The sequence below is a fragment of the Rhodanobacter glycinis genome (genome assembly GCF_006438785.1).
Lineage (GTDB): Bacteria > Pseudomonadota > Gammaproteobacteria > Xanthomonadales > Rhodanobacteraceae > Rhodanobacter > Rhodanobacter glycinis_A.
In genome coordinates this window covers 1-56,465 of the sequence record NZ_RCZB01000001.1, presented here as the reverse complement: position 1 = coordinate 56,465, position 56,465 = coordinate 1, and the positions used below count along the sequence as shown (strand labels likewise).

At 64.6% G+C, this 56,465-nt stretch carries 58 protein-coding genes, 1 tRNA gene and 1 pseudogene (1 of these 60 running past the window's edge); 27 read left to right on the top strand and 33 right to left on the bottom strand.

The features are described 5' to 3' along the window. Positions 1–319, top strand: the final stretch of a protein-coding gene (locus tag EAH75_RS00300) for an enoyl-CoA hydratase/isomerase family protein (protein ID WP_140655586.1). It extends 440 nt beyond the left edge of the window; the window shows 319 of its 759 coding nt (coding positions 441–759); its start codon lies beyond the left edge, outside the window; the stop codon is at positions 317–319. A gap of 37 nt (positions 320–356) precedes the next feature. Here the strand turns inward: EAH75_RS00300 and EAH75_RS00295 are convergent, their stop codons facing one another. The 3 genes and pseudogenes from EAH75_RS00295 to EAH75_RS00280 form a co-directional block, all read right to left on the bottom strand. Further along, positions 357–1,208: a sulfurtransferase gene (locus tag EAH75_RS00295; protein ID WP_140655589.1), complete on the bottom strand. Its 852-nt coding sequence runs from the start codon at positions 1,206–1,208 to the stop codon at positions 357–359. After that, positions 1,205–1,986, bottom strand: a pseudogene (locus tag EAH75_RS00290) (NUDIX hydrolase). The gene EAH75_RS00295 and the pseudogene EAH75_RS00290 overlap by 4 nt, the downstream one beginning before the upstream one ends. 27 nt (positions 1,987–2,013) lie before the next feature. Further along, positions 2,014–2,739 carry an FKBP-type peptidyl-prolyl cis-trans isomerase gene (locus tag EAH75_RS00280; protein ID WP_140655598.1) on the bottom strand — a complete coding sequence of 242 codons (726 nt, stop codon included), beginning with the start codon at positions 2,737–2,739 and terminating at the stop codon, positions 2,014–2,016. A gap of 166 nt (positions 2,740–2,905) precedes the next feature. Between EAH75_RS00280 and EAH75_RS00275 the strand changes: the two genes are divergently transcribed. After that, a complete protein-coding gene (locus tag EAH75_RS00275; protein ID WP_140655601.1) occupies positions 2,906–3,688 on the top strand; it encodes an enoyl-CoA hydratase-related protein in 783 nt (260 codons plus the stop codon). 23 nt (positions 3,689–3,711) lie between these two features. Here EAH75_RS00275 and EAH75_RS00270 read toward each other — a convergent pair whose 3' ends face one another. The 6 genes from EAH75_RS00270 to EAH75_RS00245 all read right to left on the bottom strand — a co-directional run bounded on the left by EAH75_RS00270 (position 3,712) and on the right by EAH75_RS00245 (position 11,114). Continuing rightward, entirely contained in the window at positions 3,712–4,623 is a 912-nt protein-coding gene (locus tag EAH75_RS00270) for a DUF1684 domain-containing protein (RefSeq protein ID WP_140803591.1), read from the bottom strand. Beyond that, a complete protein-coding gene (locus tag EAH75_RS00265) occupies positions 4,607–5,512 on the bottom strand; it encodes a DUF1684 domain-containing protein (RefSeq protein WP_140655610.1) in 906 nt (301 codons plus the stop codon). Before EAH75_RS00265 ends, EAH75_RS00270 begins: the two co-directional genes overlap by 17 nt. Before the next feature lie 34 nt (positions 5,513–5,546). Then, positions 5,547–7,349, bottom strand: coding sequence for a DNA mismatch repair endonuclease MutL (mutL, locus tag EAH75_RS00260; protein WP_140655613.1), 1,803 nt, complete (start codon positions 7,347–7,349; stop codon positions 5,547–5,549). 62 nt (positions 7,350–7,411) lie between these two features. Next, on the bottom strand, positions 7,412–8,935 hold the full coding sequence (locus EAH75_RS00255; protein WP_140655617.1) for an N-acetylmuramoyl-L-alanine amidase: 1,524 nt from the start codon (positions 8,933–8,935) through the stop codon (positions 7,412–7,414). Positions 8,936–9,118: 183 nt separating this feature from the next. Then, positions 9,119–9,622 (bottom strand): tRNA (adenosine(37)-N6)-threonylcarbamoyltransferase complex ATPase subunit type 1 TsaE, encoded by a 504-nt coding sequence (tsaE, locus tag EAH75_RS00250; RefSeq protein WP_140803589.1) that lies wholly within the window; start codon positions 9,620–9,622, stop codon positions 9,119–9,121. Beyond that, positions 9,615–11,114, bottom strand: a complete 1,500-nt coding sequence (locus tag EAH75_RS00245) for an NAD(P)H-hydrate dehydratase (RefSeq protein WP_140803587.1) — start codon at positions 11,112–11,114, stop codon at positions 9,615–9,617. The genes tsaE and EAH75_RS00245 overlap by 8 nt, the downstream gene beginning before the upstream one ends. A 39-nt stretch (positions 11,115–11,153) precedes the next feature. On the opposite strand from EAH75_RS00245, the gene queG reads away from it, so the two are divergent. Further along, positions 11,154–12,233 (top strand): tRNA epoxyqueuosine(34) reductase QueG, encoded by a 1,080-nt coding sequence (gene queG, locus EAH75_RS00240; protein WP_140803585.1) that lies wholly within the window; start codon positions 11,154–11,156, stop codon positions 12,231–12,233. A gap of 11 nt (positions 12,234–12,244) precedes the next feature. On the opposite strand, the gene panD is transcribed toward queG, so the two are convergent. The 5 genes from panD to pcnB form a co-directional block, all read right to left on the bottom strand. Further along, positions 12,245–12,637, bottom strand: coding sequence for an aspartate 1-decarboxylase (panD, locus tag EAH75_RS00235; RefSeq protein ID WP_140803583.1), 393 nt, complete (start codon positions 12,635–12,637; stop codon positions 12,245–12,247). Between the two features lie 97 nt (positions 12,638–12,734). Then, a complete protein-coding gene (gene panC, locus EAH75_RS00230; protein WP_140655633.1) occupies positions 12,735–13,580 on the bottom strand; it encodes a pantoate--beta-alanine ligase in 846 nt (281 codons plus the stop codon). An 18-nt stretch (positions 13,581–13,598) separates the two neighbouring features. After that, the gene (panB, locus tag EAH75_RS00225) at positions 13,599–14,429 is read right to left on the bottom strand and encodes a 3-methyl-2-oxobutanoate hydroxymethyltransferase (protein WP_140655635.1); all 831 of its coding nucleotides are present in this window, start codon (positions 14,427–14,429) and stop codon (positions 13,599–13,601) included. 31 nt (positions 14,430–14,460) lie between these two features. Beyond that, positions 14,461–14,946: a 2-amino-4-hydroxy-6-hydroxymethyldihydropteridine diphosphokinase gene (folK, locus tag EAH75_RS00220; protein ID WP_140803581.1), complete on the bottom strand. Its 486-nt coding sequence runs from the start codon at positions 14,944–14,946 to the stop codon at positions 14,461–14,463. Next, positions 14,943–16,301 (bottom strand): polynucleotide adenylyltransferase PcnB, encoded by a 1,359-nt coding sequence (gene pcnB, locus EAH75_RS00215; protein WP_140655641.1) that lies wholly within the window; start codon positions 16,299–16,301, stop codon positions 14,943–14,945. The genes folK and pcnB overlap by 4 nt, the downstream gene beginning before the upstream one ends. A 192-nt stretch (positions 16,302–16,493) precedes the next feature. Here pcnB and EAH75_RS00210 point away from each other — a divergent pair. Together EAH75_RS00210 and fdxA are read left to right on the top strand one after the other, a co-directional pair. After that, a tRNA-Glu gene (locus EAH75_RS00210) sits at positions 16,494–16,569 on the top strand. A gap of 139 nt (positions 16,570–16,708) precedes the next feature. After that, positions 16,709–17,032 carry a ferredoxin FdxA gene (gene fdxA, locus EAH75_RS00205; RefSeq protein WP_140655644.1) on the top strand — a complete coding sequence of 108 codons (324 nt, stop codon included), beginning with the start codon at positions 16,709–16,711 and terminating at the stop codon, positions 17,030–17,032. Positions 17,033–17,095: 63 nt separating this feature from the next. Here fdxA and EAH75_RS00200 read toward each other — a convergent pair whose 3' ends face one another. Together EAH75_RS00200 and dapA are read right to left on the bottom strand one after the other, a co-directional pair. Continuing rightward, the gene (locus EAH75_RS00200) at positions 17,096–17,686 is read right to left on the bottom strand and encodes a hypothetical protein (RefSeq protein WP_140803579.1); all 591 of its coding nucleotides are present in this window, start codon (positions 17,684–17,686) and stop codon (positions 17,096–17,098) included. A gap of 33 nt (positions 17,687–17,719) precedes the next feature. After that, positions 17,720–18,616 carry a 4-hydroxy-tetrahydrodipicolinate synthase gene (dapA, locus tag EAH75_RS00195; protein WP_140655652.1) on the bottom strand — a complete coding sequence of 299 codons (897 nt, stop codon included), beginning with the start codon at positions 18,614–18,616 and terminating at the stop codon, positions 17,720–17,722. A gap of 30 nt (positions 18,617–18,646) precedes the next feature. Between dapA and EAH75_RS00190 the strand changes: the two genes are divergently transcribed. From EAH75_RS00190 to EAH75_RS00150, 9 genes are all read left to right on the top strand, one after another. After that, entirely contained in the window at positions 18,647–19,318 is a 672-nt protein-coding gene (locus EAH75_RS00190) for a glycine cleavage system protein R (RefSeq protein WP_428993483.1), read from the top strand. Between the two features lie 219 nt (positions 19,319–19,537). Then, entirely contained in the window at positions 19,538–19,999 is a 462-nt protein-coding gene (locus EAH75_RS00185; protein WP_140803577.1) for a peroxiredoxin, read from the top strand. A 133-nt stretch (positions 20,000–20,132) separates the two neighbouring features. After that, positions 20,133–21,515, top strand: coding sequence for a PhoH family protein (locus EAH75_RS00180; protein WP_140655659.1), 1,383 nt, complete (start codon positions 20,133–20,135; stop codon positions 21,513–21,515). A gap of 104 nt (positions 21,516–21,619) precedes the next feature. Continuing rightward, positions 21,620–22,717, top strand: a complete 1,098-nt coding sequence (locus tag EAH75_RS00175) for a class I SAM-dependent methyltransferase (RefSeq protein WP_140803575.1) — start codon at positions 21,620–21,622, stop codon at positions 22,715–22,717. 62 nt (positions 22,718–22,779) lie between these two features. Then, positions 22,780–23,736 (top strand): aspartyl/asparaginyl beta-hydroxylase domain-containing protein, encoded by a 957-nt coding sequence (locus EAH75_RS00170; RefSeq protein WP_140655665.1) that lies wholly within the window; start codon positions 22,780–22,782, stop codon positions 23,734–23,736. Positions 23,737–23,793: 57 nt separating this feature from the next. Beyond that, positions 23,794–24,699, top strand: a complete 906-nt coding sequence (gene sigJ / locus EAH75_RS00165; RefSeq protein ID WP_140803573.1) for an RNA polymerase sigma factor SigJ — start codon at positions 23,794–23,796, stop codon at positions 24,697–24,699. A 35-nt stretch (positions 24,700–24,734) separates the two neighbouring features. Further along, positions 24,735–25,190 (top strand): carboxymuconolactone decarboxylase family protein, encoded by a 456-nt coding sequence (locus EAH75_RS00160; RefSeq protein ID WP_140803571.1) that lies wholly within the window; start codon positions 24,735–24,737, stop codon positions 25,188–25,190. Positions 25,191–25,202: 12 nt separating this feature from the next. After that, the gene (locus tag EAH75_RS00155) at positions 25,203–25,523 is read left to right on the top strand and encodes a hypothetical protein (RefSeq protein WP_140803569.1); all 321 of its coding nucleotides are present in this window, start codon (positions 25,203–25,205) and stop codon (positions 25,521–25,523) included. Between the two features lie 124 nt (positions 25,524–25,647). Further along, positions 25,648–27,036: a serine hydrolase domain-containing protein gene (locus EAH75_RS00150; protein ID WP_140803567.1), complete on the top strand. Its 1,389-nt coding sequence runs from the start codon at positions 25,648–25,650 to the stop codon at positions 27,034–27,036. On the opposite strand, the gene EAH75_RS00145 is transcribed toward EAH75_RS00150, so the two are convergent. From EAH75_RS00145 to grxC, 4 genes are all read right to left on the bottom strand, one after another. After that, the gene (locus EAH75_RS00145) at positions 27,002–28,174 is read right to left on the bottom strand and encodes a helix-turn-helix domain-containing protein (protein WP_140803565.1); all 1,173 of its coding nucleotides are present in this window, start codon (positions 28,172–28,174) and stop codon (positions 27,002–27,004) included. The two genes, EAH75_RS00150 and EAH75_RS00145, sit on opposite strands and share 35 nt — an antisense overlap. A gap of 119 nt (positions 28,175–28,293) precedes the next feature. Beyond that, positions 28,294–29,307 (bottom strand): isocitrate dehydrogenase, encoded by a 1,014-nt coding sequence (locus EAH75_RS00140; protein WP_140803563.1) that lies wholly within the window; start codon positions 29,305–29,307, stop codon positions 28,294–28,296. A 212-nt stretch (positions 29,308–29,519) separates the two neighbouring features. Further along, on the bottom strand, positions 29,520–29,900 hold the full coding sequence (locus EAH75_RS00135; protein ID WP_140803561.1) for a carboxymuconolactone decarboxylase family protein: 381 nt from the start codon (positions 29,898–29,900) through the stop codon (positions 29,520–29,522). Further along, the gene (grxC, locus tag EAH75_RS00130; protein ID WP_140655682.1) at positions 29,897–30,160 is read right to left on the bottom strand and encodes a glutaredoxin 3; all 264 of its coding nucleotides are present in this window, start codon (positions 30,158–30,160) and stop codon (positions 29,897–29,899) included. Before grxC ends, EAH75_RS00135 begins: the two co-directional genes overlap by 4 nt. A gap of 124 nt (positions 30,161–30,284) precedes the next feature. On the opposite strand from grxC, the gene EAH75_RS00125 reads away from it, so the two are divergent. From EAH75_RS00125 to EAH75_RS00090, 8 genes are all read left to right on the top strand, one after another. After that, on the top strand, positions 30,285–31,985 hold the full coding sequence (locus EAH75_RS00125) for a M48 family metalloprotease (protein WP_140803559.1): 1,701 nt from the start codon (positions 30,285–30,287) through the stop codon (positions 31,983–31,985). A gap of 81 nt (positions 31,986–32,066) precedes the next feature. Beyond that, positions 32,067–32,756 (top strand): phosphate regulon transcriptional regulator PhoB, encoded by a 690-nt coding sequence (phoB, locus tag EAH75_RS00120; protein ID WP_140655687.1) that lies wholly within the window; start codon positions 32,067–32,069, stop codon positions 32,754–32,756. A gap of 78 nt (positions 32,757–32,834) precedes the next feature. Beyond that, complete coding sequence (gene phoR, locus EAH75_RS00115) at positions 32,835–34,103, top strand: phosphate regulon sensor histidine kinase PhoR (RefSeq protein ID WP_140803557.1); 1,269 nt, start codon at positions 32,835–32,837, stop codon at positions 34,101–34,103. Between the two features lie 48 nt (positions 34,104–34,151). Then, entirely contained in the window at positions 34,152–36,245 is a 2,094-nt protein-coding gene (ppk1, locus tag EAH75_RS00110; protein ID WP_140803555.1) for a polyphosphate kinase 1, read from the top strand. Between the two features lie 67 nt (positions 36,246–36,312). Continuing rightward, positions 36,313–37,830 carry a Ppx/GppA phosphatase family protein gene (locus EAH75_RS00105; protein WP_140655693.1) on the top strand — a complete coding sequence of 506 codons (1,518 nt, stop codon included), beginning with the start codon at positions 36,313–36,315 and terminating at the stop codon, positions 37,828–37,830. A 73-nt stretch (positions 37,831–37,903) separates the two neighbouring features. Then, positions 37,904–38,617: a peptidylprolyl isomerase gene (locus EAH75_RS00100; protein ID WP_140803553.1), complete on the top strand. Its 714-nt coding sequence runs from the start codon at positions 37,904–37,906 to the stop codon at positions 38,615–38,617. 8 nt (positions 38,618–38,625) lie between these two features. Beyond that, on the top strand, positions 38,626–39,354 hold the full coding sequence (locus EAH75_RS00095) for a UDP-2,3-diacylglucosamine diphosphatase (RefSeq protein WP_140803551.1): 729 nt from the start codon (positions 38,626–38,628) through the stop codon (positions 39,352–39,354). A 256-nt stretch (positions 39,355–39,610) separates the two neighbouring features. After that, the gene (locus EAH75_RS00090) at positions 39,611–39,859 is read left to right on the top strand and encodes a hypothetical protein (protein ID WP_140655700.1); all 249 of its coding nucleotides are present in this window, start codon (positions 39,611–39,613) and stop codon (positions 39,857–39,859) included. Positions 39,860–39,906: 47 nt separating this feature from the next. On the opposite strand, the gene mug is transcribed toward EAH75_RS00090, so the two are convergent. Further along, positions 39,907–40,437 carry a G/U mismatch-specific DNA glycosylase gene (gene mug, locus EAH75_RS00085; RefSeq protein WP_140655702.1) on the bottom strand — a complete coding sequence of 177 codons (531 nt, stop codon included), beginning with the start codon at positions 40,435–40,437 and terminating at the stop codon, positions 39,907–39,909. 75 nt (positions 40,438–40,512) lie between these two features. Further along, a complete protein-coding gene (locus tag EAH75_RS00080) occupies positions 40,513–41,142 on the bottom strand; it encodes a TetR/AcrR family transcriptional regulator (RefSeq protein WP_140655705.1) in 630 nt (209 codons plus the stop codon). Positions 41,143–41,221: 79 nt separating this feature from the next. Between EAH75_RS00080 and EAH75_RS00075 the strand changes: the two genes are divergently transcribed. Genes EAH75_RS00075 through EAH75_RS00060 form a run of 4 tightly spaced genes read left to right on the top strand, consistent with a single transcriptional unit; the run spans position 41,222 to position 46,263 of the window. Continuing rightward, a complete protein-coding gene (locus EAH75_RS00075; RefSeq protein ID WP_140655708.1) occupies positions 41,222–42,334 on the top strand; it encodes an HlyD family secretion protein in 1,113 nt (370 codons plus the stop codon). Next, positions 42,331–43,827, top strand: a complete 1,497-nt coding sequence (locus EAH75_RS00070) for a DHA2 family efflux MFS transporter permease subunit (RefSeq protein WP_140803549.1) — start codon at positions 42,331–42,333, stop codon at positions 43,825–43,827. Before EAH75_RS00075 ends, EAH75_RS00070 begins: the two co-directional genes overlap by 4 nt. A gap of 16 nt (positions 43,828–43,843) precedes the next feature. Beyond that, positions 43,844–45,307: an efflux transporter outer membrane subunit gene (locus EAH75_RS00065; protein ID WP_140655714.1), complete on the top strand. Its 1,464-nt coding sequence runs from the start codon at positions 43,844–43,846 to the stop codon at positions 45,305–45,307. 14 nt (positions 45,308–45,321) lie between these two features. Next, a complete protein-coding gene (locus EAH75_RS00060) occupies positions 45,322–46,263 on the top strand; it encodes an aldo/keto reductase (RefSeq protein ID WP_140803547.1) in 942 nt (313 codons plus the stop codon). A 152-nt stretch (positions 46,264–46,415) separates the two neighbouring features. On the opposite strand, the gene EAH75_RS00055 is transcribed toward EAH75_RS00060, so the two are convergent. From EAH75_RS00055 to EAH75_RS00010, 11 genes are all read right to left on the bottom strand, one after another. Then, positions 46,416–47,807, bottom strand: a complete 1,392-nt coding sequence (locus EAH75_RS00055) for an aldehyde dehydrogenase family protein (RefSeq protein ID WP_140803545.1) — start codon at positions 47,805–47,807, stop codon at positions 46,416–46,418. A 2-nt stretch (positions 47,808–47,809) separates the two neighbouring features. Continuing rightward, on the bottom strand, positions 47,810–49,456 hold the full coding sequence (locus EAH75_RS00050; RefSeq protein ID WP_140803543.1) for an acetolactate synthase large subunit: 1,647 nt from the start codon (positions 49,454–49,456) through the stop codon (positions 47,810–47,812). A gap of 346 nt (positions 49,457–49,802) precedes the next feature. Further along, the gene (locus EAH75_RS00045; protein WP_194150611.1) at positions 49,803–51,074 is read right to left on the bottom strand and encodes an MFS transporter; all 1,272 of its coding nucleotides are present in this window, start codon (positions 51,072–51,074) and stop codon (positions 49,803–49,805) included. Positions 51,075–51,208: 134 nt separating this feature from the next. Further along, positions 51,209–51,445: a tautomerase family protein gene (locus EAH75_RS00040; RefSeq protein WP_140803539.1), complete on the bottom strand. Its 237-nt coding sequence runs from the start codon at positions 51,443–51,445 to the stop codon at positions 51,209–51,211. Between the two features lie 51 nt (positions 51,446–51,496). After that, positions 51,497–52,207 carry an SDR family NAD(P)-dependent oxidoreductase gene (locus tag EAH75_RS00035; protein ID WP_140655732.1) on the bottom strand — a complete coding sequence of 237 codons (711 nt, stop codon included), beginning with the start codon at positions 52,205–52,207 and terminating at the stop codon, positions 51,497–51,499. Positions 52,208–52,313: 106 nt separating this feature from the next. After that, complete coding sequence (locus EAH75_RS00030; RefSeq protein WP_241668838.1) at positions 52,314–53,357, bottom strand: LysR family transcriptional regulator; 1,044 nt, start codon at positions 53,355–53,357, stop codon at positions 52,314–52,316. 91 nt (positions 53,358–53,448) lie between these two features. Then, a complete protein-coding gene (locus EAH75_RS00025) occupies positions 53,449–53,643 on the bottom strand; it encodes a tautomerase family protein (protein ID WP_140655736.1) in 195 nt (64 codons plus the stop codon). Between the two features lie 27 nt (positions 53,644–53,670). Then, positions 53,671–53,982, bottom strand: coding sequence for a tautomerase family protein (locus EAH75_RS00020; protein ID WP_140655739.1), 312 nt, complete (start codon positions 53,980–53,982; stop codon positions 53,671–53,673). Positions 53,983–54,025: 43 nt separating this feature from the next. After that, positions 54,026–55,105 carry an NAD(P)H-dependent flavin oxidoreductase gene (locus EAH75_RS00015; RefSeq protein ID WP_140803537.1) on the bottom strand — a complete coding sequence of 360 codons (1,080 nt, stop codon included), beginning with the start codon at positions 55,103–55,105 and terminating at the stop codon, positions 54,026–54,028. 2 nt (positions 55,106–55,107) lie between these two features. After that, on the bottom strand, positions 55,108–55,281 hold the full coding sequence (locus EAH75_RS19550; protein WP_161596252.1) for a hypothetical protein: 174 nt from the start codon (positions 55,279–55,281) through the stop codon (positions 55,108–55,110). Between the two features lie 298 nt (positions 55,282–55,579). Then, positions 55,580–55,996 carry a VOC family protein gene (locus EAH75_RS00010; protein ID WP_241668837.1) on the bottom strand — a complete coding sequence of 139 codons (417 nt, stop codon included), beginning with the start codon at positions 55,994–55,996 and terminating at the stop codon, positions 55,580–55,582. Positions 55,997–56,222: 226 nt separating this feature from the next. Between EAH75_RS00010 and EAH75_RS00005 the strand changes: the two genes are divergently transcribed. After that, positions 56,223–56,465, top strand: a 243-nt coding sequence (locus tag EAH75_RS00005) for a DUF1153 domain-containing protein (RefSeq protein WP_140651931.1), incomplete at its 3' end; no start/stop codon positions are given.

Sequence of the window (56,465 nt, the reverse complement as noted above, 5' to 3'; positions counted from 1 at the left end):
GGTCGGCACTTACCGCGCCGAACGGCTGCTGGTTTCCGGCGCCATGATCGAGGCATCCGAAGCGCTGGCCTGCGGCTTCGTCGATGAACTCACCGGTGTCGACCAGGTCACCACACGTGCACTGCGCTGGCTGGGTGAATTGCTGGCATTGCCGACGCACGCGATGCTCGCCACCCGCACACTGGCGCGTGCGGACCTCGCTGCGGCTTACGCCGACCTGGATGCGTTGCCGCTGGAAGACTTCACCGATGCGTTCTTCCACCCACAGACGCAGGCGGTGTTGCAACAGCTGGTGGCACGACTGAAAGAAAAAAAGTGAGCCTGGTGCAGGAGCTCGCTGGCGGGTTCCTGCAAGATCAGCCCTTGGCGACCGCCCGCGTTGGATCGCTGACCCAGCCGCTCCACGACGGCGCGTAAAGCCGTGAGCCGTGCAGCCCGGCATGCTCCATCGCCAGCAGATTGTGGCAGGCAGTGACGCCGGAGCCACACATGTGCACCACCTGCGAGGGCGCAGTCGAACCGAGCACGGCCGTGAATTCGTCACGCAACTGCGCGGCCGGCTTGAAGCGGCCATCGCTGCCAAGGTTGTCGGCGAACGGCCGGTTCAGCGCGCCGGGTACATGGCCGCCGACCCGATCCAGCGGCTCGACGTCGCCGCGATAACGCGGTGTCGCGCGTGCATCCAGCAACCGACCCGACGCGCCGCCCAGCAGCACGGCATGATCAAGCAGCACCTGGCTCTCGTCGTAACGGAGGGAAACTCGCGTGGCGGTTCGCGCGGCGGCCGCGCCGGATTCGACCGGCAGGCCTGCCGCCAGCCACGCGGCGTAGCCGCCATCAAGCACAGCCACCTCATGCACGCCGACCAGTCGCAGCAGCCACCACAGCCGCGCCGCGGCCAGCGCACCGCTGCCAGCGTCATAGCTCACCACCTGCATGCCCGCATGCCAGCCCCAGCGCGACAGCAGCGCGTTGAACGCCGGCTCCAGTGGCAACGGATGCCGGCCGAGGCCTTCGGCCTGGCGCGACAGGTCGGACAGGTCGTGATCGAGGCTGGCGAATACGGCACCGGGGATATGGCCATCCAGATAGTCGCGACCACCCTTGGCCGGATCGGCCAGATCGAAGCGGCAATCCACGATCAGCACTTCGTGCGGCGGCCATGCGGCCAGTTCCGTCGCGTCGATCAAGGTAGTCTTGAGCGTCATGTGCGTCCCATCCTCTGCAGCAGGTTGAACAGCATCGCGGCGGTGGCACCCCATATGCGATGGCCACCATGGACGAACTCCACCATCGGCCGGTGGCGGCCGCGAAACTCCATCGTATAGCGGCGCAGGTTCGCCGGTTCCAGCAGGAAGGCCAGCGGCACCTCGAACACCTCCGCGACTTCGTCAGGTGCCGGATACAGCTGTGCTTCGGTGGCAATCTTCGCCACCACCGGCGTGATGCAGAAGCCACTGATCGTCTCGAAGCAATCCAGATAGCCCAGCGGCATCACCAGAGCGCGATCCAGGCCGATCTCCTCTTCGCTTTCGCGCAGGGCGGTGGTCAACGCATCGTCATCAGCCGGATCGCTGCGACCACCGGGGAATGCCACCTGGCCGGCGTGTGCCTGCAAGTGATCGGTGCGGACGGTCAGTACCAACCGTGGTTGAACGCCCTCGCGAAAACCGACCAGCACGGCGGCTGGCTCGCGTTTGCTGTGGCCCAGCAGTTCGGTCATGTCCGCGTGATTCCAACCCGGCGCCGTCGGCGGTGTCGACAGCGGCAGCAGCGCGTTGATCAGCGCATCCATCACGACAACTTGCGCTCAGGCAGGATCACCTGCATCACGTGCAGCCGCTCCGCATCACTCATCGCGCGCCAGCGACCGATCTCCTCACCGGTGCGCTGACAGCCCACGCAATACCCGCGCCCGTCCAGTCGGCAGATGCCGATGCAGGGAGTCAATGGCAGAGTTTCGACAGGGTTCGGGGCGTTCGACATGCCCCATCATGCTACCACTGGAGTGGATCAGGGCTTGCCGGCAGCGGCCTTGGTATCGAGCAGTTCGATCTCGAACACCAGCGCTTCGTTCGGACCAATCCGCGGCAGCTGGCCATTTTCGCCATAGGCCAACTGGGGTGGGATCACCACTTTCCAGCGATCGCCCACGTGCATGCGCGGGAGCACGTCCTGCCAGCCGGGGAGCACCTTGTTGACGGTGAAACTCACCGGTGCGCCGTGCGCCCAGGTGCTGTCGAATTCGGTGCCGTCGATCAACATGCCGCGGTAATTCACGGTGACCACGCTGGTCACGGTCGGACTGATGCCGGTACCGCCGCTCAGCACGGCGTACTGGATACCCGACGGCAACTGCACCACGCCGGGCTGCTGCCGGTTGCGCGCCATGTAAGCAGCGCTCTTGCGCGCGTTGACCGCGGCAATGTGCTTGAACTGAGCCAGCGCATCGGCGTGCATCTGCTGATCCAGCCGCTGCAGTTGCAAATGCATGTCCTGCATCGACACCGTCGGATGACGCTTGGCATAGGCATCCTGAATCGCCCGCACCAGCACGGGAATATCCACCTCCGGTTTGCCGTCCGCGAACTGGCTGCCGATCTGGTAACCGATCGCGTAGGACAGTTTTGCCTTGTCGGGCTTCGCCGGAGTGGCTGCCGCCGGCAACCGGCTCTGCGCATGCACCACGCCCCCCAGCAACAGCGACATGCCGAGGAGACCGCAACGCAGATATGTCATGCCTTTCTCCACCGGGCCTTTCCCTAACTCGACAGTCGATCCTGACGGACCATCCTAAGCGGTTCGCCGGATTCATGCAGCGATGGCGCCCGTGGCTTGAGAACCCCCCCAGCGACAAAGGTTCCCGCTGCTACCATCGCGTTTTTGCATCCATCGGGAGTCGCTCATGGCTTATCGCAACCTGGAAATCAGCAATCGCGGTGCGGTACACACGATCATCGTCAACCGCCCCGACAAGCTCAACGCGCTGAACCGCGACACACTCAACGAGTTGACCATCGCGTTTACACAAGCGGCGCAGGATGACGCCGTGCGCGCGGTGGTATTGACCGGTGCGGGCGAGAAGGCGTTCGTTGCCGGCGCCGATATCGCCGAAATGAACGGCTATACGCCGGTACAGGCGCAGGGCTTCTCGCGTACCGGCCAGCGCCTGATGAGCTCGATCGAGCGGCTCGGCAAGCCGGTGATCGCGCGCATCCAGGGTTTCGCGCTTGGTGGCGGCATGGAGCTGGCGATGGCTTGCCACCTGCGCGTGGCCAGCGAGAAAGCGAAGTTCGGCCAGCCGGAAATCAACCTCGGCCTGATACCCGGCTTCGGTGGCACCCAGCGCCTGCTGCGTCTGGCCGGCCGCGGCGCCGCGCTGGAGCTGTGCCTGACCGGTGCGCCAATCAATGCGCAACGCGCGTATGAACTGGGCATCGTCACCCGCGTGGTTGCGCCCGAGGCGCTGGATGAAGCGGTGAACGCACTGGCCGACCAGCTCGCCGGCGCCGCGCCGCTGGCCGCCGCAGGCATTCTCGATGCTGTACTGCAAGGCGGCGAAGCCAGTATCGATCAGGGCCTGGAGTTCGAGACGCAAGGTTTCGCGCTGGCGTTTTCCACCGAGGACATGCGTGAAGGCACCACGGCGTTTCTGGAAAAGCGCAAGGCCGTATTCACGGGGCGTTGAGCGAACCCTCGCGTGGCGGTGGCTCAGTGCTCACCGCCACGAAACTTTTTTTCGCCCGCCGTCACCGACAGCTTCAGCCGGTTCTCCGGCGGGGCCAGCGGGCACACGACGTGCGGCGTGATCGCGCATGGCGGGTTTTGCGCGAGATTGAAATCCAGCAGCACCTTGCCGTTCTTCGGCATCGCGGCATACAGGAACCGCGCGCCACCGTAGGTCAGTTTGCCGGCCGTGCGATCGGTGAACACGAAGAACAACTGGCCGTCCTCGTCGATCGGCAACAGCTCGTAAGTGTGGCCGTCGCGCTGGAACACGGCCTTGCCCGCAATCGGCGTATCGCTCTCGGTGCCGGTGACGTAGGCCACCTTCAGCGCATGCGGCTGCGCGAATGGCACCCAGTCCGCCTCGATTCGCCATGACGGATCGATCGGGAAATAATCGAAGCCCGGAAAATGCGCGCGCAGCGGTGCGTCGTTGTCCTTCACCCGCAGACCACGCTGCGTGCCATTCTCCACCACATACAGATAGCTGCTGCCAAAACTCACGCGGGTAGGTTGCTGCTTGCCCCCGTCGCCTTGTGTCCGCAGCTCGCTGATCGACGTCGCGGCCGGGTGTCCATCGATGCTGACGTCGCGGGTTTCGACAAGCCGCAAGTGCACCCGTGCATATGCATCCAGGTTCAGTACGCCCAGATGCGCTGGCGCACCGGGAATCCGGAAGCGATTGTCCTCTGCGCTGCCCACAGCGTTGTCGCCGGGCAGCAACCAGCCTGAAGCGGTGAGTGCCAGATAGCCGTCCGGACGTTTCAGCTCATCGACACGTTGGGCACGTGCCCTGGTCACCGAGCTGGCGTAATCGGCTGGCGTGGCGGCGAACGCATTGAATGACGCCAGCAGCGTCAGCGCGATAACCGCGCACCACTCAGTGAAGCGAGCCACGGTAGTTTTTCTCGCCCGCGGTCACGCGCAGATCCAGCCGGTTTTCCGGCGGCGCCAGCGGACAGGTGGCGAATGCCGTGAACGCGCACGGCGGGTTGTACGCCTTGTTGAAATCGAGCACGACTTTGCCGTCTTTCGGTGGATCGATGTACAGGAAACGCGCGGCTCCGTAGGTCTCCTTGCCACTGGTGCGATCGGCGAACACGATGAAGTACTGGGCGTCGCCCGGCACTTCGATCACCGGCAGAATCTCGAAATGTTTGCCGTCGCGGGTGAACTCCAGTTTGCCCGGCACCGGATACTTGTCGATCGTGCCGATCACCGAGCCCATCTCCAGCGTTTCGCCTGGCTTGGCCGGCACCCAGGTTGCCTCGATCCGCCACAACGGATCGATCGCAAACGAGTCGATGCCGAGGAAGTGCTTGCGGCTGGACGCTTCACTATCCTTCACCCGCAGCCCCTTGCGGCCATCCCGATCGATCACATAGAAGCTTGCAGTACCAAAACTCACCGTGGTCGGAGTGCCGTCGCCGGCCTTCATGTCGTCGATCAGCGTGGCCTCATGTGCCGGCTTGCCATCGATCAACGCGCCGCTGTCGCTGGCCAGCACGAGATGCACGTCACCGTTGCTGGTCAGGTTTGCCACACCGAGATGCGCCGGGCCGGCCTGCAGCACGATGTCGTTGTCGGCCGCACTGCCGATGCGATTGGCGCCGTCCTTCAGCCATTCCAGACCGATCAGGCTCAGCCAACCGTCCGGCGCAGTCAGCCGCTCGACCCGGCCGGTGTGCCATTGCTCAATGCTTTGTTTGTAACTGTCAGTATCGGTGGCATGCACGGTGGCAACTCCCAGAATGGTGGCGGCAACAAACAGGCTGGTACGGATCATCGGTATCTCCAGCGAAACAACTACAGATAGCGCGTCAGCGGCCGCGCATGAACAACTTGTCGAGCTCGGCCAGACTCAGCTGGACCCAGGTCGGCCGACCGTGGTTGCATTGTCCAGAACGTTCGGTTGCTTCCATCTCGCGCAGCAGCGCATTCATTTCCGGAAGGCCCAGCCGCCGCCCGGCGCGTACCGAACCGTGACAAGCCATCGTCGAGAGCAATTCGTTCTCCAGCTCCTGCAACCGGCGCGAGCTGCCGTGCTGGGCCAGCTCGGACAACACATCGCGACTGAGCTGACCGACATCCGCACCTTCCAGCAAGGCGGGAATGCGCCGCACCACGATCTGCGCCGGACCACTGCGTGACAATTCCAGCCCCCACTCGGTCAGCGCCTCGGCGTGCTCTTCTGCGGCGGCGGCTTCCTTTGCACTGACCGCGATGCTGAGCGGTACCAGCAGCATCTGCGAACGCAGGTTGCTGGTGCCGCGGCCATTCTTCAATTTCTCGTAGGTGATGCGTTCGTGTGCCGCGTGCATGTCCACCAGCACCAGCCCATGCGCATTCTCGGCCAGCACAAAGATGGATTTCAGCTGCGCGATCGCAAAGCCGAGCGGCGGTGTTTCGCCCTCCTCGGCGGCAGGCATCGGTGTGTAGGCAACCGACGTTGAAGATGCTTCGCCAAGCAGAGCGGCGTAGCTGGCCAATGGCGCATCGCGCACACCCAGGTTCAACCGGTTCTGGCTGAACTGCCCGGGCCACGCTGTTGCCGCGGAACTCGCGGCATGCGAACCCTCGGCAATCGCCATCGGCTCCGTCGCTGGCAGCGTGTTCAGCCCGGCTCGCGTCTGTGCCAGGGCCTCATGCAAGGTGCGGTACAGGAAATCGTGGACCAGCCGTTGCTCGCGGAAGCGCACTTCCTGCTTGGCGGGATGCACGTTCACGTCGACACCGGCCGGGTCGAGCTCCAGATACAGCACGAACGCGGCATGACGACCGTGGAACAACACATCGGCATACGCCTGGCGCACCGCGTGGGCAACGATGCGGTCGCGCACCAGCCGACCATTGACGTAGAAATACTGGGAGTCGGCCTGCGCGCGCGATGCGGTCGGCAGGCCGACCCAGCCGGACAGATGCAGGCCGGCCATCGCGTGATCGACGCGCAGGCTCTGTGCCGGAAATTCCTCGCCGAGCACCTCGGCCACCCGCTGCAACGCCGCCTGCTCGTCGCGGGCGGCTTTCAGGATGCGTACCGGCTTGCCGTTATGACTGAGCCGGAACTCCACCGCGCCGCGCGCCAGCGCCAGCGACTTCAGCAGGTCGTCGATGTGCGCGAACTCGGTGCGTTCTGCGCGCATGAATTTCCGCCGCGCCGGCACGTTGTAGAACAGGTCGCGCACTTCCACGCTGGTGCCTTGCGGATGCTGCGCCGGGCGCGCCGCCTGCAGCTTGCCGCCATCGACCTCGATGCGGAATGCCGCGTCCTGATCGCGTGCGCGCGAAGTCAGCGCGAAACGCGATACCGACGACACCGAAGCCAGCGCCTCGCCACGAAAACCCATGCTGGCGACGTGTTCCAGATCGTCAAAGCTGCCAATCTTGCTGGTCGCATGCGACGCAACCGCCAACGGCAACTCGTCGACATGGATGCCGCCACCATCGTCGCGTACGCGGATCAGCCGTGCGCCGCCAGCCTCGATGTCCACCTCGATGCGGCTGGCGCCGGCGTCAAGACTGTTCTCGACCAGCTCCTTGACCACCGAGGACGGCCGCTCGATGACCTCGCCGGCGGCGATCTGGTTGATGAGTTCAGGGGGAAGCAGGCGGATCACAGTCATCTGCGAACTTTAGCAGTGAACGACGGCAACGCTGCCGTGATCGGGTCGCAGATCGGTTGAAGTCAGCCGGTGGGAATGGCCAGGACCGCGCCGGCACGCACCGTATCGCTGCTCAACTGGTTGGCATTTTTCAGCGCGCCGACACTGATGCCGTATTGACGCGCAATGCTGCGCAGGCTTTCGCCACGACCGACCCGGTGCACGTCACGTACGCCGTCATCCGCGGAGGGCGCCGGATTGCGGGCCAGAGTGACCTGATCCTTGCCGGTGGCCTTCACGACAGTGCTCCTGCCGACACTTGCCGCCTTGCCCGACGCCAGTTCGACGCCGTTGCGGCGCGTCGCCTGTGCGGCGAACCAGGTACCCGGTGGCGGCGTCGACTCGAAATAATTCTTCACACCGCCCATCACGGCTTCGGCGAGCTGTTTCTGATGCGCCGGATCACGCAACTTGCGTTCTTCGGCCGGGTTGCTGATGAAGGCTGTCTCGACCAGGATCGACGGCACGTCCGGCGAACGCAGCACCACGAAATTCGCCCGTTCGACATAGCCTCGATGAGTCGGCCCGAGCATGCCCAGTGCCTTGAGCACATTGCCGGCGACCATATCGCTGGCTTGCATCGCCCAGCCCTGTTGCAGGTCCAGCAGCACCTTGGCCAGGCCATCGTCCTTGTCGTCCAGCGTGATACCGCCGATCAGGTCGGCGCGGTTCTCGCTATCGGCGAGCCAGCGCGCGGCCGTGCTGGTCTTGCCGCGCGGCGACAGCACCCACACCGACGAGCCCTTGGCGTCATCGCTGGTGAAGGCATCGGCGTGGATCGACACGAACAGATCGGCATTGTTTTCGCGGGCGATGCGATAGCGCTGCGTGAGCGGAATGAAAAAGTCGCCATCGCGCGTAAGCACCGCTTTCATGCCCGGCTGGCGATTGATTTCCGCCGCAAGATTGCGCGCCACGGCCAGCGTGACATTCTTCTCCAGCGTGCCGCCGGGGCCGTGCGAACCGGGATCCTTGCCGCCATGACCGGCATCGATCGCCACCACCACGGCGCGCTGGCCATTCAGCATGGCCGCAGCCTGCTCGGTGGCGACTCGACCGCTGTGAGTGGGATTGCTGTACTGCGGAATCACCACCGGCGCCGCCACTGTGGTGGCTGGCGGGTGTTGGGCAGTGCTGACGGTCTCGATGCGGTTGCCGGGGTAGATATCCAGCACCAGACGATAGTCCGTACCACTGGCCGGCTTCAGCACGAAGCTTTTCAGGCGGCTGTCCGGATCGACCTTGGCGGTCAGTTGCAGGCGATCCCCGATACGGGCATGACTCATGCCCCGATAAAGCCCCTGGGCGGTGGGATCGGAAAAGTCCTGCGTCACCCGGCTGTTCGGCAGATCGACCACGACCTGGCCATCCTTCTGACTCACCGTGTAATGCAGCGGGCCGGATGCATCGAGTACCAGGCGGGTGTAATCCGGACCAGCCCAGACCCGGGCGTCCTTCAGATCGGCCGCCCGAACCGCCCACACCGGCGTGATCGCCAGGATGGCGACGGCAACTAATCCACCCAAATTGTTCAGGTAACCCCTCATGAGCCGCATTGAAACGCAGTCATTCACTGAATGCAAGCGGATTTTCCCTTGAATTTCCATAACCTGCGGATCATTTATCAGGCTACATCAAGTTATCGACCGCAAGTCGCGCATTCCGCACAGATCCTTGCCCGAATCAGCGACCAGACAATTTCTCAAGGGGAAATCGGCACTTAACCGCGTTCAAGGCAGCCGTGCCAGCAGCCTTTCACCATGAGCGGTGAACGCTCGCAGCAACGCCTGGCGCCCCTGCCCCGCATAATCCAGGCGCAATTCGAGATCCGCCGCGGGCAAGGCGCCCGCCCCGCGTTCGGGCCATTCCACCAGCACCAGTGCAGCCGGATCGGCCAGTGCGTCCAGGCCCAGCCATTCCAGTTCGCCGGGATCGGCAATCCGGTAAAGGTCCAGATGCCAGGCCGGCCGCCCCCGCGCCATGTAGCCCTCGACCAGGCTGTAGGTCGGGCTCTTGACCCGCTCGCCGACGCCAAGGGCGGTCAGCAAGGCGCGTGCAAAGCTGGTCTTGCCGGCGCCGAGCGGACCATGCAGGTAGAGCACCAGCCCGTCGTCCAGCACACGCGCCAACCGCGCGGCCAGGGCAGCGGTGGCCGCCTCATCGGACAGTGACCACTCCCGTCCGTATTCGATATGGCCCGGGTTGGCAGGGCCTGGCCCGGTTTGTTCAGTCATGCTCACGCTCGCGACCCGACACACCATTGCCCAGCGCACGCAGCGGCGCCAGCAGGTCGCTGGCCAGCAATCCGCGCTCGCCCAGTTGCGCGGCCCGGTCGCCGGCACGCGCATGCAGCCCCACGCCGAGGCAGGCGGCCTGCCAGGCGCTGCAACCCTGTGCAAGCAGGGCCGCCACGACGCCGGTGAGCAGATCGCCCATGCCGCCGGAGGCCATCCCGGGGTTGCCCCACGGACAGACATCCAGACGTCCATCCGGATCGGCAATCAAACTGCCGGCACCTTTCAATACCGCCACTGCCCCATAGCGGCTGGACAGTTCGCGCACGGCCGCAAAGCGATCATGCTCGACCTCGGCCGTGGACACGCCAAGCAACCGTGCTGCCTCGCCCGGATGGGGCGTCAATATCGTCGGCGCGCTGAACCGGCGCTGCTCGCGTGCCAGCAGGTTCAGTCCGTCGGCATCGAGTACCAGTGGCTTGTTCGCGTCCAGCGCGGTAAGCCATAGCGCATGCCCCCATGCGGCTTGCCCCAGACCCGGACCGAGTGCCAGCACGCTGGCTCGTTCGAGCATCGGCGCCAGCGCTTGCGGGCCATCGACACCATGCACCATCAGTTCCGGCCGCGTGGCATTCAGGGCAAACACATGCTCGGCGCGCGTCGCCACGCTCACCAGGCCGGCGCCACCGCGCAAGGCCGATTCGCCTGCCAGCCGCGCCGCGCCGGCCATGCCGTGCTCGCCGCCGATCACCAGCACGTGGCCGTTGTCGCCCTTGTTCGCGTAACGCATGCGCCGCGGCAGGACCTCGGCGACCAGCAAGCGTGCGTCCGGCGCAATATCCGCGTACACGCTGTCGGGCACGCCCAGAGTTGCCAGCTCGAGTACACCGACATGGTCGGCCGCCCGGCCCGTGTGCAATCCACGTTTTCCTGCAATGAACGTCACGGTGACATCGGCGCGGATCGCCGCACCAGCACAGTGGCCAGTATCGGTATCCAGTCCGCTGGGCACATCCAGCGCCAACACCGGCTGGCCGCTGCAGTTGACCTGTTCGATCAGCCGCGCCGCCGCGGCTTCGGGGGCGCGGTGCAGACCGATGCCATAAAGCGCATCCACGTGCAGCTCGGCATCGGGCAGCGTGTCGTCGTCGCCGACCCATTGCACTCGGCCGCCGCCGGCCACCCATGCCTGACGCGCGATGGCAGCGTCACCGTGCGAGGCAGCCGTCAATGCAGTCAGCTCAACCTGCAGTCCTGCCTCGCGCGCCAGTAGGCCGAGCAGGAAGCCATCGCCACCGTTGTTGCCGGGCCCGCAGTGGATGCAGATGTGCCGCAGCTGCGGCCAGTGGCGACGCAGACTGTTCAGCGCGGCACTCGCGGCGCGACGCATCAACTCCTGACCAGTAAGTCCCAAGGCAGCCAATGCTGCGCGCTCCATCTGGCGCAACTGCTCGACGGTATGGAGATCGCGGCTGTAAGGATGGGTCGGCATGCGTGAATTATAGGCACGGGCCGCCTCTACAATAGCCGGATGTCCAGCACCGACATTCGCAGCACACCCGACTACGCCGCTCTCGCCCGCGACATCAAGCACTGGGCGAGCGAACTGGGTTTTGCCGACGCCGGCATCAGCGGCACCGACCTGGGCGAGGACGAGCAGCACCTCGAACGCTGGCTCGAACACGGCCACCATGGCGAAATGGAGTACATGGCGCGTCATGGCACCCGTCGCGCGCGACCGGCCGAACTGGAGCCTGGCACGCAACGCGTCATCTCGGTGCGCATGGATTACATTCCGCCCGGCACCGCCAACGCCTGGAGCGTGTTGCAGGATGCCGAAGCCGGCTACGTATCGCGCTACGCGCTGGGGCGCGACTATCACAAGCTGATGCGCAACCGGCTGCAGAAGCTGGCCGAGCGCATCCATGCCGTGGTCGGCGATTTCGGCTATCGGGCCTACGTGGACTCCGCGCCGGTGCTGGAGAAGGCACTGGCGCGCAACGCGGGGCTGGGCTGGATCGGCAAACACACCGTGTTAATCAACCGTCACGCCGGCTCGTATTTCTTTCTCGGCGAGCTGTACACGGACCTGCCGTTGCCGGTGGACGAACCGGCCAGCGCGCATTGCGGCAGTTGCAGCCGCTGCATCGAGATCTGTCCGACCCAGGCGATACTTGGCCCTTACCGGCTGGATGCGAAACGCTGCATTTCCTATCTCACGATCGAGCTCAGGGGCAGCATCCCGGAAGACCTGCGCGCACCGTTGGGCAACCGCATTTTCGGTTGCGATGATTGCCAGCTGGTGTGCCCGTGGAACAAGTTCGCGCAGGCAACCGCCGAGCCGGATTTTGCTCCGCGACACAGCCTCGACGGCGCGAAGCTGATCGACCTGTTCGCCTGGAGCGAGGAAGAATTCCTCAAGCGTACCGAAGGCATGGCGATCCGCCGCACCGGCTACGAAGGCTGGCTGCGCAATATCGCGGTGGCACTGGGCAATGCGCCGCCGTCAACGAGCGTGCGCGAAGCGCTTGGGGCCCGCGCCGATCATCCATCGGCGATCGTGCGCGAGCATGTGGCGTGGGCGCTGGCGAAGCAGCAAAACCCGGCGTGAACTTGCGCGGCTCAGGCCGCGGCCATCTGCTTCGGAATCGAGCGGTTGGTGTGGCTGATGCGGTTGCCGGCGCCGGCGGCAATGTAGACGCAGGTGGGCTGGTACTGCTCCAGCTCGGCTTCGCTCAATTGCACGAACGCGGCAATGATGATGATGTCGCCAGCCTGGGCGCTGCGCGCGGCGCTGCCGTTCACTGAGATGATGCCTGAGCCTTCCTCGGCACGCAGTGCATAGGTGACAAAGCGCTGACCGCTGTTGACGTTCCAGGCGTGGATCTGCTCGTACTCGCGGATGCCCGAGGCGTCCAGCAGCAGCCCGTCGATTGCGATCGAGCCTTCGTAGTGCAACTCCGCGTGGGTCACGGTGGCGCGATGGATCTTGGCCTTGAGCATGTTCAGGTGCATGACGTTCTTTCCCGCAGGATTCTGCAAAGTCGGCGATTATCGAACCGATCACGTTGCACCGCAACATCATCGGTATCGGCAGCGATATGCGGGCAGCTCAGTCGAACAGCAAGTTGTCGATCAGACGGGTGCTGCCCAGGCGCGCCGCGATCAGCGCGATGAGGCCGCCGCGCTCGCCTTCGGCCGGTTCGGCCAAATCTTCGGCACGGCGGATCACCACGTAATCAGGGATGAATCCGGCACGGGTCAGCCGCGCGGCAGCAGTCTGCTCCAGCGCCTGCCATGGATGGCCTTGGTCCAGCAGTTCGCGCATTTTAAGCAACGTATCGTGGATCAACGGCGCACGTGCGCGTTCCGCGGCGGACAGGTACTGGTTTCGCGAGCTCAAGGCCAGCCCGTCCTCGGCGCGCAAGGTCGGCGCGGCCATCACCTTCACCGGCAACGACAGGTCACGCACCATCCGCTCGATCACCTTCAGCTGCTGGAAATCCTTCTGGCCGAATACCGCCAGATCGGGCTGCACCAGGTTGAACAGCTTGCACACGACCGTGGCCACGCCATCGAAATGCCCGGGTCGGTGCGCACCTTCCAGCGTGTCGGTGATCTGCGGCACGCGCAAGCTGACGCTGTGCTCGGCGCCAAACGGATAGATCGTCGCCACATCCGGCGCGAACAGCAGATCGCAATCCTCATCGGCCAGCGCGGCCTGATCCTGCACCAGCGTGCGTGGATAGCGTTCGAAATCCTCGTTCGGACCGAACTGCGTGGGGTTGACGAAGACGCTGGCAACCACCCGCTCGGTGCGCGCCCGCGCCAGCTTGATCAGCGACTGATGACCGGCGTGCAGATTGCCCAGGGTCGGCACGAACCCCACTGTCTGGCCTTTCGCCCGCCAGCCGCGGATCGCGGCGCGCAAGGCAGCGGCATCTTGTACGGTCTGCATGGTGCGTTGACTCGCTGATCAGTTGAAACAATGCTCGGGCGCCGGAAACACGCCGCTGCGCACGTCTGCTGCATACGCCGCGATGGCCGCGCCGACAGAATCCCGTCCGGCCAGAAAATCCTTGCTGAATTTCGGTCGCTTGCCCGGGGTGATGCCGAGCATGTCATGGATCACCAGCACCTGCCCGTCGCAATGCGGGCCTGCACCGATGCCGATCACCGGGATGCTCAGGGCCGCGGTCACCCGCTTGCCCAACTCGACCGGCACGCCTTCCATTACCAGCAGATCCGCACCGGCCGCCTGCACCGTCAGTGCCTCGGCCAGCACGCGGTCGGCGGCCGCCTGCTCGCGGCCCTGGATGCGAAACCCGCCGAACTTGTGCACCGATTGCGGCGTCAACCCCAGATGCGCGCAAACCGGGATTGCGCGCGCGGTCAGTGCCGCGATCGCCTCAAGGATATGCGGCGCCGCGCCTTCGATCTTCACCATGGCCGCGCCCGCTTCGCCAACGAGTCGTGCACCGGCCTGAAGCACATGGGAGATATCGCGATCGGCCATGAACGGCAGGTCGGCCACCAGCAGGGTCGCCGACAGCCCGCGAGCCACTGCGGCGGTGTGATAGACCATATGGTCGAGCGTGACCGGCAACGTGCTGCGGTGCCCCTGCACCACCATGCCCAGCGAATCGCCGACCAGCGCGATATCGACCCCAGCTGCCTCCAGCTGCCAGGCGAAACTGGCGTCATAGGCGGTGAGCATGACAATGCGCTGTCCCTGCGTCTTCATGGCCAGCAGACCCGGCACGGTCACCGGTTTGCGGTCGGGGACATTCGCGTTTTGCACGTACACGGCAATTCCTGATCGGGTAAACGGGCGCCGATTATGGCGCAAGCAGCCTTTCGCAACCGGCAAGATCGAGTCTGCCCAGCAGTTCCGCCACCACACCTTGCCCAGGGAGCCACAACGCGGGCGCCACATCATTCAAGGGCAGCAGTACGAATGCACGCTCGGCCATGCGTGGATGCGGCAGGGTCAGCCGCTCGTCGTCGAGCTGCACACCATCGATGTGCAATACATCCAGATCCAGCGTGCGCGGACCGTTGCGTTCGGTGCGCACGCGACCGGCCTGCTGCTCGATCGCCAGCAACGCATCCAGCAAGGCATGTGGCGACAACGCGGTATCCAGCTCTACTGCAGCGTTGACGAAGGGTGGCTGCTCCAGCAGGCCCCATGGCGGCGTGCAATACAGGTGCGAACGCTGCAGCAGACGGGTGGCCGACAGCTTCGCCAACGCATCCATCGCGTCAAGCACCTGCCGCTTCGGATTGCCGAGGTTGCTGCCCAGCGCGACGTAAGCCAGCGTCACACGGAACCCGATTTGTCGCCCGGCTTGCGTCGTCGCCGACGCGGACGAGGCGGCCGGCCGGCAACGGGTGCTGCAATATGATCACTGGCGGCGCTGCCGCCGCCGGCCGGTAGCGCCGCCGCCAGCACCTCCTGCGGCAGCTGTTGCGCATGCGCCCACCACAGGCCGAGTTCGCGCATCGCCGGGGATTCATCCGCGCGCAGCAGCAGGAAATCGAACGCGGCGCGAAACCGCGGGTGGGTCATCAGGCGAAACACCCGCTTGCGCTGGATCTGCTCGAAACGCGGCTGCAACGACCAGATCTCCTCCATGGTGAAGGTGAACCGCCGCGGGATTGCCACCCGCTGGCATTGCTCGCCGACGACCTGGGCTGACGCACGTGCCCATGCCTCGGTGCTCTCCTGGCCGCGGGCGATCCAGTGATGCGCCACATCGCGCACTTCGCCCCACAGCAGCACCGCGAACAGGAATGCCGGGGTAACCGACTTGCCCTCGGCGATCCGCGCATCGGTATTCTCCAGGCCGTGCTCGACCAGCGAACGCAGCGCCTCGTCACCGCGCTTGAGCGCACGGGCGGTTGCCGGAAACAGGAATTTCAGAAGGCCGCTCTGCTCGAGCATGCGAAAGCTTTTCAGACCGTTGCCGCTGAGGAACATCTTCAGCGATTCATCAAACAGTCGCGCGGGTGCAGCGTCGGCCAGCAGCGGCCCCAGCGCCTCGAACGGCGCCATCGCCGCTGCTTCGATGCTCATGTCGAGCTTGGCTGCCAGCCGGGCCGCACGCAGCATGCGAACCGGATCTTCGTGGTAGCGAATATCGGGGTCGCCGATCAGTCGCAGCACACGATCCTGGAGATCCTTCATGCCGCCGACGTAGTCGCGCACCGAGAAATCGCTGATGTCGTAGTACATAGCGTTGACGCGGAAATCGCGGCGGATCGCGTCCTCCTCGATAGTGCCCCAGATGTTGTCGCGCACGATGCGGCCGTCGACGATATGGCGATCGCCCTCGCCGCCCTCTTCGCCAAGACCGCGAAAGGTCGCCACCTCGATGATTTCCGGGCCGAACACCACATGCGCCAGGCGAAAACGCCGGCCGATCAGGCGACAGTTGCGAAACAGCTTCTTCACTTCGTCCGGCGTCGCGCTGGTGGCGACGTCGAAGTCCTTCGGCTGCAGGCCAAGCAGCAGGTCGCGCACTGCGCCGCCGACCAGATAGGCCGCGTAACCGGCCTCGTTCAGGCGGTACAGCACCCGCAACGCCGCCTTGCTGATGTTCTTGCGCGAAATGATGTGCTGGTCGCGCGGAATGATCCGCAGCGTTGGCGCGATGTCGTTCCCTGATTCGAGATTCAAGCGGTCGGAATCCTTGCGGGGCGAAGCCGCCCTTTGGTTGCAATATATCGCGGTGCGCGGCATCGCGGATCGTCCTGCGGGGCGCCATGACGTCTGCACCGGCAGGGCATGCTTCGAACGGCGCAGGCCCATGCTTGCCAAGCATTGCCGCGCGAAACAATTCCGTTATACTAGCGCGCCTCGCAGCATAACGCTCCCTTCGTCTAGTGGCCCAGGACACTGCCCTCTCAAGGCGGGAACACGAGTTCGAACCTCGTAGGGAGCACCATTCTTTTATTTGTGCGATCGTCCGTGAACGCGGCAGTCGACACGACGGGTGGCGGCTTGCAGTCCTCGCCAGCGGGTGAAGACCAGAAGCGGCCATCCATGGCCGCACTCTTCATAAAAAAAATCACCGAAGACCGCCCATGACTTTCGTCGTCATCGACAACTGCATCAAGTGCAAATACACCGATTGCGTCGAGGTCTGCCCGGTCGACGCATTCCATGAAGGCCCCAATTTCCTCGCGATCGATCCGGATGAGTGCATCGACTGCACCCTGTGCGAACCGGAGTGCCCGATCAACGCAATCTATCCGGAAGACGACGTGCCAGCCGGCCAGGAGGCCTTTGTGGCGCTCAATGCCGAACTGGCCAAGGGCTGGCCGGTGATCACCGAGCGCAAGGACAGCCCGGCGGACGCCAAGGAGTGGGAAGGCAAGCCGGACAAGCTCCAGTTGCTGCAGCGCTGAAATCAATGGCCACAAAAAAGCCGCCCCAAAGGGCGGCTTTTTTGTGGCCATACGGCAGCAGGATCAGCCGCCCAGACGCGACTTCAACGTATCGATCACCTTGGCCACCGCCGCGGCGTTGCCTTCGGCACGTACTTCGCTGGCATTCGTGCCGCTGCCGTTGATGCTTACCTGCACCTGATGCGAGCCCGCACCCGGGGCAGCGGCAGCATCGTCCTTGTGACGCCCGAACATGCGGCCGAAGAAACCTTTCTTCTTCTGCTGCACGGCAGCGGCGGAAACGTTCAGCGTGTAACTGTGCGTGGCATCGTCATGCCCGACCAGCTGCCCCAGGCTGCCGCTTTCCAGTACCTGACCCACTCGATGGTAGGCATTGTCGACGCTGTCGGTCATCACGAAACCATCGGCGATCTGGCCACCGGCGTTGCCGACGCGGGCTGTCGCGCCATTGGCAGTCGGCTGATTCGCACCGGGCGGAGGAATCATCAAGGCTTCACTGGTCGACGGCCGGTCGAGGCTCGGCGGAATCTCCAGCGGCGATTGCTGCTGGGCAGTGTCCCACGCCTTGTGCGAACGGAACATGCCACAGCCGGCAAGCAGCAGGCCACTGAGGGCCACAGCCGGCAAGGCCACGAGGAGCGAGGTTTTCTTCATGTAGTCAGATTCCGTAAGTAAGTCAGGCAACCGTCAACCGGCCACAGTCGCCAAGGATGCCAGACTGGACAGCGCTTGGTGCAATCGGGCGCGATCCGGACCGTCGTTCAGTTCCACCAGCGGCAATCTCGGCAGCGCCAGACCGAGCCCCAGGATGGGCAACCCAGCCTTGACCGCAATCGGGTTCGGCGCACAGTTGAGCGCCTGCACCAGCGGCTGCAGCGCGGCATGGCACCGCTCAGTAACCGCCTGATCGCCATCGATGGCCGCATCGCACAGGGCACGGAACGCCTGCGGCACCAGGTTGGCCACCACCGAGATGGTGCCTGCGGCGCCGGCCAGCATGGCCTCGCCCGCGCTGCCGTCGTCACCGGACAGATAGACGAAATCGGGACGCACAAGTTCCGCCAGCGCCGAAATCCGCTCATGATCGCCGCGCGCTTCCTTGATGCCGATGATGCCCGGGTGCTCGCGCAACCGCGCCACGGTCTGCGGCAACAGATCGCAGCCAGTACGGGTCGGCACGTTGTAGAGCAGCAACGGCAACCCGCCATGTTCGGCCACTTCAAGGTAATGCCGGTACAAGCCTTCCTGGGTCGGACGCACGTAATAAGGCACCACCACCAGCGCCGCATCGGCGCCCAGTGCACGCGCACGGCGAGTCATCGCTACCGTCTTCGCCGTGCCGGCCTCACCGGTGCCGGCAATCACCGGCACCCGTCCGGCCACATGCTCGATCGCAAACGTCAGCAGCCGATCGAACTCCTCCGGCTCCAGCATGTGCGCTTCGCCGGTGGAACCGGCTACCACCAGCGCCTGCGTGCCGCCCGCGAGCTGGTGATCGAGCAGCCGCCCGAATGCCGCCAGGTCGAGTGCGCCATCGGCCGCAAACGGGGTGACCAGCGCGCAGATGCTTCCGCGAATGTTCAAGTCTCAATTCCGCTCGGGGTCAAGCCGTGCATGTTACTTGCCGGCTCGCGAGGCGGGCAAGTAAGCTCGAACGGAGTAATCTCAGCGTCTCCGCACCGCGCGGGACAACGCCACAGGCAGGCTCTTTTGAAACCTTCTTCCGCCTCTTCTCCCGCGGCAGCGCGTACAGGCAACGACAATCAGCTGCTGATCCAGGCACTCACGCCGGCAATCAAGTCGCCGTTGCTGGCGCTGGCCAAGCGCATCGCCGACGCCGGCTGCAATCTTTCCGAGTCGCGCGTGTCGACGATCGGCACGGAAATCTCGCTGATGCTGCTCGCCAGCGGCGCATGGGATGCACTGGCCAAGCTCGAAACCGCCGTGACCAAGCTGGCCCGCGACGAGAGCCTGCGGCTGGTGCACTACCGCACCGGCCCGCGCGAGAACAGCTCGCACCTGCTGCCATATCTGGTAGAGGTGGTAGCGGCGGATCGGCCCGGCATCGTGGCGCGAATCGTGGAGTTCTTCAGCCAGCATGGCATCAGCGTGGAACAGCTCAACTCCACCCGTTATCAGGCGATGCAGACGGGCGCGGAGATGTTCCAGGCCCAGTTCACCATCGGCATCCCGGCCGAGATCCATATTGCCGCGCTGCGCGACGACTTTCTCGAGCTGTGCGACGGCCTGAATCTCGACGCGATCATGGATCCGGTGAAGTTCTGAGGATCGCGCGATCCGGCGCATCTGACAAGGACTGTCATCGGCGGGTGCGCACGCGCTAGTCTTGCTCCCGGGACTACCGAGGAACGCTGCATTGCCGTCTGTGTGTCGATCCAATCCGATCGCTTTCTGCGTACCTCCCGCAGTGTTTACCGTCAGCCGGTTCCCGAACTCCCCTTTCCACACACATGCGCAGCGGTCACCCGCTGTGCCGGAGTAGTCATGCCCGAGGTTGGCAAGAAAGTCCCTTCGCTCAGTGGTATCACCGGCGACGGCAGCGCATTGAAGCTCGCCAGCCTGAAGGGTCAGTGGGTGGTGATGTATTTCTACCCCAAGGACAGCACGCCCGGTTGCACCAACGAAGCGAAGGACTTCCGCGACCTGTATCCGGCGTTCCGCCAGCGCAACGCACAGGTCATCGGCGTGTCGCGCGATTCGCCGAAATCACACGCCAATTTCGCCGCCAAGCAGGAACTCCCGTTCCGGCTGGTTTCCGACGCCGATGAAACCTGGTGCCAGGCATTCGACGTGATCCACGAAAAGGTGCTGTACGGGAAACGTCACCTGGGCATCGTGCGCAGCACCTTCCTGATCGACCCCGACGGGAAACTGGCACAGGAATGGCGCGGCGTGAAAGTACCTGGCCACGCCCAGATCGTGCTCGACACCATCCCCGGCAAGTGACCATCCTGGCATTCATGGCCTCCACCGGCACCGCTAGCCGACATCCGGCTGGCGCCCCGTACCGGCATCACCTCCCCGCGACTCGCCGTACGCCGCGGCTCCTTCATCCACCCACCAGCGAGGACACTTCCGCATGACCGGAAGCAAGCGCATCTACGCTCTCGACACCAACGTCCTGCTGCATGACCCGACCTCGCTGTTCCGCTTCGAGGAACACGACGTCTTCATCCCGATGACCGTGCTGGAGGAACTGGACGAAAAAAAGAAAGGCGCCTCCGAAGTCTCACGCAACGGGCGCCAGGTCAGTCGTTTCCTCAACGAACTGATCGAACTGGGCAAGCAGCATGACCTGAGCGACGGGCTGGAACTGAGCAACCCGCAGGGCATCAAGCTCAAGCGTGGCGGATCGGTCGGCCGGCTGTATTTCCAGCACCGCACCAGCAGCAACGGCCACACCAAGGCGGATAACCAGATCCTGTCGGCAGTGATCGAGCTGCGCGACCAGAACCCCGAACGCGCCGTGATCCTTGTCACCAAAGACATCAACCTGCGGATCAAGGCGAGCATCAACGGCATCGTCGCCGAGGACTACGAGAACGATCGCGCGCTCGACGATTTTTCCCTGCTCTATACCGGCTCCGCCGAGTTGCCGGAAGATTTCTGGGACCAGCATCCAGAAGTGCGTTCGTGGACCGAGCGCGGTCGCACGTTCTACGCGATGGACCGGCGCGAGGAGGATGCCTGGTACCCGAACCAGTGCCTGTTCCTGCCCGGCGAAAACGCGGTCGAGCTGCGCGTGCTGAACATCGACGAGACCAGTGCCACGCTGGTGCTGCTGGACGACCACTCGCATGCCAATCACCACGTATGGGGCATCGGTGCACGCAATCGCGAGCAGAACTTCGCGCTCAACGTGCTGATGGACCCGGACGTCGACTTTGTCACCCTGCTCGGCAACGCCGGCACCGGCAAGACGCTGTTGGCACTGGCGGCTGGCCTGGCACAGGTGATGGATCAGCAGCGCTATCGCGAGATCATCATGACCCGCGCCACCGTTTCCGTCGGCGAGGACATCGGCTTCCTGCCCGGCACCGAGGAAGAAAAGATGACCCCATGGATGGGCGCGCTGACCGACAATCTGGAAGTACTCGCCAATCCCGAAGACGGCGGCAGCTGGGGTCGCCAGGCCACCAACGACCTGCTCGCCTCGCGCATCAAGATCCGCTCGCTCAACTTCATGCGCGGACGTACCTTCCTGAGCCGCTACCTGATCATCGACGAAGCGCAGAACCTCACCCCGAAGCAGATGAAAACCTTGATCACCCGTGCCGGCCCCGGTACCAAGATCGTCTGCCTCGGCAATGTCGAGCAGATCGACACGCCTTACCTCACCGAGACCACCTCCGGCCTCACCTACGCGGTCGACCGTTTCAAGAACTGGGAACACTCGGCGCACATCACGCTGCGGCGCGGTGAACGCTCGCGGCTGGCGGACTTTGCGGCGGAGACGCTGTGACACCAGGGAACGGGGAACAGCTGGGCCTGTCGCGAGATGGCAGGCCCAGCTGTTCCCGTGTCCCGTTGCCCGTTGCGCGGCCACGCCTGACTGATGCTGCCCGCATGTCGTTGAAGAATTTCGCCTACCGCCATCGACTCACGGCCAAGCGCGCCATCGCATTGCTGGCACGTTCGCTGCCGGCGCCGGCTCGTCGCCGGCTGCTCGCCATGGCCGAGCGCATCGCGTTCAGTGTCACCCCGCAATATCAGAGCGAAACGCTGCCGCCGATCTTTGATTACTGGTCGGGGCATTTCCTGGCACCCGACGCGCAACGGCTGGGCATCGGTTCACCGGAAAGCTTTTTCCTCGACCATATCCGGCGCAGCGCGGCCGACGGAAACGCGCCCGTGCGCGTACTCAGCGTCGGCACCGGCTCATGCAGCATGGAGATCGACCTTGCCGCGCGGCTGCAGGCGGACGGCGTCGAGGCGCAGGTCACCTGCATCGACTTCAACCCTGCGCTGATGCGCCTTGCCGCTGCGGCGGCGCAGGAACGTGGGGTCGACGCGCTGATGACGTTCGCGGCGCGCGACTGCAACCTGCCGTTCGAACTACCTGGGCAGGACGTCATCATCGTCAACCAGTTCTTCCACCACGTCACCGCGCTGGAGATCTTCTGCGAGTCGCTGCGACGTTCGCTGGCCGAACAAGGCGTGCTGCTCAGCTCCGACATCATCGGCCGCAACGGCCATCGACTGTGGCCGGACGTGGAAACCGCAGTGCAGGAAGCGTGGGCAACCCTGCCGGCGGACAAACGCCACGATCGCCATTTCAATACGACATCGGAGCGCTACCGCTCGATCAACCATGCTGCGTATTCCAACGAGGGTGTGCGCGCGCAGGACATCGTGGCCTGCCTGCTGGCCGAGTTCGATTTCGAACTGTTCTTCAGCTTCGGCGGCGCCATCATGCCGTTCGTCGAACGGCGGATCGGTTTCAACTTCGACCCGCAGCTCGCCGGGGACCGCGCCTGGATCGATCGCGTGCATGCGCTCGACGCGGCCGCTCTCGCCGCCAGCCGCTACCCCGCCGCCAACATGATCGCCGCGCTGCGCCACAAGGGCGGTGCCATGCAGCCCGTGTTCGAACCGATCAGCCCGCAGCAGCACGTCGAGCTGACCAGGGAACAGCAGATGAAGGCTGAGGCAGCTCCTCGATAGCGTCGACGGCCAAGCGAGTAGAATGCCTGCCTGACAGTCATTCCACGGTTGCAAGCGCCGACATGATCCTCACTCCTCGCCTCGTCCTGCTAGCCGTGCTCGCATTGTTCGTGCTGTGCGTGCTGCTGGTGCATCTGCGCGGCCGCGTGCGGCTGCGCTTCGATCGCCAGTTGGTCGATCACTCGGCGATCTTCGCGCCGTACAACCTGTTGATGTACGCGTTCTCGGCGGTGCCGGCCAGACCCATCCTCGACCGCCGCGGCTTTCCGCAGCTGGATCTGCTGCAGGCGAACTGGCAGGCGATCCGCGACGAGGCGACGCACCTGTTCGACGAGGGTTACATCCGCGCCGCTGCGAAAAACAACGACGCCAGTTTCAACAGTTTCTTCAAGCAGGGCTGGAAGCGTTTCTACCTGAAGTGGTACGGCGAGCCGCTGGCCTCGGCCGAAGCGCTGTGCCCGCAAACGGTGGCCCTGCTGAAATCGATCCCGAGCGTGAAGGCGGCGATGTTCGCGCTGCTGCCGCCAGGCAGCAAACTCAATCCGCATCGCGATCCGTTCGCCGGTTCGCTGCGCTACCACCTGGGCCTGATCACGCCCAATTCGAGGAGTTGCCGCATCTTCGTCGACGGCGAGGAGCACGCCTGGGGCGACGGCAAGGACGTGGTGTTCGACGAAACCTATGTGCACTGGGCCGAGAACACCAGCGAGCAGACCCGGGTGATCCTGTTTGCCGATGTCGAACGGCCACTGCGCACGCGCTGGATGAATGCGCTCAACCACCGCGTCGGCGCGTTCATGGGCAAGATCACCGCCTCGCCCAACACCGAGGGTGAAGCGGAGAAAACCGGTTTCGTGAACCGTCTGTTTGCACTGAGTCAGCGCAAACACGGTGCCGGCCACGCGTTCAAGGCGGCGTTCAAGCGCCGCTACAAGAAGCTGTACAAAGCGCTCAAGTACGTCGGCATCCTGCTGCTGATCTGGCTGATCTTCCTCGCGCCCTGGCCGATCTTCCGCTGAGCGGTCACATTGCGTGATCCGCGTGCGTCCTTGATGCGTACCTCGTCGGAGAACGCCATGGATCCGCAAACCACCCTGTTCCAGCAGCACCGATCGCGTCTGTTCGGGCTGGCCTATCGCATGCTCGGCACGCCGAGTGACGCCGAGGATGTGCTGCACGACGCCTGGCTGCGCTGGCATGCACAGGACATCGCTGCGCTGGATGACCCGGAGGCCTGGCTGGTCACCGTGACCACCCGACTGTCACTGGATCGGCTGCGCCGTGCCAAGACCGAACGCGCGCACTACCCCGGGCCATGGCTGCCCGAGCCGCTGATTGCCGACGCCGAGCAGCCGGAGGCGCAGATGGAACGCGCCGAAAGCCTGACCCTCACCTTCCTGTTGCTGCTGGAGCGGCTCAGTGCCGAGGAACGCGCCGCCTTCCTGCTGCGCGAGGTGTTCGACTACAGCCATGCCGAGACGGCCGCGATGCTCGATATCAGCGAGGACGCCTGCCGCCAGCGCGTGCACCGGGCGAAGCAGCGGCTGCGCGAGGATCGACCGCGTCAGGCGATGCCGAACATCGACACCCAGCGGCGTCTGCTCGAACGCTTCATGCAGGCGCTGCAACAGCCTGACATGCCCACGCTGCGCGCCCTGTTTGCCGAAGACGCCATGAGCGTTTCCGACGGCGGTGGCCTGGCACGGGCCACCCTGCACCCGTTGCACGGCGCCGAGCGGCTGGCCCGGTTGTACATGCAGATTGCGCTGCAGCAGCAGCGGTACGGCGGCGTGCGCCACGAGATCCGCCAGCTCAACGGCACGCCCGCGCTGTTCGGCTGGCACGGCGACACACTGATCTCGACCAGCTGGATCGACGACGACGGCGAGCGCATCACCGCGGTGCACGCCCTGCGCCACCCCGGCAAGCTCGCCCGGCTGGCGGCTGTCACGAAATCGACGCCGCCCGCGTCCTTGCACTGAACGGCCACCCGGCCGACGACCCCACGGAGAATCCCATGCCCCGTTTCAATGCCAACAAACGCCCTGACGCCCTGAAACCGCTGCTCGCCCTTGGCGACTACATCAGGGGCTGCGGCCTCGAACAGAGCCTGATCGAACTGGTGCAGATGCGTGCCTCGCAGCTCAATGGCTGTGCCTATTGCCTGGACATGCACAGCAAGGACGCCCGCGCCGCCGGTGAGACCGAGCAGCGCCTGTACGTGCTGCAGGCCTGGCGCGAGGCGCCGTTCTACAACGCGCGCGAACGCGCCGCGCTGGCCTGGTGCGAGGCGGTGACCCGGCTCGATCCGGTCCACGGCGTGCCGGACGAGGTCTACGAGGAGGCCCGCGCCCAGTTCAGCGAGGAAGAGCTGGTCGACCTCAACATGGTGGTGATCGTGATCAACGGCTGGAACCGCATCGCCATCCCTTCGCGCGCGCAGCCCGGCCACTACAAGCCAGGCAAGCACTGAGCGGCCGCCGCCATGGCCACGATCAGGCTGTACCGCCATCCGGACTGCGCGAAATGCGCACGCTACGCGCGGTGGCATCGCCGGCTCGACTGGCTGGGCCGTTTCGAGGATTCCACGGGCGTCTCGCCCGTGGGTTCGCTGCACCTGGGCGAAGTCGTGGTGCAAGATCTGCACCACGGTACGACACTGCGCGGCGCAGCCGGGCTCACCCTGCTGTGCCGGCGGATCCCGGTCTACTGGCCACTGTTGCCGTTGCTGCGAATTCCCGCATTGCGCCGCCGCGTCGAACGCGAGTTCAACGGCTGCGCCGATGGCGGCTGTTCGCTGGACTGACGTCCGGACCGGCTGGATCGCACCCGTACGACGCGTCGGCGCCGTACGATTCCGCCGGATCGGACGATCGCCGCCCCCGCGTTCCCCATGCTGGCCGCCCCGACAACCGACCCGGCGGACCGCCATGGCTTTGCGTCTCCTGAAAATCACCCTCGTCACCCTGCTCGTCTTCCTGCTTGCCGCCGCCCTCTGGATCGGCACCGCCGGCAAGGATCTGTTCCGCACCGCCACCGGCTCGGTCAGCCACTCGCTGTGCGCGGCGACGTTCGTTTCGCACGTCGATCCGCAGCAGATATTCCAAGAGGAGCAGCTGCCGCTGATGCGCGGCATCGGCTGGGCGATCCATTACGAGGTGGACCACGCCATGCGCGAAGTGCGCACCTCGGTATTCGGCGATTTCACCGCGCGGGCGGTCTACCGCGAAGGCCTCGGCTGCCTGCTCGTGCACGGCGGTGGCGCCGTACCCGAGGCGGCCGGCTTCGAGCCTGCCCCGATCGCCAGCACCTGGCCGGCGAGCATGGTCGAACCGAGCGACCCGACGATCCGCCGGGCACTGGATCAGGCCTTCGCCGAACCCGACCCGGCCCACCCACGGCTAACCAAGGCCGTGGTGGTGGTGCACGACGGCAAACTGATCGCAGAACGCTACGCCGCGGGCTACGGGCCGGACACACCCATCTGGGCCCACTCGCTGACGAAGTCGGTGATCAATGCCCTGATCGGCATCCTCGTACGCGAGGGCAAGCTGCAGCTGGACCAGCCCGCACCGATCGCCGCCTGGCGCTCGCCGGCGGACCCGCACCACGCCGTCACCGTCGACCAGCTGTTGCGCATGAACAGCGGCCTGCCGTTCGACGAGACCGACGGCGCGCTCAGCCCGATGACCCGCATGCTGTTCCTCGAACGCGACATGGCAGGCTATGCGGCGCGGACGCCGCTGGCCCATCCGCCCGGCACCGCCTGGGGCTACAGCAACCTCGGCTACGTGCTGCTCTCGCGGCTGGTCCGCGACGCCGCCGGCGGCAGCGCGGTCGATGCCGGGCGCTTCGTGCGGCGCGAACTGTTCGCGCCGCTGGGCATGCGCAGCGCGGTGATCGAAACCGACGCCACCGGTACGCCGGTCGGATCGAGCAATGTCTACGCCTCGGCCCGCGACTTTGCCCGCTTCGGCCAGCTCTATCTGGACGACGGCGTGGTCGACGGACGGCGCATCCTGCCCGAAGGCTGGGTTGCGTACAGCCATTCGCAAACCTTGAAAACCGGTTACGGCGCCGGCTTCTGGACCAACCTGGTGAGCGAGGGCAGCGTGCCGGTATGGAATGCCCCGTGGGGCATGCCGCGATTGCCGAAGGACATGTATTACGGGCGCGGCGCGCTCGGGCAGTATCTGGTGATCGTGCCGTCGGAACGGCTGGTGGTGGTGCGCATGGGCATCTCGATCGACTACGGCACCGGCACGGAAGACATGGTCGCCGCGATCATCGCCGCGCTGCATCGCCGGTCGGCTCCGTGACTGTTTCGCCTTGGCCTTGGCGCTTGCGATAGTTGCTCGGCGTCTCGCCCACCTGGCGCTTGAACGCGGCATTGAAGGTGGACTTGGAAGTGAAGCCGCAGTCGTAGGCGATGTCGAGAATGGTGCGCGCGTCGTCGCGATCGACCAGGCGCACACGCACCGCCTCGACTCGCAGGCGATTGATGTAGTCCCAGAACGTGCCGCCGAAGCGCCGGTTGATCACCGCCGACACCAGGTACTCGGGATAGCCGCTGCGCTTCGCCACCTGCCCGATGGTGAGTGCCGGCTCGCGATAGAGCGCCTCGTCGCCACCCATCAGTTGCGCCAGACGCGCCTCCACCGCAGGGAAGCGCGCATCGTCGGGGTCCGTCGTGTCCGGCGGCGCCTCCTCCCCGGCAACCGCGGTTGGCTCGCTCGCCACCGGCGGCTGGTTCAGGCTGAGCCAGCCGACCACGCACACCCACGCGGCGACCGCGCCGAACAGCAGGCGGTAGTCGATGCCCGGCAGCGTCGCCAGCCATTGCGTGGTGGCGATGATCCAGATGACGACCTGGCAAGCCGCCATCACGTCGATCCAGCGCAGCGACATGCGCTCGGCATCCGAGCGCCGCTCGCGCAACCGGCGGCGGTAGCGGTGCACGCGCACCAGCGCCGCCGCCACGTACGAGAGGCTGTAGACGAACAAGGGAACGTCGAACCACGAACCGATGGTCTTTTCGCCTGCCACCCAGCGCGCGGACAACGCCTGCATCTGCTGGTCGCTCATCAGCAGCACATGCGCATTCAGCGCCAGCATCACGCCGAAGCCGAGCAGGTGCACGCCGTCGCGCAAGCGAAAGGCGCGGGTCTCGATCAGCGCACGCACGTAGACGTAGAACAGGCTGCCGTAGAGGAACGGAAACAGCGCGACGAAACGGTACGCCCTGAACCACTCCGGCGACAGCGAGTTCCAGTACACCGCCTTGACCAGCAGATCCATGCCGGTCAGCGCGACCCACACCGCCAGCACCCGGTTTGCCTCGGTGTTGACCGGCCGCCGCCACAGCGCCAGCGCCAGCAACGCCGCCTGCACGGCAGCGGCGATGTAGACGAATACCCAGAGCGCGTAGGCCTGGTTGGGAATCACCTGTGATGGCATCGACGAATTCCGGCGGTCGCGTGGCTCAGTCCGAAAGCCTAGCCGCTCGGCCGGCGCGATCCAACAAAAAAGCCGCGGGGCGACCGCGGCCTTGATGCGAGTAGCCGGGCGTGCCCGGATCAGGCCGCGAGGCGTTTCACGATCGCGTCGGCGAAGCTGCTGGTGCTGCCCTTGCCGCCCAGGTCCGGCGTCACGCTGTCACGGTCGTTCGTCATGGTGTCGCGGATCGCCTGGCGCAACCGGTCGCCCTTGGCCACCATGTCCAGGTAGTCGAGCATGTCGGCCGCCGCCAGCAGCAGCGCGCACGGGTTGGCGATGCCCTTGCCGGCGATGTCCGGCGCCGAGCCGTGCACCGCCTCGAAGATCGCCGCGTGCTCGCCGATGTTGTCGCCCGGTGCCAGACCGAGGCCGCCGACCAGGCCCGCACAAAGGTCGGACAAGATGTCGCCGAACAGGTTGGTGGTGACGATCACGTCGAACTGCTCGGGTTTCATCACCAGCTGCATGCAGGTGTTGTCCACGATCATCTCGTTGAACTCGATCTGCGGGTATTCCTTCGCGATCTCGCGCGCCACGTTGAGGAACAGGCCCGAGCTGGTCTTCAGGATGTTCGCCTTGTGCACCGCGGTGACCTTCTTGCGGCCCTTCTTCACCGCCAGTTCGAACGCGTAGCGCACGATGCGTGTGCTGCCCTTGCGCGTGTTGCGCGCGACCGATTCGGCGATCTCGCCGTCGGCAGACAGGGTCTGCCCCTCGGAGCGGTAGGCACCCTCGGTGTTCTCGCGCACGGTGATGATGTCGATGTTCTCGTAGCGCGACTTGGTGCCGGGGAAGCTCAGCGCCGGGCGCACGTTCGCGTACAGGTCGAAATGGCGGCGCAGGGTCACGTTAACCGAGGTGAAGCCGTCACCGATCGGCGTGGTCAGCGGGCCTTTCAGCGCCACCCTGTGCTCGGCGATCTTGTCCAGCGTGGCCTTCGGCAGCAGGTCGCCGTGCTTCTCCAGCGCGACCATGCCGGCGTCGACGAAATCGTAGCTCAGGCCGCAATCCAGCGCGTCGAGCACGCGCAGCGTGGCAGTCATGATCTCCGGGCCGATGCCATCGCCCGGGATCACGGCAATTGTCTTGCTCATGGGGAAACTCCTTGAAACGGAAACTGGCGAGCAGTACATGCCAACGGGGGAACGGGCACGTGCTGAAACCTGCTGATTATCGCCGATATGGCATCACGCGAACAGGGCGCGTCCCCCGCAACGCGTTGAAAATACTCGCACGCAGCGTTGCAGAAAGCCGCAGACGATCGTGCGCTGACCCGGCCATCCGGGTCAGCCACTGACGCGCGGAATCAGGCGTGGTCGGCGCAGGCGGCCGTAGCGATGCCGCTATCGGACTCAAGCTGGTCGAGCAGATCCACCGCGCGGCGCAGGTGCGGGATCACGATCGACCCGCCCACCACCAGACCCACGCTGAACACCTCGAAAAACGCATCTCGCTCGACCCCGGCTTCCTTGCACTGGGCCACGTGGTAGCTGATGCAGTCGTCACAACGCAGCACCAGCGAGGCGACCAGGCCGAGCATCTCCTTGGTCTTCACGTCCAGCGCACCAGCCTTGTAGGTCTGTGTGTCGAGCGCAAAGAAGCGACGCACGACCTGATTGTCCTCGGCCAGGATGCGCTCGTTCATGCGCTGGCGGAACGCGCTGAATTCGGCGAGCTTGTCGCTCATGCGATGTTCTCCAGCAGTTGCGCCAGCTTGCCGCTGCGATCGGCCGCGACCAGATCGTCGTAGCCACCCACCAGCTGGTCGTTGACGAAAATCTGCGGCACCGTGCGTCGCCCGCCACTGCGCGCCAGCATGGCATCGCGCTGTGCCGGGTCGGTATCGACGCGCACTTCGCTCCACTCCAGCCCCTTGGACTTGAGCAGGTTCTTGGCCGCCACGCAGTACGGACAAACCGCCGTGGAATAGACCTCGATCTTGGGCATCACAACACTCCGCAACTTGGGGAAAGACCACGATCAAATGGGGCCGCACCGCCATCAGCTCAAGCGGTCGGCGCCGTGAACCGATGCGGTAAAGCACGGTCTCAATGCTATTGTCGCCCAACCTATGACCATGGCACCACGACGCCTCCTCCCTCGTCTGCTGACGGCGCTGATCAGCACCGCGCTGGCCTGCCCTGCCGGCGCGCAGAACGATGTCCGCCTGCCCGACCTGGGCAGCTCGGCGAATGCGCTGATTTCTCCGCAGGAAGCACAGGATTACGGCGCCTCGATGCTGCGCCAGATGCGTGCGCTGGACATGGTGGTCGATGACCCGCTGCTGGACGATTACGTCAACGACCTCGGGTACCGGCTGGTCGCCAGCAGCGACAAGCCGAAGGACCATTTCGCTTTTTTTATCGTCAAGGACCCGGAGATCAACGCGTTCGCCGCACCCGGCGGCTACATCGCGGTGAATTCCGGGCTGCTGACGATCACCCAGAACGAGAGCGAGCTGGCCGGCGTGATCGCCCACGAGATCGGCCACATCACGCAAAGCCACCTGCAACGCGCATTCGAGGATTCCAAGAAGGACGCGCCGCTGATGGCCCTGGTCCTGCTGGGTGCGATTGCCGCCGGCGCCGGCAGTCACAGCGGCGACGCACCCATGGCCGTACTGGCCGGCGGCCAGGGCCTGCTCGCGCAAAAGTCGATCAACTTCACCCGCAAGGACGAGATCGAGGCCGACCGTGTCGGTATCCAGACACTGGCCAACGCCGGCTTCGACCCGAATGCGATGGCCGGCTTTTTCCAGCGCATGGAAGACGCCATGAGCGCCGGCGCCGGTGGACTGGACGTGCCGGCGCTGCTGCAGACCCATCCGGTAACCACCATGCGGATCAGCGACGCCAAGGCGCGTGCGGCTACCCTGGTCGCTGCGCAGAAATTGCGTCCATCCGGCACCGGCATCGACAAGCTTCAGTGGCAGAGAAGCACCGCGCCGATCGCCTTCGTGAAAGATCCCACCACGTTGCTGCTGGCACCTCGCACCGGCAGCGCGAACACCTACGCGTTGATGCGCGAACGCACGCGGGTACTGGCCGGCGATGCCCTCAAGCAGACGATCTACTACAGTTCCAGTTTGCAGAACCAGCGCGGCTTCGACACCCCGGCCAACCGCTACGGCTATGCATTGGCCCTCACCCGCAGCGGCCGTGGCGCCCAGGCCATCGAACAGTTGCAACCGTTGCTGCAGTCCGCCCCGGACAGCCTGATCCTGAGACTGGCGCTGGCCGATGCCCGACTGCAGGCCGGGCAACATGCTGCCGCGTTGACGATCTACAGCGCGCTCAATACGCAGTCGCCGCGCAATCGCGCGGTGGCGCTCGCCTACGCCAAGGCTCTCACCGCCGACGGCGACAAGGATCAGGCCCGCCTGGCCGCGAATCTGTTGCGGCCGCTGCTGGACAACGCCAGCGAGCCGGAGATCTACAGCACCTACGCCCGCGCCAGCGACAAGGCTGGCGACAGTGTGCGTGCCGGCGAAGCCTTCGCCGACGCCAGCTACTATGCCGGCCGCCCCTTTGATGCGATGGAACAGCTCAAGCGGTTGCTCAAGCGCGATGACCTGGACTATTACGCACGGGTACGCATCCAGGCGCGCATCGCCGAACTGACGCCACTGGTGCTGGAGCTGCACAAGCGCAAGATCCAGACCGAAGATAATCCGGATGGTCGGCAGCAATTGCGGCCCGCTGACAGCTGCAACGGGCGGCTGTGCTTCGGCATCGGCGCCGGCCCAACCGACACGATCGACCCGCAACGGTGACCGGCGCATGAGACGCATGTCATCGACGCGTAACATTCATGCGTTGCAATATCCCCGTCACAAGCACCGGCAGACCACGGCGTGCACAAACGCATCCTGATCGTTGAAGACGAAACATCGATTCGCGAGATGATCGCCTTTGCGCTGCGCAAGGCCGGCATGGACGCGATGCAGGCCGCTGACGCCCGCGCGGCCCAGCTGGCCATCGCCGAGCAGGTGCCCGACCTGATCCTGCTGGACTGGATGCTGCCCGGCACCAGCGGGCTGGAGCTGGCTCGGCGCCTGCGCAAGGAAGAGCTCAGCCGCGAAATCCCGATCATCATGCTCACCGCGCGCGGCGAAGAGATGGATCGCGTCAACGGACTGGAAGCCGGCGTCGACGACTATGTGGTGAAACCGTTTTCCACCCGCGAACTGATCGCACGGATCAAGGCCGTGCTGCGGCGCAGCCAGGGTGACGACGGCTCCGGCATGGTCGAACTGGGCGGCCTGCGCATTGACGGCCCCGCGCACCGGGTGTTTGCCGGCGACGAGCCGGTGCCGATCGGGCCCACCGAATATCGCCTGCTGTATTTCTTCATGACCCATCCCGAGCGCGTCTACTCGCGCACGCAGTTGCTCGATCACGTGTGGGGCGGCAGCGTGTACGTGGAAGAGCGCACCGTCGACGTGCATATCCGGCGCCTGCGCAAGACCCTGGAACCATGGAAGCTGGACGACCTGGTGCAGACCGTACGCGGCACCGGCTACCGCTTCTCGACCAGCGTCTGAGTTGTGTTGCGCTTGCGGCGGCGGCAGCTTTTGCCGATGCTGGGCGCTGTTCCCGAGCCCACGTCGCACCACTCCTGAATGATCCAACCCGCAACGCCGTCCTGGAAATTGCCTGCCGCCCTCGCCGCCGCCCTGCTCGTCGGCGCGCTGCTGGGCTGGCTTGCCGATGGGCATGTCGCCGTTGGCGTCGCGCTGGTCGCTGTAGCGGAAGTCGTCTTGCTACTGACCCGGATCGGTCATCAAACGCCGCCCATGATGGCCACACCGGCTGCCGCCAGCCCTCTTCAACATGACCGTTTCATGATGCGCTCCCGCCGTATTGCTTCCAGTCTGCGTGACCTGCGCAACGCCGCCAGCCAGTTGCCGGACGCCGTGGTGCTGCTCGATCGACAGCAGCAGATACGCTGGTTCAATCATGCCGCCGAAAACCTGCTCGGCCTGCGCCGGCCGCAGGATCGGGGAGCGCCGCTGCAGCAGCGGATGGCCGGTTCGGATCTGGCCGACTGGCTGCGCCGCGGTACGCAGGAGCCACTCAGCGACATTGCCGCGCCCGGCCAGGCAGACAGCCAGATCAATGTCAGCATGCTGCCGTTCGGCGATCACGAACAACTGCTGCTGGCTCGCGACATCAGCCATCTGAATCGACTTGAACAGATTCGCCGCGACTTCGTGGCGAATGTCTCGCATGAATTGCGTACGCCGCTGACCGTGATCCACGGCTATCTGGAACTGCTCGACCTGGAGGATGTGCCCGAACTGGCGCCGGTACTGAGCGAAATGCGCACGCAGTCGAAGCGAATGGGCCAGATCGTCGAGGACCTGCTGACCTTGTCCCGGCTGGAAACGCAGCACCAGGTCGCCGACGAGCGGGTGCCGATGGCATCGTTGCTGGCGACCGTGCGCAAGGAAGCCGAGGCGCTCAGCCAGGGTCGCCATCGGATCGTGCTCGAATCCACCGCCGAAGCGGACCTGCTCGGCTCACCGAAGGACCTGCACAGCGCGCTGTCGAACCTGGTCAGCAACGCGGTGCGCTACACGCCGACCGGCGGCAGCATCATGATCCGCTGGCAGCGCGTTCCCGACGGCGCGGTGTATTCGGTCAGCGACACCGGCTTCGGCATTCCGGCCACGCACCTGGCCCGGCTCACCGAGCGCTTCTACCGGATCTCCTCCAGCCGCTCGCGCGACAGCGGCGGCACCGGGCTCGGCCTGTCCATCGTCAAGCACGTGCTGAACCTGCATCAGGCGCAGCTGCAGATCGACAGTACCCCAGGAGTCGGCTCCACGTTTGCCTGCCATTTCGGCCATGCACGGTTGCTGACTCCCGGCGGCAGCGACGACGATTGAGTCGGGCGGCGGCGTTTCATTGGCCTGCGCCTTGGGCCAGAATGAACCATGCATCATCCAGCCCCCCCCTCGCCCAGCGAACCCGACCTGACCGCTCCCGGCCTGTATCTCAGCCGCGAACTGGCTGCACTGGAGTTCAATTTCCGCGTGCTGGCGATGGCCCGCAATGCCGATGTGCCACTGCTGGAACGACTGCGCTACCTCAGCATCGTCGCCAACAACCTCGATGAATTCTTCGAAGTGCGGGTGGCGATGCTCAAGCATCACCATGCCTACGGCTCGGCAGCGCCCGGCCCGGACGGCATCCCGTCCGGCGAATTGCTGGCTCGGATCCGCAGCCGCGTGCTGGATCTGGTCACCGAGCAGTACGCCGCCTGGCAGGAGCAGATCAGCCCGCAGCTGGATGCCGAGCGGATCCACATCCTCACCCGCAAGCACTGGAGTCCGCGTCAGCGCCGCTGGCTGCAGGGCTACTTCGAGCACGAAGTGCTGCCGGTGCTGTCGCCGTTGGGGCTGGATCCGGCGCACCCGTTTCCGCGCATCCTCAACAAGACGCTGAACATTGCGGTGGTGCTGAAGGGCCGCGATGCGTTCGGCCATGAAGGCCACATGGCGCTGGTGCGTGCGCCCCGCTCGCTGCCGAGGATCATCCGCGTACCGGCCGAGGTCAGTGGTCCGGGCGAACATTTCGTGTTCCTCGCCGAATTGCTGCAGGCGTTTGTCGACCTGATGTTTCCCGGCCTCAAGGTGGTCGGTTCGTACCAGTTCCGAGTCACCCGCAACAGCGAGCTGATTGTCGAGGAGGCCGAGGTGGAAAACCTCGCGCTCGCGCTCAGCGAGGAACTGGTCGGTCGTGGCTATGCGCGTCCGGTGCGGCTGGAGATCGCCAACGATTGCCCGAAGGCGATCACCGCGATGCTGATCGAGAACTTTCAGCTTGAGGAGGCCGATGTCTACCGCTGCGACGGTCCGGTCAACATCATTCGCGCAGGCCTGATCTATGACTGGCTGGATCGGCCGGAGCTGAAATTTCCGCGCTTCAATTCGCAGTTGCCGCCGGCGCTCGAAAGTGCGCGCAACAAGTTCGACCTGATCGGCCAGCGCGATGTGCTGCTGCACCACCCGTATCAGAGCTTCGCTGCAGTGATCGACCTGTTGCGTCAGGCCACCGCCGATCCGCAGGTGCTGGCGATCAAGCAGACGCTTTACCGCGCCGGCGAAGATACCCCGCTGGTCGACCTGCTGGTGGAGGCGGCGCGCAACGGCAAGGACGTCACCGTGGTGATCGAGTTGCGCGCGCGCTTCGACGAGGAGGCCAATATCCGCCTGGCGACGCGGCTGCAGGAGGCCGGGGTGCAGGTGGTCTACGGCGTGGTCGGCTACAAGACCCACGCCAAGATGATGCTGATCGTGCGACGCGAGGGCGAGACGCTGCGCCGGTACGTGCACCTGTCCACCGGCAATTACCATCAGGCCAACAGCCGCATGTATACCGACATCGGCCTGATGACGGCGAACCCCGAGATCGGCGAAGACCTGCACAAGGTCTTCCAGCAGCTGTCCGGCCTCGGCCCGATGATCGAACTGAAGCGGCTGCTGCATTCGCCGTTCACGCTCTATCCCAGCGTATTGGCCAAGATCGAGCGCGAGACCGCACATGCACGCGCCGGTCGCCCCGCACGCATCGTCGCCAAGCTAAACGCGCTGAACGAGGCGCACGTGATCGAAGCGCTGTATCGCGCCTCGCAGGCCGGCGTGGAAATCGACTTGATCATTCGCGGCGCCTGCACCCTGCGCCCCGGCCTGCCCGGCATTTCCGAGCGCATTCGCGTGCGCTCGATCATCGGGCGTTTTCTCGAACACAGCCGCGTCTACTGGTTCGCCAACGACGGCGAGGCCGAACTGTATTGCGCCAGCGCGGACTGGATGGAGCGCAACCTGATGCGACGGATCGAGGTGGCCTTCCCGATCCTCGACCCCGAACTGGCCGCGCGGGTGTTCGAGGAAACCCTGGCCAACGGGCTGGCCGACAACACCCAGGCGTGGCTGCTCGGCAGCGATGGTCGCTACGTGCACGCCGATCCCGCCGGAAATCCGCCGTACAACGCGCAGCAAGGCCTGCTCGACAGGTTCTGCCAGTGAGCCGGTTTCGCCTCAGCCTCACGCTCGCGTGCGAGAATCCGCGCTTCACCGTCGCGGGAATCCTGGCGTGAGTCCAGCCGAACAGACACCGATTCGCGATGGCGAACTCATCGCCGCCGTGGACATGGGTTCGAACAGCTTCCACATGGTGGTGGCGCGCATGGAGCACGGCGAGCCGCGCGTGATCGATCGGCTGCGCGACACCGTGCGCATGGCTGCCGGCCTGCGCGCCGACGGCACGCTGGACGCCGAGCGGCGAGCCCGCGCAATGAATTGCCTGGCCCGGTTCGGCCAGCGCATCGCCGGCCTGCCTTCGATCCGGGTCCGTGCCGTGGCCACCAATACCGTGCGCCGGCTGGCCTCGCCGCAAGCCTTTCTGACTGCCGCCGAGGCGGCGCTCGGCCATCCGATCGAAGTGGTCTCCGGCCGCGAGGAAGGCCGCCTGATCTTTCTCGGCGCCGCACACGACCTGCCCGCCTCACGCGAGCCACGGCTGGTGATCGACATTGGCGGCGGCAGCACCGAATTCATCATCGGCCGCGGCCTGGCACCACTGCACACCGAAAGCGTGCAGGCCGGCTGTATCGCCTCGACCCTGCGTTTCTTTGCCGGCGGCAAGCTCACCCGCAAGCGCTGGCAGCGCGCGCACAGCGAGATCGGCGTGCTGCTGCAGCAGTTTGCCGAGGACTACCGCGAATCGGGCTGGCAGGACGCGTTCGGCTCGTCCGGCACCGCCAAGTCGATCGGATCGGTAGTGCAGGCGATGAAGTTTTCCGACGACGGCATCACGCCGGCGTCGCTCGCCTCGCTGCGCGACGTGCTGATCGAACAGGGCCAGATCAGCACCCTGAAGCTGCCCGGCCTGGTCGAGGATCGTGCGCCGGTACTCGCTGGCGGCGTGGTGATCATGGAGGCGGCATTCGCCGCGCTCGGCATCGAGCGGCTGCGCGTCTGCGAAAGCTCGATGCGCGAAGGCCTGCTGTGGGACCTGCTTGGCCGCGCCGGCGGCAGCGATCCGCGCACCGCCAGCATCGACGCGCTGGCCACCCGCTACGGCGTGGATCGCGCCCAGGCGCGCCGGGTCGAGTCGACCGCGCTGATGCTGTTCGACCAGGTGGCGCGCGCCTGGAAGCTCGACGCCGACGCGCGCGAGTGGCTTTCATGGGCCTCGCGCGTGCACGAGATCGGCCTCGCCATCGCGCACAGCCAGCACCACCACCACGGCGCCTACATCCTGCGCCATGCCGACCTCGCCGGCTTCTCGCGGCAGGAGCAGCAACTGCTGGCGGCCGTCGTCGAAATGCATCGGCGCAAACCGGACAAGTCGATGCTTGCCGCGCTGCCCCAGCGTTATCGCCAGCTCGCCCGCTATACCACCGCGCTGCTGCGCCTGGCCGTGTTGTTCAGGCGCGCCCGCCGGGCCGAGTCGCTACCGCAGATGCGCCTCGCCGCCAGCAGCAAATCGTTGCGCCTGACCCTGCCACTGGCCTGGTTCGAACAGCACCCGCTCACCGAGGCCGACCTGCAGCAGGAGCAGGCCCCGATGGCGGAGCTGGGCGTGAAGCTGGAAATCTCCAGCAATTGATCGCGTCTACCCGCCAAACCAGTTCCGTCACGGCCGCGTATCATGGCCGCACGCCCAGCCAGCCTTGATGCCCATGTTGAAATCCCTGCTTGCCACGTTGCTCCTGATCCTGCCGCTGTCACTGGTGGCACAGACTGCCAAGCCGACACCGGCCACCACCCCTGCCGCGCCGCCACAGGTGTTGCTGCGTACCTCGCAAGGCAACATCACGCTGGAGTTGTACCCGGACAAGGCACCGAAGAGCGTGGCCAACTTCCTGCAATACGTGCGCGACGGGTTTTACGACGGCACCTTGTTGCATCGAGCCATCCCCGGCTACCTGGTCCAGGGCGGCCTGTATACCCGTGAACTGCAACCCAAACGCACACGTCCGGCCATAGCGAGCGAGGCGGACAACAGTCTGTCCAACCTGCGCGGCACGCTCGCCGTGGCCCGCGGCGCCGATCCGAATTCCGGCACCGCGCAATTCTTCATCAACCTGGTCGACAACCGTCGCCTGGATTTCGCCGGCAACCAGAGTGGCCTGACCTGGGGCTATGCCGTGTTCGGCAAGGTGATCAAGGGCATGGAGGTGGTCGACAAGATCGCCGCACTGCCCACACGTGCACTTGGCCCGTTTGCCGGTGATGTACCCAATCCGCTCGTACTGATCGAAAGCGCTCACGTCGTCGGCGAGGAAACGCCGACACCTGCCGCAAGCGCGCCGACGCCAGCCAAGGCGGCGTCCACGACAACCACACCTGCAGCCAGGAACGCTGCAAAAAAAACCGCTGGCAAAAAGGGCTGATCGGTACGATGGCCACACTGTTCATCTCCGACCTGCATCTGGATCCCAGCCGGCCGCAGATCACCGCACTATTCGAAAACTATCTGGCCAGTGACGAAGTGCGCCGCGCCGACGCGCTGTACATCCTCGGCGATCTGGTCGAGGCATGGATCGGCGACGACGACGACGCCGAGCTGCCGCAGCGCATCGCCACTGCCACCCGAGACGTGCGCGACGCAGGTGTGCCGGTCTACTTCATGGCAGGCAATCGCGACTTCCTGCTGGGCAAAACGTTTGCACAGCGCGCCGGCATGATCCTGCTTGACGATGGCGTCGTGCACTACATCCACGGTCACGCCACCTTGCTGATGCATGGCGACCTGCTGTGCACCGACGATGTTGCCTATCAGACCGTGCGCCAGCAGGTGCGCAACCCCGAGTGGCAAAAACAGATCCTGTCGATGCCGCTTGACGCGCGTCGCGCATTTGCCGCGAAGGCACGCGAAGACAGCAAAGCGCATACCGGCAGCACCATGGAAAGCATCATGGACGTGAATGCCGACGCCGTGGCCCGCACCATGCGCAAGGCCGGCGTGACGCGACTGATTCACGGGCATACGCATCGGCCTGCACAACATGCATTCAAACTGGACGGGAAACCGGCCGAGCGGATCGTGCTGGGGGATTGGTACGAGCAAGGGTCGGTGTTGCGGGTGGACGGCGCCGGCGCCGAATTGCGCGGGATGGCGATCGGATAGAGCGCTCCCGTTCGCGCGACGTTTGGCGCTGATCGGCACGTCTGGCGGAACGAGCAAGGTACCTCGGAGGGAATCAAATGCTATCGATCTGGGGGTACGCTGGACCTCCCGCAGCGGCATCGCCAGCCGTCGGGCTGCCTACCAGCACCAGGAGCAGTAGAAACGGTTTCTCTCTGGAGGCGTTTTCAGGATGCGGACCGACCACGACCTCGGTGATCGTTGGCGGAAATGGCCCGCTTTGCACGAGGAGTACCCCATGATCTTGACCGTCTTTCTTGTGGCCCCCAATGACGTTCGAATCGAACACATCGAGGAAGCCCCCGAGTTGCTTGAGCGTGATGGGCGCTGGTTTTCGTTGCGCGGCGGCCCCCGTCAACCGCGGCCGACGGACCGCGTGTGGGATCCGGTGGCTGTCTATGCCCCCGACGAACTGACCGAAGAGGAGTTCCAGGAACTCTTCGAGCTCAATAAAAAGCACGTACCGGAGTTGAACTTGAGGTACTGACTGGACGCGCGGCAAAAGGGTGCAGCCCTTGCCGCTGCGACCATCGTTCAACGAGCGAACGAAGCTTTACCCTCAACTACCGCGAGATGAAGCAGACGGTAGGCCTCGACCAGATCATCGAGAGAGAATGCCCGGTTTCTGCCGCTGGGGTTGGGCAGTACCCAGATGGCAGAGCCCTGCATCGTGGCCGGCTGCAATCCCCAGGCAACTTCTGGTCGCCCCGATAACGCCGAATAAGCGGCCTTGCCAAGGAAAGCGACGAAACGCGGGCGGGTGCGAGCAATCTTTTGCTCGAACTCGGCCGCGGCCGAGATGAACTCCTGCGGCGACAGCTCGTCCGCCCTTGCGGTGGGTCGCTTGACCACCGACGTCAGGCCACATCGGTGCTGGAGGATCGCGCGATCGTTCCGGGGCAGTATTTCCTCCGGAGTGAAGCCGGCCAGATGAAGCACCCGCCAAAAGCGGTTACCTCTGCCCGCAAAATGATGCCCTGTGGCAGCCGCCGCCATGCCGGGGTTGATCCCGCAGAACAGCACCGCAAGATGCCCGGCGATGATGTCGGGAAGCGTGTCAGCCACGACGTGCCTCAAGCGTCCCTGAGGCCTTGAGCTCGACCCTCGCCATGGCGAGTCCGGCGATCCTGCGTTGTGCGGTCATCCGCAGATCATGCTCACCGCTTTGCGCGCAAGCCTCCTCAGATCGCGCCGCGAAGTGCCAGCACGGGCGCGAATGGCCATGGTGTGCATCGTGGCCGAGGCGAGCATGGCGAGAGCCTCGGGATCGGCGTCCTTTCTCAGCTCCCCGGCTTCGCGCGCCAATCGGAGGCGGGCCTCGAAACCGGCATCGAGCGTGCGCAGACCGGTGGCGACGAGACTGCGGATTTCAGCGTCGTCGACGGCCTCGGTCACCGCCGTTCCGACCACGAAACATCCGCGTGCGCGGTCTGCTCCGGAAAAATAAATGGACAGCGCCGCGTCGTAGACGCGCATCAATGCCTCGTCCAGTGCCCCGCCTCCATCGAGCGCTTCACGCATCGCCGCACATTTGAGCTCCCAATAGTCGCTCAGCGCCTTGATGTAGATCGCGTGCTTGTCGCCAAACGCTGCACGCAGGCTCGGCCTGTTCATGCCGGTCGCAGCAGCGATGTCGTCGAGCGAGGTGCCCGAGTAGCCACCCTTCCAGAATGCGTCCGCCGCTGCCCTTAGCGCGACCTCGGGCTCATAAGCGCGCGGTCGTCCCCGCGGCTTCTTCTTTGCACTATCTTTTTTTGTTCGGTCATGCATAAAAAGGTTGAATCTCCGCTGCGCCTGGGCATATTATCCGAACCCGAACAAAATTCAACAACCCCGAAGGCCGCTCGTGATGCGCAAACAATTCGATGAGGTGCTTGATGGCCCTGCTTCGGACAGTCACGCCGAGATGGCGCGCCCTGCCCTCAAGGAAAGGTTGCGCCGGCCCCTGATGCTGGCCCTGCCGGTCTTGTTGGTCGTACTGGGCATCGGCAAATATCTGGCCGGCGAGCGTTATGTCGAGACTGACGACGCTTTCGTTCGCGCGGCGAAGGACTCCATCAATGCCAGGGTGTCGGGCCAGGTGGTCGAGATTGCGGTAAGGGAGAATCAGCGCGTGCGCAAGGGCCAGTTGCTGTTTCGGATAGACGCACAGCCCTACAAGATTGCCGTCGCGCAAGCCGAGGCGCGACTGAGCAGCGCGCGCATCCAGGTCGAGGCCCTCAAGACAACCTATCGCCAGCAACTGGCCGAGCTCCAATCGGCCCGGGATTCGGCTGACTTCGACCGGCGCGAATACGAACGCAAGAAAGGACTGCTTGCCTCCGATTTTGCGTCGCGCGCGAGCTATGAGCGAGCTGAAACGGATTTCAAGGTCGCCCGCCAGCACATCGCGTCGGCCCGGCAAGCGGTTGCCAACAGCGTCGCCGGATTGAACGGTGACCCGGATATCGAGGCCAGTCGCCACCCGACAGTCCGCGAGGCTCAGGCGCAACTGGATCGCGCGAGGCTGGAGCTCTCCTATACCGATGTCGTGGCCCCGGACGACGGCATCGTGACCCAGGTCGACGACCTGCAAGCGGGTGATTTCGTCGGCAGCGGCACGGCAGTGTTCTCCATGATGTCCAGCCGGCACATCTGGGTGGAGGCGAATTTCCGTGAGACCGGCCTCACTCGCATGCGCCCGGGCCAGGCGGCGACCATCGATGTGGATGTCTATCCGGGACATGGCTTCAAGGCGCATGTGGTCAGCATGAGCCCCGGTACCGGATCGGAATTCTCGGTGTTGCCGCCTGAGAACGCGACCGGCAACTGGGTAAAGGTCGTCCAGCGTCTGCCAGTTCGCCTCGAGTTCGATGCGGTCGATCCAAAGTGGCCGCTGTACTCCGGCATCAGCGTCACGGCGCGGGTCGACACGCTGCGGGAGCCGCTTCAGGCAGTGGCCGCGACAGCGGTGGCCCGATGAGCGCTTCCCTCCACCTGGGCACCGCGGCGGGCAACCATCGCGCCCTCGTGGTGGCCGCCCTGCTTGCGACCTACATGCAGGCAGTCAACATCTCGATCCCGAATGCGGCGGTGCTGCATATCCAGGGCGGTCTGTCGATGACCGACGACGAGATCGGCTGGGTCTTTACCTCATACATCGCGGCAAGTGCCATTGTCATGCCGATGATGCATTGGCTCGCGGCCAGCTACGGCAGGAAGGCCGTCTTTCAGGTCTCTATCGCCATCTTCACCGTCGCGCTCATGCTCGACACGCTGGCGACGACACCACTGCAGTTCGTAGCCGCCCGGATCGTCCAGGGCGCCGCCAGCGGTACGCTCGCCCCCCTCTCGATGGCGATTCTTCTCGATGAATTGCCGCCGTTGCGGCATGGACGGATCGGCATGGTGTGGAGCGTGACGTCGCTGCTCGGGATCCTCAGCGGTCCGGGCATTGGCGGCTGGCTCAGCGAATATCATGGCTGGCATTCGATCTTCTACATCAGCGTTCCGATGGCCGCCTTCATCTTCCTGACGATGGGCTTCTGCCTGAGCGAGAAGAAGTTCGCCAAGGGCCCGCCCTTCGACTTCTTCGGGCTGGTGACATTCTCGATGGGCATTGCCGGACTGCAGATGCTGCTCGACCGCGGCGAACGCATGGAATGGTTTGCCTCGCCTGAAATCTGGGTGGAGGCCATGGTCTCGGCGCTCGGCTTCTATCTCTACATCGTGCATGTCCTGACCAGACAGGAGCACTTCCTCAACAAGGCGTTGTTCAAGGACCGTAATTTCGGCCTCTCGACGATCATCTTCTTCGCGTTCGGCTTCGTCCTGCTGCCGACGTTGGCGCTGACGTCACCGATGCTCGAGGAATTGCTCCGCTATCCCGCCGACACGGCCGGCTACCTGACGATCCCGCGTGGCGTCGCCCTGATCGGCGCGTTGATCCTGACCTGGCGCGCACCGACGCGAATCGACAACCGGCTGCTCCTGCTCGTTGGCATGGCGCTCGTGGTCTACGGCAATTGGCGAATGCTTGGCTATTCGCCGTTGATGGATGGGTGGCCGATCGTCGTGGCGGGCGCGCTCCAGGGAGCAGGCCTGGGCATGATGATGCCCGCACTCACCCGAGAGGCCTTCGGCACGCTCGACCCGAAATTCCGCACGGAAGGCACCGTGCTCTTCAACCTGTCGCGGCTGTATGGCAGCACGATCGGCGTCGCGATCGTCCAGATCTACTTCTTCAAGAACACCCAGAGCATGCACCTGGCGCTCGCCTCGCATCTGCGGCCTTACGGCGCCGTCGCCCATGCGACCGGCGTCCTTTCGGGCCGGGCACTCGCCATGGTCAACGAGAGGGTAACGGGTCAGGCGGCGATCATCGCAGTCATCGGCCAGTTCAAGATCTTGATGATCGCCATGCTCATCGTGAGCCCGCTTGCCCTGCTTCTCCGCAAACCGCGTCCAGGCAACTGACTCGTGGAGCCGCAAAATGAAACTGGTTAGATCGTTCCTGTTTAAACAGCTTGCCCGGATAGTCGTGACCTCCGCCTCCACGCTTTTGTCCGCGTGCATGGTGGGCCCCGATTATGAGAGACCGGCAGCGCCCCAGTCGCAACACTATGACGCGCAGGCCGAGCATCAACTTGTCGAAACCGGCAGGCCGGTTGGCGCCCAGCACATCGACCTCGGCAAAAAGGTCGACGGCGACTGGTGGTCGGCCTTTGGCTCGGCGAAGCTTGACCAGGTGATGCGCAAGGCGATCGACGGCAACCTCGACCTGCAAGCGGCAGATGCGACCATCGCTCGGGCGAACGAAGCCGTCGCGGCTGCCGGCGGCGGCTTGCTTCCGCAGGTGGATCTTGGGGTCCAGGGCGGTCGCCAGCGGACGGGTAGCGGTGCCAGGTTGTCCACCTCGAACTTCTATGCGGCCGGACCGCAGGTCAGCTTCCATTTCGACCTTTTCGGCGGCACAAAACGGCTGGTCGAGGAACGCACGGCGCTGGCCGATCTGCAGAGGCATCGGTTCGACGCCGCCTACCTGACCGTGACCGGCGATGTCGCCAGCCAGGCGTTCTTGCTCGCATCCGCGCGAGCGCAGATCGACGCGGTTCAGGACCTGCTCGCCGACGATCGGAAGAACCTCGAGCTTGTCCGCGCCGCACATGCCTACGGCAGTGCCACCCAGATCGACGTCGCGCTGGCTGCGACCCAACTCGCGCAGGACGAGACCTTGCTGCCGCCGCTTGCCCAGCAACGGGACACGGCCCGGCACGCGTTGTCGGTACTGGCCGGGAAAGGACCTGCCGATTGGGTGGCGCCAGACTTCGATCTCTCCGATTTCGCGTTGCCGGCGAATTTGCCGGTCAGCCTGCCCTCCGAGGCGGCTCGCAACCGGCCGGACATTCTCGAAGCCGAGGCTCGACTCCATGCAGCGAGTGCCGCGATCGCAGTGGCGACAGCAGACCTCTACCCCCACCTGCAGCTCTCCGCGTCGCTCGACCAGATCGGCCCTGGCATCGGCACGCTATGGAGTGTCGCCGGAGCACTGACCGGGCCGATCTTTCATGGAGGCGCCCTCAAGGCGAACCGTCGCGCCTCCATCGACAGCTACAAGGCATCCCTCGCTGGCTACCAGCAGACGGTCATCGCGGCATTGGGCCAGGTCGCCGACGTGCTGCAGGCGATCAACCATGACACCGAGGAATTTGCGGCGCAGGAGCGTGCGCTGAACGCTGCCGAAGTGAGCCTCAGGTTGAACCGGGCGGGCTACCGGGCGGGCGAGATCGACGTGCTGCAAGTGCTGGACGCCGAACGCACCTATCAGCGGGCGCTGATCGGCAAGATCCGGGCGAAAACGGCGCGATATCTCGATACAGCGCAGCTTTCCGTCGCACTCGGAGGCAATTCCAGCGGCGCTTTCGAGCGTAGATTGGCATCCCGGAACGAACAATGATCTGGAGTACGAGCATGCACCCATCCAACTCTTTTCAAGATACGAAAATTCCTCTTGTCCACGGAACGGGAGCGATCCCGGCCGTCGGGTTCGGCACCTTGATTCGCGACCCTGTTGCGGCCAAAGAGGCTGTCAAGGTCGCGCTGGAGGCGGGGTTCCGGCATCTCGATTGCGCTGAGCTCTACCGCAATGAAGACGTGGTCGGGCATGCGATGCGGGAAGCGTTCGAGGCCGGTACGGTTCAACGCAAGGACCTCTTCGTCACCACCAAGCTATGGAACAACAATCACCGTCCGGAGCGGGTCAGCCCCGCCCTCGAGGCGAGCCTGGGTCGACTGCAACTGGACTATCTCGATTGCTACCTGATCCATACGCCCTTTGCCTTTCAACCCGGCGACGAACAGTATCCAAACGACGAACATGGTCAGCCGATCTATGATTCCGGGGTAACGCTGATGGAGACGTGGCGGGCGATGGAGCGCCTCGTGGATGAAGGCAAGTGCAGATCCATCGGACTGTCCGACATCCGCCTGGAGAAAGTGAAAGAGATTGTCGCCGCGGCCAGGATCAAGCCCGCCGTGGTTCAGGTCGAATGCCATCCCTATCTTCCCGAATGGGAGTTGCTCGAATTCTGTCAGCAGCATGGCATTGTGCTGCTCGCCTTCGCGCCGTTGGGACATGGGATGGAGCCGAAAATAACGGACGACCCGTTGATCAACGCCATCGCCCGGCGTGTCGACAAGACGCCAGCTCAGGTTGCACTGGCCTGGGCTGTGCAACGCGGCAGCGCGTTGCTGACCACGTCGACCAACCCCGACCGGATCCGGCAGAATTTCGACATTTCGCCCCTGCCCGACGATGCCATGCAGGAGATACGAAATGGCATCGCGACGAGCGTCCGGTTCAACGCCGTGGTCGAGACCGGCGTGCCCGGATTCGTTCCGCAGGTTGGCTGAGCGACAAGCCTTCCTTGCCGACCCATGCGGCGGTGACCATGGCAAGGGCAAGCCCTTGACCGCCGAGCGACGTCGCCTTAAGCCTCCCGGAGCGATCCTCGCCCCGAAGGTGCACGACGCCATCAAACAGCGAGCTGGCCAGACTCCCGCCGCTATCCGTCGTATCGAAGGACCAGCATCTTCTCCTGGGACATCTCTTCCATCGAATACGGGATGCCACCAACACCATAACCAGACTGGCGCCTGCCCGCGAAGGGCATCCAGTCCGTGCGAAACGCCGTGTGATCGTTGACCAGCACGGTGGACGCATCAAGCCGCCGGGCAGCTCGCATCGCGGGACCGATGTCGGCGGAAAACACGCTGGCCTGGAATGCGAAGGGCAGCGAGTTGGCGATGTCGATGGCCTTGTCGAGCTCCTGGAACCCGTAAACGCACGTGACGGGCCCGAAAATTTCAAGCTGGGAAACCTTCGAATCGACGGCTGGTTCGACCAGGATGGCCGGCATGAGCGTGGTCGCGGACTGGCGGCCGCCGCCAATGATCACCGCGCCAGCCGATACCGCTTCATCAGTCCAGGACATCACTCGATTCGCTTCATGCGGGGTGATCAGCGGACCCACCTCGGTCTCCTGCAAGAGTGGGTCACCCACACGAAGCGATCGAACCCGTGCTGCAAGTCGCTCGACAAACTCGTCCATGACATCCGCATGAACGAAGATTCGCTGGGTGGAAACGCAAACCTGGCCCGCGTGATAGTAGCCACCCTTCACGATGGGCTCGATGATCCGGTCCAGCGGAGCACTTCGATCCACGATGACGGGTGCGGCACCGCCATGCTCCAGCGCACAACGCGTTCCCGGGGCGAGCTTGCTGCGCAAGTACCAGCCGACTCTTGCCGATCCGATGAAGCTCAGGAAGGCCACGCGCGGATCCGTTGCGAGACGTTCCGCCAACGCGTTGTCATCCGTGATGAAGGTCTGGCACCACGGCTCATCGAGACCTGCTTCCCGAAGAAGAGCAACGAAATCGAGGCAGGACAGCGGCGTGGCCATGGCCGGCTTCACGATGACCGGACAACCGACTGCAATCGCCGGTGCCACCTGATGGACGATCAGATTCAATGGGTGATTGAAGGCCGATATGGCAGCGACCACCCCGATCGGCTCCTTGGTGGTGAAAGCCCATCGCCCTTCGCTGGCCGGCGTGAGACCCATGGGGATTTCCCGGCCCGCAAAAACGCGCAGCTCCTCGGCGGCATTGCGCAATCCGTCGATCGCCCGGATCACCTCGACAGCCGCATCGGATAATGGCTTTCCCCCTTCGCGCGAGATGAGCTGGGCGAAATGTGCTTGCCGCGCCTCCAGCAGACTGGCGGTGCGCCAGAGTATGCCGCTGCGCTGATGGGGTTTGAGCCATGCCCCACGATCTCGCATCGTCCGGGCGGCGGAAGCAAGCTTGGCTTCCAGCGTCTGCGCATCGTCCATCGGAATCTCGCTGATGACCGTCCGGTCGAACGCCTGCAAAACCTGAAGTGTCTGTGACATCGTCATGCTCCCTTCTCTACCGGTAAACGTTGCTGCAACTCGTCGACCAGCACCCGCTTGTTTTCCGAGTAGTCGATGGGCACGACGACAAGCTGCACGCCCCCATCGGCAAACGCCTTCTCCAGGATCGGGCGCAATTCGGCAACGGCATCGACCCTCGTTCCCGTAGCGCCGTAGGCCTTGGCGTAGATGACGAAATCGGGGTTGCCGAAGGTCATGCCGAAATCCGGAAACTGATCGACGGCCTGCTTCCAGCGAATCATGCCGAATGCATGATCCTCGAGAATCAGCACGACAAGGTTGAGTTTTAGCCGGACGGCCGTTTCCAGCTCCTGGCTGTTCATCATGAAACCGCCGTCGCCGCAAACCGCCATGACGCGACGTTCGGGATACAGCATCGCGGCCATGATTGCCGCCGGCAGACCTGCTCCCATCGTGGCCAGGGCGTTGTCGAGCAGCAGCGTATTGGCAACGCGTGTTCGATAATTTCGCGCGAACCAGATCTTGTACATACCGTTGTCGAGGGACAGGATGCCGTCCGCCGGCATGACCTCGCGCACATCGTGTACCAGTCGTTGCGGCGTGAAGCGGTTTTCGGTGGCGCGTGCCGCGATCCGGCTCAGGATGCCTTCCCGCAATGGCAGCAGGGCCTGCGCATGGGGAAGCCTGCCTTCAACGCGATCTGCAAGCAGTCTCAGTGACGGCCCGAGATCGCCGATCACCTCCGCCTGGGGGAAATAAACCTGCTCGACATTGGCCGGCTGATAGCCCACGTGGACGACCTTCGGTCCCTTGACGCCCATGATGAAAGGCGGCTTCTCGACCGTGTCATGACCGATGGTGACAATGAGATCGGCGCGCTCGATCGCCTCATGCACGTAGTCACGTTCCGAAAGTGCCGCCGTGCCCATGTAAAGCTCGCTGCCGCCCGGCACGGTGCCTTTGCCCATCTGCGTGGTGAAGTACGGAATCCGCGTGCGCAGCACGAACTGGGCGAGATCCGAAGTGGAGCGTGGCCGCGATGCCGCTGCGCCCAGCATCAGCAGCGGCGACCGGGCCTGCATGATCATCTGCGCGGCGCGATCAAGAGAGTCCGTGCTCGCCATCGGAAATTCGATCGGGTGCGAGGGAATCACCGCCACCTCATCGCACTGCTCAGCCGCGACATCTTCGGGAAGTTCCAGCAGCACCGGGCCCGGCCGCTCCTCCGCTGCCACGCGGAAAGCCTCGCGCACCATCGCCGGGATCATCGTTGCAGAGATGATCTGCCGTGAAAGCTTGGTCAGCGGCTTCATCGTCGCGATGATGTCCACGATCTGGAAGCGCGCCTGCCGGGACGAGCGGATGGCCTTCTGGCCGGTGATCATGATCATCGGCATGGCGCCCAGCAGCGCATACGCGGCACCCGTCGTGAGGTTCAATGCCCCTGGCCCAAGCGTCGTGATGCAAACCCCTGGCTTGCCGGTGAGCCTTCCATAGGTGGCCGCCATGAATGCGGCGGCTTGCTCATGCCGGGTCAGCACGAGCTCAATCGACGACCGCCTGATGGACTCGACGATGTCGAGATTCTCTTCACCCGGAATCCCGAAAATCCGATCGACGCCCTCGTTTTCCAGGGCAGCTACGAACAGGTCAGATCCTTTAAGCATGAGCCATCTCCGAGGAAAAATCGAAACAGAACCGAGCGTATGGCACCTTCAGAAGTAGCGACCGGCTGTGCGCTCGGATTGTCATCGGGGGCCTCCGTGGGCGTCCATTCCGAACGGCTCGAATGGCACGCAGCGTTGCAACCGGTAATACCGGTGTCCAGCCTCGATTATCGTCCTGAAGGGTGAAAGACCAAAGCACATGCAAATGCGCCGCCGTCGAACGATCCAGGGCCGTATTCCACACGGATGGGATGGAGAACGTGGACGAGCCGGGCGCCACGGTGCCAAGTATGTTTCATGCAGTTCCTCACAGCGCCAAGTGGGAGATGGGTGCACCACAGCCCGATCAGGTGGGCGTGCGCGGGACATGGCGAGAACGAACCCAGGCATTGAACCCCGCACACAGGATCAGCAGCGATCCGGTGACGAAAAATACGTCGTGCAATCCGACTCGTGCCCCGATCTGGCCACCGACCAGCGGCCCGACCACCTGGCCGGTGAACTGAGCCGACTGCAAGTAACCGAGCGTCTTGCCGGAGTGCCTTTCATCAGCCGACTGACGCACCAGCTTGGCGATTGCCGGGAGCAGCCCCGCGATCGTCATGCCCATCAGCCCACGCAGGATCGCCAGTTGCCACCACTGCGTCACGAACGCTTGCGGCACCATCACCAGGCCCGTCGCCACGAGGCAGCCGATGATGACCTTCCAGCCGCCCACGCGATCGGCCAGTGCGCCGAGCCGCGCCGCGGTCAGCATGCTGCCCAGTGCCGAAGAGGCCATGACGATGCCGGCCACTCGCGTCAGATGATCGATGGGGACCCCGAGCTGCCCGATGTACACCGTGATGATCGGTTCGATCGACATGTTGGCGAACAGCACCATCATCGCGGTGAACGGCAAGGCGACGATCACGGCGCGGTTGGACGCGATCGCGGCCTGGCTTTGTGCAGCCGCCCGTTGCGGGTGGTCGACTTCACGATCGAAATCTTCCCGCACCAGCAAGATCGTCGCCGCCGCCGCCACCGCGATCATCGCGCCACCCACGAAGAATGTGCCGCGCAACCCGACCCATGCCGGCAGGAACCCACCCACCAATGGTCCGACCAGGTTGCCCATGAGCGCGCCTGTCGACAGGAGGCCGAGCGCCCAGCCGGCACGTTCGCGTGGTGCCTGGGTACCGATCATCACGATCGATGCCGAGGCATAACCGCCGAGCAGACCGGCGAGCAGGCGCAGCCCGACCAGTTCGACGACAGTGTGCGCAACTCCTATCAACGACATCACCACCGCCATGCCGATGGCGGCGCGGACCAGCATCGGCTTGCGCCCGAAACGGTCGGCCAGATGCCCCCAGAGTGGCGCAGTAACGGCCGTACCGACGAAGGTCGCGCCGAACGCCACGCCGGACCACTGGATGATGGCGGACGACGAGGTAACACCCAGCTGCTGCACATACAGCGGCAGGAACGGCAGCAGCATGCTCAGGCTCACCAGCGTGGTGAAGGAACCGAACACGCAGACGATCAGATTACGCCGCCAGTACGGTGAGTTGCGTTCTGCATAACTCAACCGGCTCGCCTCGCGACCCAACCGGTAGATGCCCGGGTTCGCTTGCATCGGCATTTTCATTGCCTCACTTTGCGCGCGCCGCGCCGCGTCCCACCGGGCCGTGGCAGAGCGCACGGCCGGTGGCCTGACTGGCGCGCGCGAGATACCTGCCACACGGGTTCACCGTGCAGCCGCCGCGCGACCTATTTCGGGTTGGTCTGGCGCTTTTTGCGGAGCTCGGCGACGGGCAGTCCACCCCATCCCCAGTTCTCCATCTCGACTTCCTCGATCACGACAAAGGTCGCGTCGAGCGGCTTGTTGAGCACGTCCAGCAGCAGTTGGCTGGCTCCCTTGATGAGCGCCGCCTTTTCCTCGGCCGTCGCCGCGGTCCGGTCAGGCGTGGAACCCTCGCGTGTGATCTGGATGGTGACCATGGGCATGGCTGTGTTCCTCGGTAGATCGGGCGAGCGGCGAGCCCGCCCGGGGAAGTGTCAGTGACCGGCGCTCTGGCCACCATCGACGTGCAGGATCTCGCCCGTCACGAAACCGGCGGACTCCAGGTACAGCACGCCACCGACGATGTCGCTGATCTCGCCCATGCGGCCAACCGGATGCAGCGAGGCGAGTGCGCCGTAGCTCTCCGGCCCGTGCATCGGGGTCTTGATCACGCCCGGCGCCACCGCATTGACGCGGATGCCGCGCTTGGCGTATTCGATCGCCAGCGATTTGGTGGCGGCGTTCAGCCCGCCCTTGGTCAGCGCGGCCAGCACCGACGGCACGCCGTCAATGGCGTGCTCAGCCAGGGTCGTGGTGATGCTGACCACGTGGCCGCTGCCCTGCTTCTCCATCTCGCCGATCGCCAACTGGGTGATATGGAAGAAACCGTTGAGGTTGACGGCCAGATTCTGGGCGTAGTCCTCGGCGGTGAAGGCGGTGAACGGCTTGGCCGTGAAGATGCCGGCATTGTTCACCAGCGTGTCGACGCGACCGAAACGGGCGATGGCTTCCTTGATGATGCGCTCGGCCACCGCGCGATCCGAAATGTCGCCGGCGACCGTCAGCACGTCGGGATTCCCCGACGGCTGGATCGAGCGCGAGTTGGCGACCACGCGATAATCGCGATCGAGGAAGGCCTTGACCAGGCCTGCGCCGATGCCCTGAGATGCGCCGGTAATGACTGCTACTTTCCGCTGGGTGCTCATAATGCTGATACCTCAAAGATGTGGGGGAAGTGCGAGAACCGTCGAAGAGTCCGGCGGTTCCGACAGCCCACAATCTAGGCCCGCATCGCGGATTAGCGAATCCCTGCTATCCGGCAGACATCCTTCCACGCCGCGAGGGAATCGGCCGTTCGACAGGCGGCCCGGAATGCTTCACCAGACCGGCGAAATGCGAGCGCAGACGCGGTAGCGCGAAGTCCACGAAGGCGCGCACCTTCGGCACGGAAAGACGGCCATACGGCGACACCAGATTGACGGGAATGGGCGCAGGTTCCGCTTCGGCAAGCACGATGCTCAGCAATCCCTGATCGACCTCCCGGGCCACGTGATAGGAGAGCAAGCGCGTCACGCCATGACCCTCGACTGCCGACGCAACCGAGGCCTTTACGCTGTTGATCACCAGCCGTGGCGTGAATGAAATGGAACGGGGGACCGAGGTCCCCTCCAGCGCGGGGAAGCTCCATGAATCCGGACCCGAATGCGCCAGAGCGATGATCCGATGCTTTGCCAGATCGGCAGGCTCCACGATCCGCGGGTGCGTTGCCAGATAGCGTGGCGACGCCACGACAACTCGACGAACTTCACCAATGCGATGCGCGACAAGCGTGGAATCGGCCAGATGCGTAATGCGCAGGGCCAGATCCATGCCTTCGTCGATCAAGTTTACCGGGCGTTCCAGCATGTGCATCCGCACGGTGACTGTCGGGTATTCATCCATGAAGGCGTCCACGATAGGCCGCAGGATCTCCACCCCGGCGAACACGGTCGAGGTGATGGTCAGCGTGCCGCGCGGCACCGACCGCTCGCCCGCCGCTTGCCGATCCGCTTCTTCCAGATCGGCGAGAATCTTCCTGCAGGACAGCGCATAGCGCTCTCCTGCCTCGCTCAACTTGATTGACCGTGTCGTCCGGTGCAGCAACGGCACGCCCACACGATCTTCCAGAAAAGCGATGGCCCGGCTCACTGCGGCAGCGGAGCGGCCGGTCTTGCGACTGGCGCCGGCAAGGCTGCCTTCATCGAGCGCCGCGATGAAGACTTTCATGGCGTCCAGACGATCCATAGCGCGTGCCTCGCAGATCTGCAGTCGACGGTAAATGCCGGTGGCCAATTTGACCACCAGGCCGGCGATCACGTCGATAGCGCACTGGCGCGATGGGTTGGAGGCCGCCCAGGATAACGGCCCACCCAGGCAAAGCGACCCGCCATGGATGCGTGCTTGCGCGCTAGCTTCGGGGCGAACCGGGCGGCGCGTAGTCGATCTCCTTGAGGTTCGACGCGTCATGCTCGTGGATGACCACGGTGACGAACTTCGGATCGGCACCCAGTGTCGCGCGAGTGGCCTCGGTGAGGTCCTGCATGAGCTTGTGCTTCTGTTTCGGCGACAGTCCGCGCTTGATATGACATTGGATCAATGGCATGAGGAACTCCTCCGCAAACGTGGTGGATCAGAATTCGGCTGCGGGAGCACCAAAATCCGGCAGGTGACGGTCGTCTTCCACAAAGTCGATTCCGCGACTTTCCTGGATGACAAGGAAGACGTTCCCGCGCGGCTCGCCGGTCGCGCTGCTGATCACATCCAGCAACGATGACGCAAACCGCCGCTTCTGCTCGTCGGTTCGACCGTTGCGCATGTTTATCGTGACGATGGCCATCAGGGTCTCCTTCGGATGATATGGGCCGGTGTTACTTGACTGGTGGCGACGGCGCCCATCGGTATATCGTGCAAGGCGCGGCGCCAGCTCCGCATGCGCGGGCATGGCACCGGGTGATCCACGCTCGCCTCACCACGCGGGGCGTCGTTCAGCACTTCAAAGCCTCGGCCAGCTCGGCATCCAGCGCCTGCATCAACGCACGGGTGGAAAGTGCACGTGCCAGCGGTGCGCCCTGCCCGGCCCAATGCGCGCCGTAGCCGGTCTGGCCGGCGGCCTTGCCGGCCCGATTCAGCGCCTTGCCGGCGTCGTAGGCGATCGGGTAATCGGGCACGCTGCCGTCAGGCACGCCGGCGCCCCAGTGCGTGAATGCACGTTCGAGACTTCGCGCCGGACGTCCGGAAATCACCCGCGTCATCGTGGTGTGGTGGGCCGCATCGCTGAACAGGCGCTCGCGATAGCCGGCATCCGCCAGCGACTCGTCTGTGGCGATGAACGCCGTCCCCAACTGCGCGGCGCTGGCCCCCAGCGCCAGAGCCGCAGCGATGCCGGCACCGTCCATGATTCCGCCAGCGGCGATCACCGGTACGTTTGCGGTTCGCGCCAGCATCCGCGTCAAGGCAAGGGTGCCCAGGCGACTGTCCTCGATGTCTGGATCGAACATGCCTCGATGCCCGCCGGCCTCGTAGCCCTGGGCCACGATCGCGTCGATGCCGGCTGCCTCGATCGCCGCGGCCTCCGCGAGGTTCGTCGCCGTCGCCAGCAGGACGATGCCGGCGTCGTGCAGTGCGTCGATCTGATGCCGATGCGGCAGGCCGAAATGGAAACTCACGACGGTGGGCTTCTCCTCGACCAGCATGCCCAGCATGTCGTCGTCCACCAGAAACGAGCGGTAAGGTTCCTGCAGCTGTGCGGGCGCGCTGGCTCCCAACCGTTCGAACTGCTGCCGCAGGAGCCCCAGCCAGGCGGTCTCCCTGGCCCGATCTGCGTGTGCAGACCGGTGCACAAAGACATTTGTATTGAGCGGCCCGGCGCTCAGCGCACGAAACTGCTGGATCGCCTTCCGCGCCTCGGCTGCAGTCATCGCGCCGAAGCCCAGCGAGCCCAGGCCGCCACTTTCGGCCACCGCGGCGGCCATGGACGGCGGCGATATTCCCGCCATCGGCGCCTGGATGATCGGAACGCGGATACCCAGCAGGTCGGGCAACTTCGGGTTGTCATGCGTCGCCATGATCAGCTCTCCTTCGGCAAGGAAGTCGGGTTTGGAAAGTTGGCCGACCGACTGGCCGGCTCGCAGGTGATGATCTGCTCGTCCGGTTCGGCCAGACACCCGCGCGCCAGACCCAGTGTGTTGCCGGCCTCCCGCTCGTTCTTCGCCTCGTGCATCTTGCGAACGGGATCGAACAACGCATCGTCATCGGCAAAGCGACTCGGCGAACGCAGCGCCGGAAAAGGTCGACCAAGACCGGAGCTCGCCGCGCTGCTCAGGAAGGCCCTTGCATCGCCAGGGTTGGTTGCCGCACTCGCCGGGCCGTTGCAGTGGCCACTCGCCTTTGGTGGAAGTGGACGCCACTGTAAACGGATGCCGGCCGAGGCGCAGCCACACCGCTCGACATTCAGCCTTCCGCCGTTCGGAAGAATGACGGCTGTGGTGAGAAACTCGATGGAGCGTGGCTACGCAACAGTCCTCCGCGCTCAACCCGCGTCAATCCGCCGGCGTGCAAACCAATTCGATGCGAACGCCGCCTGGCTCACGCAGCATGCAGTGCACTCTCGGACCGTTGCCTACGAGCTCGGGGGCAAATTCCACCACTACATCCGGCCACGCCGATACTCGAGCATGGAGATCCGCGAGTGCCGTCAGGTTGGCGACCTTCAGCGCCAGGTGATGCAGTCCCACGTTCTTGCGTCGATCGAAGGCAACATGTCCACCAGACGCCACCACCTGCCACAAGGTCACCCGTGTCACGCCGTCAGAAACGAACACGGCCGGGTACTCCGGCTTCTCTCCCACCACCTGCCAGCCCAGACACTCCACAAAGAAGCGACGCGATCGTTCCAGGTCGGCCACGGTGAGTCCCACATGATCAACGCCGATCGTTGCGGCAGCACGGTTTTGCACTGGCTGTACTCCTCTGGATGCTTCACGCCGCCGAAGCCAATGCTGCGCAGTCTGTCTGCGCCAGCAGTCACGATGACGCCCGGATTCTAAAGCCGACATGCCGCTCAAAACCGTCAGCCGAGAGCCTGGTAGACCAAGATGCGGGGCAACGGCTTGGTTCGCCTCCAGGCAAATGTAATGACCCAGTGAATTCCTGCTCAGGTGTTACCTTTCCGAGGAGACACAGATGAGCGCAGTAATGGACGAAGAGATCAAACGCTGGACAGCGCGACGGAAGTCGGCGCTGGTGCTGGAAATTATCCAGGGCAAGACCACGCTATCGGAGGCGAGTCGTCAGTTCGACCTGCCGCCGTCGGAGATCGAGAGCTGGGTCGAGGATGGCAAGCGGGGCATGGAAAACGCCCTTCGTGCCAAGCCCGAGGACGTGCGCGAGCAGTACGAGCGGCAGCTGAAGGATCTGCAAGAAGCC

Coding starts and splice junctions, on each gene's coding strand:
- EAH75_RS00295 (WP_140655589.1), bottom strand. CDS start 1,208: ATGACGCTCAAGACTACCTTGATCGACGCGACGGAACTGGCCGCATGG.
- EAH75_RS00280 (WP_140655598.1), bottom strand. CDS start 2,739: ATGACATATCTGCGTTGCGGTCTCCTCGGCATGTCGCTGTTGCTGGGG.
- EAH75_RS00275 (WP_140655601.1), top strand. CDS start 2,906: ATGGCTTATCGCAACCTGGAAATCAGCAATCGCGGTGCGGTACACACG.
- EAH75_RS00265 (WP_140655610.1), bottom strand. CDS start 5,512: ATGATCCGTACCAGCCTGTTTGTTGCCGCCACCATTCTGGGAGTTGCC.
- mutL (WP_140655613.1), bottom strand. CDS start 7,349: ATGACTGTGATCCGCCTGCTTCCCCCTGAACTCATCAACCAGATCGCC.
- EAH75_RS00255 (WP_140655617.1), bottom strand. CDS start 8,935: ATGAGGGGTTACCTGAACAATTTGGGTGGATTAGTTGCCGTCGCCATC.
- tsaE (WP_140803589.1), bottom strand. CDS start 9,622: ATGACTGAACAAACCGGGCCAGGCCCTGCCAACCCGGGCCATATCGAA.
- EAH75_RS00245 (WP_140803587.1), bottom strand. CDS start 11,114: ATGCCGACCCATCCTTACAGCCGCGATCTCCATACCGTCGAGCAGTTG.
- queG (WP_140803585.1), top strand. CDS start 11,154: ATGTCCAGCACCGACATTCGCAGCACACCCGACTACGCCGCTCTCGCC.
- panD (WP_140803583.1), bottom strand. CDS start 12,637: ATGCACCTGAACATGCTCAAGGCCAAGATCCATCGCGCCACCGTGACC.
- panC (WP_140655633.1), bottom strand. CDS start 13,580: ATGCAGACCGTACAAGATGCCGCTGCCTTGCGCGCCGCGATCCGCGGC.
- fdxA (WP_140655644.1), top strand. CDS start 16,709: ATGACTTTCGTCGTCATCGACAACTGCATCAAGTGCAAATACACCGAT.
- EAH75_RS00200 (WP_140803579.1), bottom strand. CDS start 17,686: ATGAAGAAAACCTCGCTCCTCGTGGCCTTGCCGGCTGTGGCCCTCAGT.
- EAH75_RS00190 (WP_428993483.1), top strand. CDS start 18,647: ATGTTACTTGCCGGCTCGCGAGGCGGGCAAGTAAGCTCGAACGGAGTA.
- EAH75_RS00185 (WP_140803577.1), top strand. CDS start 19,538: ATGCCCGAGGTTGGCAAGAAAGTCCCTTCGCTCAGTGGTATCACCGGC.
- EAH75_RS00180 (WP_140655659.1), top strand. CDS start 20,133: ATGACCGGAAGCAAGCGCATCTACGCTCTCGACACCAACGTCCTGCTG.
- EAH75_RS00175 (WP_140803575.1), top strand. CDS start 21,620: ATGTCGTTGAAGAATTTCGCCTACCGCCATCGACTCACGGCCAAGCGC.
- EAH75_RS00170 (WP_140655665.1), top strand. CDS start 22,780: ATGATCCTCACTCCTCGCCTCGTCCTGCTAGCCGTGCTCGCATTGTTC.
- sigJ (WP_140803573.1), top strand. CDS start 23,794: ATGGATCCGCAAACCACCCTGTTCCAGCAGCACCGATCGCGTCTGTTC.
- EAH75_RS00160 (WP_140803571.1), top strand. CDS start 24,735: ATGCCCCGTTTCAATGCCAACAAACGCCCTGACGCCCTGAAACCGCTG.
- EAH75_RS00155 (WP_140803569.1), top strand. CDS start 25,203: ATGGCCACGATCAGGCTGTACCGCCATCCGGACTGCGCGAAATGCGCA.
- EAH75_RS00150 (WP_140803567.1), top strand. CDS start 25,648: ATGGCTTTGCGTCTCCTGAAAATCACCCTCGTCACCCTGCTCGTCTTC.
- EAH75_RS00145 (WP_140803565.1), bottom strand. CDS start 28,174: ATGCCATCACAGGTGATTCCCAACCAGGCCTACGCGCTCTGGGTATTC.
- EAH75_RS00140 (WP_140803563.1), bottom strand. CDS start 29,307: ATGAGCAAGACAATTGCCGTGATCCCGGGCGATGGCATCGGCCCGGAG.
- EAH75_RS00135 (WP_140803561.1), bottom strand. CDS start 29,900: ATGAGCGACAAGCTCGCCGAATTCAGCGCGTTCCGCCAGCGCATGAAC.
- grxC (WP_140655682.1), bottom strand. CDS start 30,160: ATGCCCAAGATCGAGGTCTATTCCACGGCGGTTTGTCCGTACTGCGTG.
- EAH75_RS00125 (WP_140803559.1), top strand. CDS start 30,285: ATGACCATGGCACCACGACGCCTCCTCCCTCGTCTGCTGACGGCGCTG.
- phoR (WP_140803557.1), top strand. CDS start 32,835: ATGATCCAACCCGCAACGCCGTCCTGGAAATTGCCTGCCGCCCTCGCC.
- ppk1 (WP_140803555.1), top strand. CDS start 34,152: ATGCATCATCCAGCCCCCCCCTCGCCCAGCGAACCCGACCTGACCGCT.
- EAH75_RS00100 (WP_140803553.1), top strand. CDS start 37,904: ATGTTGAAATCCCTGCTTGCCACGTTGCTCCTGATCCTGCCGCTGTCA.
- EAH75_RS00095 (WP_140803551.1), top strand. CDS start 38,626: ATGGCCACACTGTTCATCTCCGACCTGCATCTGGATCCCAGCCGGCCG.
- EAH75_RS00090 (WP_140655700.1), top strand. CDS start 39,611: ATGATCTTGACCGTCTTTCTTGTGGCCCCCAATGACGTTCGAATCGAA.
- EAH75_RS00080 (WP_140655705.1), bottom strand. CDS start 41,142: ATGCATGACCGAACAAAAAAAGATAGTGCAAAGAAGAAGCCGCGGGGA.
- EAH75_RS00075 (WP_140655708.1), top strand. CDS start 41,222: ATGCGCAAACAATTCGATGAGGTGCTTGATGGCCCTGCTTCGGACAGT.
- EAH75_RS00070 (WP_140803549.1), top strand. CDS start 42,331: ATGAGCGCTTCCCTCCACCTGGGCACCGCGGCGGGCAACCATCGCGCC.
- EAH75_RS00065 (WP_140655714.1), top strand. CDS start 43,844: ATGAAACTGGTTAGATCGTTCCTGTTTAAACAGCTTGCCCGGATAGTC.
- EAH75_RS00060 (WP_140803547.1), top strand. CDS start 45,322: ATGCACCCATCCAACTCTTTTCAAGATACGAAAATTCCTCTTGTCCAC.
- EAH75_RS00055 (WP_140803545.1), bottom strand. CDS start 47,807: ATGTCACAGACACTTCAGGTTTTGCAGGCGTTCGACCGGACGGTCATC.
- EAH75_RS00050 (WP_140803543.1), bottom strand. CDS start 49,456: ATGCTTAAAGGATCTGACCTGTTCGTAGCTGCCCTGGAAAACGAGGGC.
- EAH75_RS00045 (WP_194150611.1), bottom strand. CDS start 51,074: ATGCAAGCGAACCCGGGCATCTACCGGTTGGGTCGCGAGGCGAGCCGG.
- EAH75_RS00040 (WP_140803539.1), bottom strand. CDS start 51,445: ATGCCCATGGTCACCATCCAGATCACACGCGAGGGTTCCACGCCTGAC.
- EAH75_RS00035 (WP_140655732.1), bottom strand. CDS start 52,207: ATGAGCACCCAGCGGAAAGTAGCAGTCATTACCGGCGCATCTCAGGGC.
- EAH75_RS00025 (WP_140655736.1), bottom strand. CDS start 53,643: ATGCCATTGATCCAATGTCATATCAAGCGCGGACTGTCGCCGAAACAG.
- EAH75_RS00020 (WP_140655739.1), bottom strand. CDS start 53,982: ATGCCCGCGCATGCGGAGCTGGCGCCGCGCCTTGCACGATATACCGAT.
- EAH75_RS00015 (WP_140803537.1), bottom strand. CDS start 55,105: ATGGCGACGCATGACAACCCGAAGTTGCCCGACCTGCTGGGTATCCGC.